Source organism: Shewanella sp. 6_MG-2023 (assembly GCF_030547195.1).
Taxonomy (GTDB): Bacteria; Pseudomonadota; Gammaproteobacteria; order Enterobacterales; family Shewanellaceae; genus Shewanella.
Genome location: NZ_JAUOQU010000017.1, coordinates 1 through 57,671, shown reverse-complemented (window position 1 = coordinate 57,671; position 57,671 = coordinate 1). Strand labels below are relative to the sequence as shown.

The window sequence follows — 57,671 nt, the reverse complement described above, 5'->3', positions numbered from 1 at the left end:
TTACATTTATGGTTTGTTGTGGCACATTTTTGAAAATGGTTGGGAAGACCAAACATTCATCGACCAACGTGTATACGGTATGGAACGTATCCGTGAGGAAGTGAAAAAGTGGACCCCTGCCGAAGTTGAACATGTTGCTGGCGTGCCTGAAGCGCAGATGCATCGTGTCGCCAAGTTACTGGCTGAAACTAAGCCTGGTACTGTGGTTTGGTGTATGGGTGGGACTCAGCATCACATAGGTAATGCTAACACTCGTGCATACTGTATCCTCCAATTAGCCCTTGGTAATATGGGTGTTTCTGGTGGTGGAACTAACATCTTCCGTGGCCATGATAACGTTCAAGGTGCAACTGACTTTGGCTTATTGTTTGATACATTGCCAGGTTACTATGGCCTTAAAACAGGTTCATGGAAACATTGGTGTAATGTATGGGACTTGGATTACGAGTGGGTTAAAGCCCGTTTCGATCAAGAGCAACGTCTAGGTCAAGATCCAATGACTTCAACGGGTATTCCATGTTCTCGCTGGCATGATGGTGTCCTTGAAGACAAATCTAAGATTGCGCAGAAAGATAATATTCGTATGTCATTCTTCTGGGGGCAATCAGTCAATACTGAAACCCGTGGTCGTGAAGTGCGTGAAGCATTGAACAAAATGGATACAGTTGTTGTTGTGGACCCATTCCCAACGATGGCAGGTGTCATGCACGAACGAACTGACGGTGTGTATTTATTACCTGCTGCAACTCAGTTTGAAACATACGGTTCAGTCTCTGCTTCAAACCGTTCACTGCAGTGGCGCTCACAAGTTATCGAACCATTATTTGAGTCAAAAGCTGACCACATTATCATGTACAAGCTGGCGAAAAAATGGGGTATCGATGCTGAGTTCTGTAAGCATATTAAAGTTAATGGCGATGAGCCGTTGATTGAAGATATGACCCGTGAGTTCAACAAAGGTATGTGGACCATTGGTTACACTGGCCAGAGCCCTGAGCGTTTGAAAATGCACCAAGAAAACTGGGGCACATTCGATATGGAAAGCTTAGAAGCGCCAGGTGGTCCAGCTAAAGGTGAAACCTACGGTTTACCTTGGCCTTGTTGGGGTACGCCAGAAAACAAACATCCAGGTACGCAAATTCTTTACCGCACTGGACGTGAAGTTAAGTATGGTGGTGGTAACTTCCGTGCACGTTACGGTGTTGAGCATAACGGTAATAATATTCTTGCTGAAGGTTCTTATTCAAAAGGATCTGAAATCAAAGACGGTTTCCCAGAGTTCACCGCTGACATGCTGAAACAGCTTGGCTGGTGGGATGACTTAACTGCTGAAGAGAAAGTTCACGCTGAAGGTAAAAACTGGAAAACAGATATTTCTGGTGGTATTCAACGTGTTGCTATCAATCACGGTTGTATCCCATACGGTAATGCCAAAGCACGTTGTATTGTGTGGAACTTCCCAGATGATATCCCGATTCATCGCGAGCCGTTATATACCCCTCGTCGCGACTTAGTGGCTAAGTACCCAACTTACGAAGATCGTATGGTTGCACGTCTTCCAACTCTGTATAAGTCTATTCAAGAAAAAGACTTTGCTAAAGACTTCCCATTAGCGGTAACTACGGGTCGCTTAGTTGAGTATGAAGGTGGTGGTGAAGAAACACGCTCAAATCCATGGCTTGCAGAATTGCAGCAAGAAATGTTTATTGAGATTAACCCTGCTGATGCAGCCGACCGCGGCTTACGTGATGGTGATGATGTATTCGTTCACAGTCCAGAAGGCGCTAAAATCACAGTTAAAGCAATGGTGACTCCACGAGTCATTGCTGGTGAATGTTTCATGCCATACCATTTCGCGGGTGTATTCGAAGGCAAGAGCCTAGAGAAAAATTACCCTGAAGGAACCGTACCTTACATTATTGGTGAAGCTGCCAATACCGTAATGACCTATGGTTATGATGTTGTGACTCAGATGCAAGAGACTAAGTCTAGCTTGTGTCAGATCAGCAAAGCCTAATTAACTTGATGAGGAGATAAGCCATTATGGCAGTCATGAAATTTTTGTGTGACACAAAACGCTGCATCGAGTGTAACGGTTGCGTCACAGCTTGTAAGAACGAAAACGATTCCGCTTTAGAGTGGGGTATTCAGCGTCGCCGCGTGGTTACTATCAATGATGGTGAACCCGGTGAAGCGTCAATTTCTGTTGCATGTATGCATTGTACCGATGCTCCTTGTATGGCCGTTTGTCCGGCGGATTGTTTCTATCAAACCGACGATGGCATTGTGCTACACGATAAAGATACTTGTATCGGTTGTGGTTACTGTTTTTATGCATGTCCTTTTGGAGCGCCACAGTTCCCGAAAAAGACCGCATTTGGTAGCCGCGGTAAAATGGATAAATGTACTTTCTGTGCCGGTGGCCCAGAAGAAAACCATTCCGATGCCGAGCGTCAGAAGTACGGTGCAAACCGTATTGCTGAAGGTAAGTTACCTATGTGTGCTGAGCTTTGTTCAACTAAAGCCCTGCTTGCTGGTGATGCCGAAATCGTATCGAGTATCTATCGCGAACGTATGTCTAAGCGCGGTAATCCGAATACCATTTGGGGCTATGATCCTAAAACGGGTGATATGGTTTAGACAGTGCAAAGGTTACGGGCTTTGTCCGTAACCAAGCAAGGAGTGACAATGTTAAACAAACAGTTAAACAAATCACTGCGTAGCTTGTTTGCTCTGTTGGTTCTGGTGATGGGGTTAGGTTTTGCAACCACAACCTTAGCGGCAGATGAACAATCAAGTAAGCAGCAGGCAGGGAAGGAAAACCCGGCTGAATTATGGCGAGCAGTTAAAGCCGGCGATTCTGGTTTTACAACAGCTCAAGGTATTGAACCCGGCGTACTGATTAATGTTGCGGGCAATCAAGGTCGAATAATCAGAGATGACTATATTACTCCCGGAGTGGCGTTAGCTCTCGTAGGTGTATTTGCTGCATTTTTACTATTCTACTTTGTTAATGGCCCAGCAAAATTGGCGAAGGGGTATTCAGGCAAGATGGTTGAGCGATGGTCTAAAGCAGATATTTGGCTGCATTGGATTATGGCCGTTGCCTGTTTAACGTTAATGCTAACTGGTCTGGTGATCATACTAGGTAAAATTGTTATTCAGCCCTATGTCGGTGCGAGTATTTGGGCTGGAATTATAGCCTTTTGCAAGCTAGTGCATGATTGGGTTGGTCCAGTCTTTATCGTATCTTGGTTACTGAGTATCGTTAAGTGGATGCCACTGCAAACCTTTAAGATGTATGATTTAAAATGGTTTTTAGTGGTTGGTGGTTACATCAATTTCGGTCCATTTAAAGGTAAGCATCCAGATAGTGGTTTTGCCAACGCCGGTGAAAAAATGTGGTTTTGGACATTAGTGTTCTTTGGCCTCTTTATCAGCGTATCAGGCATCATGCTAGTGTTACCGGGATTAGATTTACCCCGTGAAGCTTCAATGGCCGCGCTACTTATTCACGGCATTAGTGCTGCGATTCTCATTGCATTTACCATTGTGCATATTTGGATGGCAACAGCATTGAGTGAAGGTGGTATGGAATCCATGGTTTCAGGCTATTGTGATGAAAATTGGGCAGTGCAGCATCACAATGTTTGGTTCGATGAAATCAAAGCTAACGGTTCGATAAAATATCAGAAGTGATAGTGAGTTAGCCTTTTGCTGATTTAGTCACTTAATTACTTTCAAAACACCTCAACTGAGTCTATCTTGTTGAGGTGTTTTTATATCTGCCTGTTGGCGGAACGGGTAGTTTTGTCAGTACCTATTTTATTGCTCGCAGCAGGCGAATAAATCGCTTAATTTAGGCCGCTATTCCAACAGCTATTCCAAGAGCTACTTGGACCAATTTTAGTGGCTTATTGATTGCAGTTATTACTGAATTTTCTTGGACGCTTTCTGCGTGCTACTCATGCTACAAAGTAACTTGCTTGTTAATATTTACTGAGTGATTTGTGGGCAGCTAACTATTGGTTATTTTAATAACCAAAAGCACTATAGGTACAGGTTGTAAGTCCTAAAAGTTATATGGTTGCTGTGGTGTTTATTTAGACAAAAACTGTATAAAAATCCTTTTAACTCAATCGCTTTGTTAAATTATTTAACATTGTAAATGCAGCTAAAATCCCACCCCAAAGTCTTGTTCTCACACGGCATGATTTGAAAACATGACCCAGTTAACGCTTTCTTTATTTATTGGTTATTTTAGGCCAATGAACAGGTGTTAGATCATATTATTTCAGCCTCTCTCTCTATATATTAGCGGCGTAAATTTGTGGACTAGATTCATTTATATGTGTTTTTACCTTTTTAGCTCATCCACTTAACTATTGATTAACAATGGTGTTTGGTAACTAAAAAGGCCTAAGAGGGCATCTGCATGATAAGCAGATGTGTATTAAACCCAGGAGTAAAGATGAAGAAGCAACAGCCTGATCTGAACCGCAGATCTTTGCTGAAAGCCATCACCGTAGGTAGCGCTGCTACTGCAGCAATTGCTGTTTCAGGTGTGAGTGTGGCAAAAGCAACCGAGAGTAACATTAGTATCAAAGGTTCTAATGGTTACAAAGAAACTGCGCATATTCGTAGCTACTACGATAGCTTACGCGGATAATTCAGGAGAAATAAGCGATGAAGTTAACTCGCAAGTCTACAGCAGCACCTAAAGCTGCTAGCAAGTCGCTCGGTATCAACCGTCGTCAATTTATGAAGAATGCAGGTATTGCTACTGGTGGTATCGCCGCTGCTTCATTAATGGGCACTGGCATGATGCGTCGAGCTGAAGCAAAAGAAATTGCTCATGATGCACCAACTGAAATCAAACGTACTGTATGTTCTGCATGTGCAGTTGGTTGTGGTTTATACGCTGAAGTACAAAATGGCGTTTGGACAGGTCAAGAACCTGCATTCGATCACCCATTTAACGCTGGTGGACATTGTGCTAAAGGTGCTGCATTACGTGAACATGGTCACGGTGAGAAGCGTCTTAAATACCCAATGAAATTGGTTGATGGCAAGTGGAAGAAACTATCTTGGGAGCAAGCTTACAACGAAGTTGGCGACAAGATGCAAGATATCCGTGAAGAGTCAGGTCCTGATTCAGTTTACTTCATGGGTAGTGCTAAGTTCTCGAACGAAGGTTGTTACATGTACCGTAAATTTGCGGCTATGTGGGGCACAAACAACATCGATCACTCTGCACGTATTTGTCACTCTACCACTGTAGCTGGTGTTGCAAACACTTGGGGCTATGGTGCGCAAACTAACTCTTTCAATGATATCCAGAATGCAAATGCAATCTTCTTCATCGGTGCAAACCCGGCTGAAGCGCATCCAGTTGCAATGCAGCATATCTTATTAGCGAAAGAGAAAAACAACGCGAAAATCATCGTTGTTGATCCTCGTTTCTCACGTACTGCCGCGCACGCTGACCTACATTGTGGTCTTCGTCCTGGTACTGATATTCCATTCATCTACGGTATGCTTTGGCACATCTTTGAAAATGGTTGGGAAGACAAGACGTTCATCAAAGAACGTGTTTTCGAAATGGAATCAATTCGCGAAGAAGTGAAAAAATTCCCGCCTAAAGAAGTTGCTGATGTAACTGGCTGTAGCGAAGAAGAAGTTTACCAAGCTGCGAAAATGATGGCAGATAACCGTCCAGGTACTGTTGTTTGGTGTATGGGTGGTACTCAGCATCACGTAGGTAATGCTAACACTCGTGCTTACTGTATCCTTCAATTAGCCCTTGGTAACATGGGTGTTAAAGGCGGCGGAACAAACATTTTCCGTGGTCACGATAACGTACAGGGTGCGACTGACTTAGGTTTGTTATTTGATAACTTACCAGGTTACTACGGTCTGACTTCTGGCGCTTGGGATCACTGGACGAACGTTTGGGATCTTGAAAAATCTTGGGTTAGTAATCGTTTCGACCAAGGTACTTACTTAGGTCGCGACCCAATGACCACTCCTGGTATTCCTTGTTCTCGCTGGCACGATGGTGTGTTAGAAGAGAAGGGTAAACTAGCGCAGAATGACAACATCCGTATGGCATTCTTCTGGGGTCAATCTGTTAACACTGAAACTCGTCAAAGCGAAGTGCGTGATGCATTAGATAAGATGGACACAGTTGTTGTTGTGGATCCATTCCCAACTATGGCGGGTGTTATGCATCGTCGTCAGAACGGTGTTTACTTGCTTCCAGCTGCGACTCAGTTCGAAACTGAAGGTTCAGTATCTAACTCTGGCCGTAGTCAGCAGTGGCGTGAAAAGGTTATCGAGCCTTTATTCGAATCAAAAACTGACCTTGAGATCATGTACCGTCTATCTCAAAAGCTTGGTTTTGCAGAGCAATACACTAAACGTATCGCTAAAGATGCCAATGACATCCTAGTTATTGAAGACATCACTCGCGAAATCAACCGCGGTATGTGGACTATTGGTATGACAGGTCAAAGCCCTGAGCGTATCAAAGAGCACACTCAAAACTGGGGCACGTTCAGCAACAAGACTCTTGAAGCTGCTGGCGGACCTGCTAAAGGCGAAACTTATGGTTTACCTTGGCCTTGTTGGGGTACGCCAGAGCAGAAGCATCCTGGTACTCAAATCCTGTATAACACAAGCAAACACGTTAAAGACGGTGGTGGTAACTTCCGTGCACGTTACGGTGTTGAATACAAAGGTGAGAACATTCTTGCTAATGGCAGCTTCTCTAAAGGCGCTGAAATCACTGATGGTTACCCAGAGTTCTCTGCACAAATGCTTAAGCAATTAGGTTGGTGGGACGAACTAACAGCTGAAGAAAAAGCATCAGCTGAAGGTAAAAACTGGAAAACTGATTTGCTAGGCGGCATCGTACGTGTTGCTATTAATCACGGTTGTATTCCATTCGGTAACGCTAAAGCGCGTTGTATCGTTTGGACTTTCCCAGATATCGTACCTATTCACCGTGAGCCGTTATACACATCTCGTCGTGATCTTGTGTCTAAGTACCCAACTTACGATGATATGCAAGTACATCGCTTACCAACTCTTTACAAGTCAATCCAAGAGAAAGACACGTCAGCTAAGTACCCATTAGTACTGACTTCTGGTCGTTTGGTTGAGTATGAAGGTGGTGGTGAAGAGTCTCGTTCTAACCCTTGGCTTGCAGAGCTTCAACAAGAAATGTTTGTTGAAATGAACCCTGCTGATGCCGCAGATCGTAGTCTACGTGACGGTGATACTGTGTGGTTAGAAGGTGCTGAAGGTGGCCGTATTAAGATTAAAGTTATGGTTACTCCACGCGTTAAACCAGGTGTTACTTGGATGCCTTACCACTTCGCGGGTGTTATGCATGGCGAAAGCTTAGCGCCTAACTATCCAGAAGGTACTGTTCCTTACGTAATAGGTGAGTCTTGTAACACTGCAATGACTTACGGTTATGACCCTGTGACACAAATGCAGGAAACTAAGGCATCGCTTTGTCAGGTAGAGAAAGCGTAACAGCAGTTTAAGCTAGGAGAATTGCCGAATGGCTACAATGAAATTTTTATGTGATACCAAGCGCTGCATCGAATGTAATGGTTGTGTCACAGCTTGTAAAAACGAAAACGACTCTGCTTTAGAGTGGGGAATTCAACGTCGTCGCGTAGTGACGATTAATGACGGTGAGCCAGGTGAAGCATCTATCTCAGTGGCATGTATGCACTGTAGTGATGCACCTTGTATGGCAGTATGTCCTGCAAACTGTTTCTACAAAACTGATGATGGTATCGTACTGCACGACAAAGATACTTGTATCGGTTGTGGTTACTGTTTATATGCATGTCCATTCGGAGCGCCTCAGTTCCCTCAAGGCGGCGCTTTTGGTGCTCGCGGTAAGATGGACAAGTGTACTTTCTGTGCTGGTGGCCCAGAAGCTGATCACTCTAATGAAGAGCGTCAGAAATATGGTGCTAACCGTGTCGCTGAAGGTAAACTTCCAATGTGTGCTGAGCTTTGTTCAACCAAAGCACTGCTTGCAGGTGATGCAGAAATCGTTTCTGCTATCTTCCGCGAGCGTGTTGCATACCGCGGAGCTAACAAAGGTGTTTGGGGTTAATCTCCAAGCGTGTTAGTCAGCTTAGCTATGATGCCTAGGGCAACCTAGGCATCGAATAGCATAGAGGATGTAATATGAACAAGTGGTTCAAACAAATTGGCGTTGTTATCGCACTGATGTTCAGTGTCATGACCTTCGCCCACGCAAGTGGAAATGTTGAAGAGTCTCTAACCGTTCAAGATGGCAATGCGCAATTATGGGCACAGCTTAAAGACGGTGTAGAAGGTCGCACTACTTCAACCAGTGAGTTCCATGCACAGCCAATCAATACTTATGATTTGCGTGTATTTCAACTTCGTAGTGACTTGCTAGCGCCTGCTTTACTAGCGTCATTATTTGGTATGATTATCATCTTTGTACTATTTATGAAAATAAACGGTATTTCAAAACTGCACGGTGGTTTCACCGGAAAGATGGTATATCGTTGGTCTAAATTTGATGTATCAATTCATTGGCTTGGTGCGATTCCATGTATGTTATTGATATTGACAGGTTTAGTACTATTGGCTGGCCGTTATTTCTTCCAACCGTATATTAGTGAAGGAATGTGGTCTAGCTTAGTCTACATTGCTAAAGAAGTTCACGATTATATGGCTATCCCATTCATGTTGGGTTGGGCGTTAATGGTTGGGCTTTGGGCTAAAAACCAAATGCCAAAAATGTACGATATTAAATGGATGATGGTTGTTGGTGGTTACATCAATTTCGGTCCATTTAAAGGCAAGCATCCAGATGCGGGCTTTGCTAATGCTGGTGAAAAACTGTGGTTTTGGGCATTCGCATTATTTGGTTTAATCATCTCAGTATCAGGAATGTTATTACTATTCCCGAACTTATTTGAACCAAGCCGTACCTTAAGTTTGATTGCACTAGTTACTCACTCAGTGAGCGCTATCGTAATCTGTGCTTTTTCTATCGTGCATATCTTCATGGCAACCGCTATGTCAGAAGGTGGTATGGATTGTATGGTTTCAGGCTACTGTGATGAGCAGTGGGCGAAACAACATCACAACCTTTGGTATGATGAAATTAAAGCTAATGGCGAACTAAAATATAAAGACTAATTAGTCTTATAGATTACTCTCCATAGTGAAAAACACCTCCAACAACTTCGGTTTTGGGGGTGTTTTTGTACCTGAGCCGTAAAGTACATGTCCGCAACAATAGTTTTCCTTAGTGTTAACAAAGTGATATTTTACATTAGAAGTTGATTGTTTAATGAATGCTAATTTGTGATCTCGATGGTAAAAATCAACTCATATGGTTGTTATTAATCGACAACTTCTAGATAGTTAACATTCTAGCTGCATGAATCAGAGTATCCTGCTTGACTTGCAGCTTGTAAGTGTTGCTTGCGTGACCCTTTTTTAAATAGGAATTGTTATGTCATCCATTATCCGCCCATCAGATAAAATTATTCAATCACCTTATCAGGCCAATATCACCACGCCAGATTGGATGATCAGTGCTATGGAAAAAGTGATGCAATTTTACGTCGATCGTAATTTGCGTTTAGACACGGTTTCAGCGGAAATGATGCCAGCACCAGTAGAAGGTAAAAAATACATGCTGTATGCGCATGTGCCTTTTTGTCATACCTTGTGTTCATACTGTACTTTCCATCGTTTCTTATTTAATGAAGATAAAGCTCGTCGCTATTTCGTTTCTTTACGAAAAGAAATGGATATGGTTAAAAACCTCGGCTATGACTTTGAATCTATGTATATCGGTGGTGGCACCACCACGGTATTAGAAGATGAATTGGCTCGTACCATCGAGCATGCTAAAACCCTATTCCCGAATATTAAAGAGGTATCGTGTGAATCCGATCCTCAGCACTTAGACAGCCCTGGCTTTAAGCAGTTAGAAGGCTTAGTCGATCGTATGTCTATTGGTGTGCAAAGCTTTAATGATGACATTTTAGCGATGACAGACCGCATTGAGAAATTCGGTACCGGTCAGCAAACATTTGATAAAATTATGGCGGCAAAAGAGCTGTTCCCGATTATCAATGTTGATTTGATTTTTGGTTTCCGCGGTCAAACAGATGAAGTTATTCAGCATGATTTAGATATGGCATCTAAGCTAGACCCTCGTCAAATCACCACTTATCCATTGATGATTACTCACCAAACACGTAAGAGTGTTAAGGGTAAATTAGCCGCTCCTCATGGTGATATGGCCCGTCAGTATCGTCAAATTCTTAATACCTTAAATGGTCAATATACTCAGCTATCAGGTTGGGCATTTGGTAAAGCGCAGAACGAAGGCTTTGATGAGTATGTTATTGATTATGATGAATACTTAGGCGTAGGTTCAGGTTCATTTAGTTTCTTAGATGACACCTTATACGTGAATACCTTCTCGCTTAAAAAATACCAAGAGCGCATTGCCAATGGCAAAATGGGTGTCGAGCAACAAAAGCAATATGGCAAGAAAGAAGTGATGCAATATCGCTTCTTACTGGGCATGTTCTCTGGTCGTTTATCACGTAAGTATTTCCGTGAAACCTTCGGCGTTAACTTAGATACCGCATTGTTTAAAGAAATGGCCTCAATGAGAGCCATAGGTGCAATTAAAAATGACCCGAACGATCCTGATAACCTCATTTGGACCGATAACGGTAAAATGATGGGCTTATTGATGATGAAAGAATTTTATTCAGGCATGGATAATGTTCGCGCTCAATTACGTAAACCCTTGCAAGCCGCTGATATGTAAGCGCCCCAAGCTTGAGAAATAAGTTAATGAAAGGCAGTGACCATGGTCACTGCCTTTTTTGTTATTTGCAGTATACTGATTTTGAATGCATCATCACTGTCCCACCATCCTCGTCATTTTTATCATGATGATTTTGGTGCATTGGACATTGGATTGTTAAAAGAGACCGCTATGGCTAATATTTTACTGCTTGCCAACATTAACTGTGACCGCTTACTGGAATTAGATAAACCGCTGCAAACCGGAGGTCGCTTTCATTATCAAGATGGCGGCTTACGGCTCGGTGGCGGTGGTGCTAATACCGGCATCGGTTTGGTATGGGCTGGGCACAATGTCTCGTTAGTGAGCCAAGTGGGCTCTGACAAGATAGGTAATTGGATTTTGGCTCAAGCCAGCACCAAGGGGCTAGATTGCCGCTTAGTGGAACGCTTTGATGGCGCAACCTGTGAAATGTTATTGGTGATGACGCCCGATGGTGAACGCACTATTATCCGCCCACAAAGACCCCTATTTGAACTAAGCACGCCGCCAAACTGGCAACAATGGGATGCGCTATACACTAACTCATCAGCTAAAGGCATTAGTCAATGGACCGCATCAGCCCTTGATCATTGCTTGGTCGTATCGCAGTTAGCTAAAGATGAGCGGGTACGACCATGCCATATTTTAATTGCTTCAATTACCGATATGCATGGCCGCTGTGATGACAATAAGTGGGATTTTGCCGCTAAAATTGCCGGTGAGTCATTGCAATACTTTGTGGTCACCGATGGCGAGAATGGGGCGATAGCCTATAGTGCCAATGAACAGTTTCATGTACCAGCAGTAACAGCGCAAGTGTTAGATACTACAGGGGCTGGAGATGCCTTTGCCGCAGGCTTAATCCATTATTTATGCCAGCAAAAAACCATTACCCAAGCCATGGAAGAAGGGGCAAGATGGGCCGCCATTGCCGTGGCTACTGCCAGCTCAGTCCCAGGAGATGCGCTGCAGCATTATCTTCAATCAAAAAAACATAGTGAGTAACTGAAATTAACTCAGTTTAAATAGTGGGCGAATATTTTTGGCTAATTGCTGTTAGTTATCATTTTACTGTCGCCTCAGGTCATATTTTTATCATAAAAGTGTCCTTGTTCTGTCATGTGAGACGATTATTATGACAAGGTAACTTATTGAACAGGATGCTTTATATGGCTTTTTGTTGAAAAAGTTTCTTCCATTTCTGGGATACGTTAATGCCCAATGTAATTTGAAAGATTTATGCCCCTGCAATCTCCCCATTTGCAGGGGCTTTTTGTTTAGCATCGCTCTTTTGTGTTAGGGCTAAAAATGCGCTTTGAAAATTCTCTATAGTAAGCACTGCTATAAGCCTGCTATATTCTTAAATAATCCAATCCCTTGTTAATTAAGAGTTACTGCTCATGGATGCTCAGTTGCTGGTTAAAAAAATTTCCGCCTTATATCAAGGAGAACAAGTTAGTGCTCTTGGTGATCAGAAGCACCTTATTGATAGTGGCATTAACAATAAACAACTCGCCCAAACCCTTATCGTCTCCAAGCTGGGCGTAACAGGCGATGGCCAAGCAGATCCACAGCATCATGGCGGCAGCGATCGGGTACTGCATCACTTTCCTCGAGAGCATTATGGCCAATATCGTCGTTGGGATTTAATGGCAGGTTTTAAAGATGCGCCTGCCATGGGCGAAAATATCAGTAGCGTTGGCTTAGATGAATCACAGGTCAATATTGGCGATATTATTCAAATTGGCACTACGCTATTGCAAGTCACCCAGCCTCGTTCGCCCTGTTTTAAGCTTAACTTACAGTTTGGTCACCCTCAATTTGCCCTTGCTATGCAACAAACTGCGATGTGTGGTTGGTTTTATAAAGTCTTGCAACAAGGTGAAATTAACGCTGGTGATAGCATTTATTTAGTCGAGCGAAAATCGAATATCTCTATTGCTGAGGCGATGAAAATTTACTTTCTAGCAGAAGTGAATATCGAACAATATTCGACTCTGTTGCACTGTGAAGGGTTAGCGCAAACTTGGGTTGCTAGCTTACAAAAACGAATTCAAACGCAAACAATAGAGAACTGGCATTACCGTTTATATGGGCCAGCGCAAAACTAGAAACAGCGACATCAAAATTAAATCAGTAATATAAATAATAGGGAAAATCATGAGTGACTCAGTGGATACAGTAGAAAAAGAAGCACGTAATATGGGCTTGTTGGTGTATGCGGCAAGTTTTGCTGGTTATATTATTCCACTGGGCAGCATTATTGGACCACTAATCGTGTGGTTGATGAAACGTGATGAATTTAAATTTGTTGATGAGTGCGGGAAAAACTGTCTCAACTTTAAATTGAGCTTACTCATTTATGCCATCGTCAGTTCTATTTTAGCCTTTATTGGTATTGGCTTTATATTGCTTATTCTTTTAGGGTTGATGGATATCATTTGTACCATTATTGCCATTATCAGGGCAGGCGAAGGTATCGCATATCGCTATCCATTAACGATTAACTTCATAAAGTAATGACGTTGAAAATCATTTAGAGCCTATATTGCTTGCAACAAAAAGCCGCATTGTTTATATGCGGCTTTTTAGTGGCTGAAACACATCTAAATAAAGATTACATGTTCGGGTAGTTTGGACCACCGCCACCTTCAGGGGTGACCCAAGTGATATTTTGACTTGGATCTTTAATGTCGCATGTTTTGCAGTGAATACAATTTTGCGCATTAATCACAAACTTGTTTTCAGCGCCGTCGGTAACCACTTCATACACGCCAGCAGGGCAGTAACGCTGGGCTGGCTCGTTGAACTTAACTAGGTTTACCGCGATAGGGATCGAAGGGTCTTTTAAATGTAAATGACACTGCTGATCTTCTTCATGGTAAGTATTAGATAGGTAAACTGACGATAATTTATCGAAACTTAATTTGCCATCAGGTTTAGGGTACTGAATTTCTTTGAAGTCTTTAGCTAAGCCCATTTCTGCATGATCTGGAGCTTCATCACGTAAGGTGATTGGAAATTTACCGCCGAACCAGTTTTGGTCGATATAGTTAAATGCACCGCCAAGGTAAGTACCAAACTTATGTAAAGCAGGGCCAAAATTGCGAGATTTAACCAGCTCTTCATGGAGCCAGCTTTTTTCTATGCGCGTTTGGAAACAATCTAAATCTTTACCTGCTTCAACCCCAGCCATTAATGCTTCCGCTAAGGTTTCTGCAGCGACAATACCGCTCTTCATTGCGGTATGGGTGCCTTTAATTTTGGCAAAGTTTAGCGTACCTGCATCACAACCAATTAATAAGCCGCCAGGAAAGCTCATTTTAGGTAATGAGTTAAGCCCACCTTTTGCAATTGCTCTTGCGCCATAAGTAATACGCTCACCACCCGATAAAGTTTGTGCGATAACCGGATGCTGTTTATAACGCTGAAATTCATCGAACGGACTGATGTGAGGGTTTTTATAGTTAAGGTCGATAATCAGTCCAACTGCCACTTGGTTATCTTCCATGTGGTATAGAAAGCCGCCGCCAGATGCACCATCATTTAAGGGCCAGCCACCTGTGTGTACCACTTTACCTTGCTGATGCTGTTCAGCAGGGATTTTCCACATTTCCTTAAAGCCTAAGCCGTAATGCTGTGGCGTTTTACCATTATCTAGATGATATTTTGCAATTAACTCTTTACCTAAATGACCACGACAACCTTCTGAAAACACCGTGTATTTAGCGTGAAGTTCCATGCCCGGCATATAGCTGTCTTTAGGCTGACCATCAATGCCAACACCCATATCGCCAATTAAAATACCTTTAACGCTATTATCGGTATTGTAAAGTACCTCACTGGCCGCAAAACCAGGGAAAATTTCTACCCCTAATGCTTCAGCGCGCTCAGCTAACCAGCGAGCGAGGTTACCGACACTGATGATGTAGTTGCCATCATTGTGCATGGTTTTTGGCACTAAGCTATTGGACATCAACTGCGATTTACTATCAGAGCTCAATAGGTAGATTTCATCGTGAGAGACTTTAGTATTAAGTGGAATGTCTGAATCGCGCCAATCAGAGAATAGCTCATCCAATACCGTTGGTTCAAATACGGCACCGGACAGAATATGAGCGCCGACTTCAGATCCTTTCTCAACCACGCAGACAGTCATTTCCTTGCCTGCATCTTGTGATATTTGCATTAATCGACAAGCAGTCGCGAGTCCGGCAGGGCCAGCACCAACGATAACTACGTCGAATTCCATTGATTCGCGTTCCATCATTTCACCTTAGTTCTTAATTTCCCGTTTTTTGGCGGGTTTGTTATTTTTTTGTTTTACTCACCTTACCTTAAAATTGCTAAAGGTCACAGTAGCAAGTGAGATTTTAAGCTCGTGAGCTGGCTCGCAAATATTTACAGATTTTTGACTAACTGGGACAAAATGTCATAAAAAGATACTGATTCGAGCGAATTTAGGCCTATAATTAAGTCTGACGGTTCTCCGAGCTTTATGTCCTACGTCCACAGATATGGATATTTAGCCGTGGTAATTATGCCACCGGGGTCAGCAAAGAAATGCGCTTACCTCCCACACTTGGAAAGGTTAACATGTCCCAATTACAAGACAGTTTCGGTCGAAGGTTTCACTATTTGCGAATGTCAGTCACTGATGTTTGTAACTTCAAATGCACCTATTGCCTCCCAGATGGTTACAGACCTGATGGCAAACCTAAGTTTCTCGCGTTAAATGAAATTGAAAATTTAGTGGCAGCTTTTGGTGAAGTAGGCACCCAAAAAATCCGCATCACCGGTGGTGAGCCAACCTTACGTAAAGATTTCACAGATATCATTCGTATCGTTGCAGACAATGACAATATCAAAACCATTGCTACCACCACTAATGGCTATCGTCTCGAGAAAAATGCCAAAGAATGGTATGACGCCGGACTTAGACGCATCAATGTGTCGGTTGATAGCTTAGATCCTAAGATGTTTTATCAAATCACTGGTGAGAACAAATTTGATGAAGTCATGCGTGGCATTGATGCTGCACTTGATGCAGGTTTTGAGCGAATCAAAATCAATGCAGTCTTACTCAAAGGGCTTAATGATAAAGATTTGCCCCGTTTTCTACAGTGGATAAAGAATACGCCGATTGATTTGCGTTTTATCGAACTGATGGAAACAGGCTTAGGCCATGATTATTTCAACGCTCATCATCTAGCTGGACTCGATATTAAGTTAAAACTTGAGTCAGAAGGTTGGTTATATGATCTTCCTGATGTAGATGATGGTCCTGCGCAAAATTTCAGTCACCCAGATTACCAAGGTCGTATAGGGCTTATCATGCCTTATGCGAAGAACTTCTGTGCCAGCTGTAACCGTTTACGAGTGTCGGCCAAAGGTAAATTGCATTTGTGTTTATTTACCGAAACCGGTCTGGACTTACGTGACTTATTGCAACACGAGTCTCAGCGCGCCGAGTTAATTGAGCGCTTACATGGCCAATTAGCCCAGAAAAAAGAAACCCATTATCTCCACCAAGGTATCACGGGTGTCACCAAGCACTTAGCCTCTATTGGCGGTTAAGCTGCTGCGGTTTACTTATATTTGAATAATTTTTTACTCTCAAGATTCTATAAGGCAAGTTAGCATGAGCAATTGTTTTACCCATATCAATGCCGATGGCAATGCCCACATGGTTGATGTCACAGAAAAAAATATCACTGAGCGTGAAGCTCGCGCCGAAGCCTTTATTGATATGGCGCCAAGTACGTTAGAGATGATCATGAGCGGTAGTCACCATAAAGGTGATGTGTTTGCTACTGCGCGTATTGCCGGTATCCAAGCCGCGAAAAAGACCTCAGATCTGATCCCATTATGTCATCCATTAATGCTGACCAAAGTGGAAGTAGACCTTGAAGCGCAGCCAGAACTTAATCGCGTCAGGATCACCAGCTTATGTAAGTTATCAGGTAAGACGGGCGTTGAAATGGAAGCATTAACAGCTGCCTCAGTCGCTGCATTAACCATTTACGATATGTGTAAAGCGGTGCAAAAAGACATGATCATTTCCCAAGTACGTTTACTTGAAAAACGTGGCGGCAAATCAGGTCATTTCCAAGCTGAAGATTAGCCGGCAGCGCTTAACTAGCACTATCACGCTAGTTATCAATGCGAGTTAGCAACATCAGCTATAAAGATAAAATATTAGCCATTTTAAAATTTTGAAAGACGAGAGATTGACATGATCCAGGTCCTTTTTTTTGCACAAGTAAGAGAGTTACTCGGCACCGCTAAAGTAGAAGTTGCTGCTGATGGCGTTAGCAATACTGAACAATTACGTGCAGCCCTAGCCGCTAAAGATGAAAAGTGGGCTAAAGTACTCACCTCAGATAAATTATTAGTTGCCGTTAATCAAACCATGAGTTCATGGGATGCAGCGGTTAAAGATGGCGATGAAGTGGCCTTTTTCCCACCTGTCACTGGAGGCTAACCATGAGCCAAGTGAATACTAAACAAGTGGTGAGAGTGCAAACCGAAGACTTTAATGTCGCCGATGAGTACGCCGCTATTGCACAAGATAACAGTGATGGCGCAGTGGTGACCTTTGCCGGTAAAGTGCGTGACTTTAATGACGGCAGCGCAGTGACTGATCTCACCCTTGAGCATTACCCTGGCATGACTGAAGCGGTATTAGTGCAACTGGCTGAGCAAGCCTATGCTCGCTGGCCGCTGAATTATGTCACAATTATTCACCGTGTTGGCCGTATGGAGCTTGGTGAGCAAATCGTGTTTATCGGTGTTACCAGTGCCCACCGTAAAGCCGCTTTTGCAGCCTGTGAGTTCTTAATCGACTTTTTAAAAACCAAAGCACCATTTTGGAAACTAGAAGCTGGTGAGCAAGGCAATAATTGGGTTGAAGCCCGTGATTCAGATGAGCAAGCAGCCACTATGTGGAATGAATCTTAATAGCATAGGATGCTGACATGATGACGTTAAGCACGATTCGCCGTTGTTTTTCATTGAGTCAAAGGCGTCGAACCGCTTTTATCAGGGCGTTATCTAGCCTAGTGTTATTGGTGTCATTTTCATCGCTGGCGGCCAAACCTCCAGCGATTGCCGCCGCTGCGAATATTAAATTTGCCCTTGATGAAATTGTTACCAACTTCACTGCCTCAACTGGATTGCCATTAAGAGTATCCTATGGATCTTCGGGTAATTTTGTCGCCCAGATCCAACATGGGGCTCCCTTTGAAATGCTGTTAAGTGCTGATGAGTTTTATGTTCAGCAGCTGCATAAAGCGGGAAAAACAGACTCTGATGGCACCATTTATGCTGTTGGTAAGTTAGCCCTAGTTGCCCCGAAAAACTCCTCCCTAGTGCTTGATGTTGAACTTAACGGCTTACAACAGCAGTTAACTGACGGCAAGATTGCCCGCTTTGTTATTGCTAACCCTGCTCACGCGCCTTATGGCGAAAGAGCCAGAAGTTTATTGCAAGCAAAAGGCTTATGGCCGCAGTTAGAGTCTAAAATCATCATGGGCGAAAATGTCTCGCAAGCGGCGCAATTTGCCTTAAGTGGTTCTGCACAAGGTGGCATAGTGGCGCTATCGTTAGCGTCATCTGAGCAGTTTCGCAAAATGGGCAATTATATCGAAATACCCCAGTCGTTATATGCGCCGATTAATCAGCGAATGGTGATGATGCCCAATGCTGGTGCTACCACTCAGCAGTTTTATCAGTATATGCAAACCCAAGCCGCAAAAGATGTACTGCTCAATTATGGTTTTGGTTTTCCTCAGCGTGCTAATTCAAGCGCTTTTATGCAAGTCGAGAATTAATCTATGGATTGGCAATCGTTATGGTTATCAGCCAAGCTGAGTAGCGTTACTGTGCTAATTTTAGTGCCATTGGCCATTGTAGTTGGTCGACTACTGGCTTACCGTCAGTTCAAAGGGAAGTCATGGGTTGAAGCGTTAATCATGGTGCCCTTAGTGCTGCCTCCCACAGTAATAGGCTATTACTTACTGGTTGGCCTTGGCAGTCAAAGCCTCATCGGCCAATGGGTTGAGTCACTCTTTGGCGCGCAATTAGTGTTTAACTTCTCCGGTTTAGTTATTGCCTCTATTTTAGTCAATATTCCCTTTGCAGTGCAGCCAATCCAGCGGGCATTTGAAACTATCCCTCACGATATTCCTGATGCCGCCGCCTGTTGTGGCATGAGTTGGTGGCGAATTTTTGTCAAAATTGAGCTACCGATGATTTGGCCTGGGGTGTTAACCGCAGTGGTGCTGTGTTTTTCCCATGTGCTGGGTGAATTTGGTGTAGTGCTAATGTTAGGCGGTAATATTGCCGGTGAAACCAAAACCATATCTATTGCCATCTACGACAGTGTGCAGGCCTTTGATTTTGAAGCGGCTGGTACCATGTCGTTAGTGTTATTGGTCTTTGCCGTTAGTGTCTTGGCAATCACCACCAGTCTTTCAAGGCGTTTAGGAGGCGAGCATGCCAATCCGCAACGTTGATTTACATTGCCATATTTCCCAACAAGGACCGATCCCGTTAGAGGCTGACTTTAGTTGTAAAGCGGGAGAAGTATTAGCCGTCGTTGGCCCTTCAGGTGGTGGTAAAACCACCTTGCTGCGAATGATTGCGGGCTTAGGTTCAGCTCAACAAGGAGCGATTCAAAGTGGAGATAAAACTTGGTTTTGTCATCAGAAACGCATCAACTTATCACCGCAGCAACGTCATATAGGCTACGTGCCACAACACTTTGGTTTATTTCCGCACTTAACTGCACTGGAAAATGTCATTTCTGGGCTCGATCATATTCCAAAGCATGAGCGTAAAGCCCGGGCGTTAGATTGGTTAGAGCGAGTGAATTTACATGGCTTACCCGCACGCTTACCGGCTCAGCTTTCAGGGGGCCAGCGCCAACGCGTCGCCTTAGCCAGAGCGCTTGCCAGAGAGCCGGCAGTATTATTGCTCGACGAACCCTTTTCGGCAGTGGATAGAGAAACCCGTGAAAGATTATATATTGAGTTAGCACGGCTAAAATCGCAGTTATCAATTCCAGTGATTATGGTCACCCATGATATGAATGAGGCTTTATTACTGGCCGATAAAATGATTTTAATCAGCCAAGGCAAAATGCTCCAGCAGGGTAAGCCCTTTGAAGTGCTCTATCATCCTCGCAATGAAATCGTGGCAAGGCAAATGGGCTTGCGGAATATTTTTACTGCTCAAGTGTCGGGCCGAGATGCAAACGCCAATATTACTTGGCTTAAAATGGGCGACCAGATTATTGCTAGCGATAGCGCCCCAGATTGCGAAGTGGGACAAACCGTACGCTGGGTTATTCCTAACCAAGGCATTCGTTTCAGTGCTATTACCAGCGGACGCCTTTGCCGCAGTATCAATAAACTCGATATCATGATTGATTCTATGCTGGTGATGGGGGAATCTGTACGTATAAAAGCGCGTATGGCAGGGAGTGATGAGGCGTTTAATATGGATGTGCCAACGCATTTAGCCAATAAACTTAACTTACAACAAGGTTTAGCCACCACAATAGCATTGAAGTCAGAACAAGTTCATATTCTAGAATCATGATCAATTATTAATCTTACAAAGCTTGGGTCTTTTAATCGGCTTAGGTAAAGTAGCACAATTATCAATGTCTTTTGAGGCTCTCATGTTCCGTATTGTTCTATCATTGCTTGTGGTATTTCCTTCAATGGTGATGGCAACGCCTAGTATGCATACTTTGTTATCTCAAGGTGAGTACGTTGAACCAATTGTGGTGATCCAGCAAGTTGAAATGGAGCACGATGGTTTGGTTTCAGCTTTTGATATGGATATTGAAAACGATCAATTAATTTATGAAATAGAACTCATCAACTTAGATACTAACGAACTCATAGCATTTGAATTTGACGCCCAAGATGGCAGTTTGAAGAGTAAAAAGTTAAGTCAATTTGCCTCAGATGATTTAGACCAGATTAAGGCCGCTAAAGTACTTATTGAACATAACATGAGCTTTTCAGATTTGGTGAAGTTAGCGACAAAAAATAAATCTGGCTATTTAATTGAAGCAGAACTCGAACACGATTTGACCATTAGTTATTTAGAGTTAAAACTACTTAATGTAAATAATAAGCATACCATTGCTTTTGATATTGAGAATTTACGTCCATTACCCCTACTGCAGTGGGACTAAGGAACAGCACTATGCGAGTATTAATCGTTGAAGATGACGCAACAACATTACAGTATGTTGCAGAGGGTTTTACGGCTCAAGAATATCAAGTAGATACGGCAACCAACGGCCATGATGGCCTGTATAAAGCCAAAAATAATGATTTCGATATTATTATTTTAGACCGAATGCTACCCCAAATTGATGGGTTAACACTGCTAACGGCATTACGTAAAAATGGTAATGAAACCCCAGTATTAATCTTGTCAGCGCTAAGCCATGTGGATGAGCGTGTAAAAGGCCTGCGTGCCGGTGGCGATGATTATATGACTAAGCCCTTTGCGTTTGCAGAGTTGCAAGTGCGAGCTGAAAAGTTAATTCAACGCAATGCGCCTGCTTCAAATAGTACCGATCTTGAAGTGGGTAATTTGAAAATGGAGCTACTCACGCGCAAAGTGACCTTAGATGATCATGAACTTATGCTGCAACCTAAAGAGTTTCAATTACTCAAATATCTGATGGAGCATCCTAATAAAGTGATTAGCCGTACGCTATTATTTGAAGCTGTTTGGGATTATCATTTTGACCCTCGTACCAATGTGATTGATGTACATATCGCTAAGCTGCGTCGTAAGTTTGAAGAGTTAGGTCACCCAGAAATTATCGAAACCGTTCGAGGGGCTGGTTATCGCCTCTGTAAAGGGAATTAAACCCTACCAAAGTAGTGCTTGGCGGATCACGCTAATATTTTCTACTTTGGTGACCTTGTTAATTGTACTGCTGGTATCGGGTTTATACCGGCAGCTAGTCATGGAACAAGAAAGCCAAGTTGAGCAGCATCTCGCGACTGAAATGCAGCGCTACAAGCAATTAGCCCTCACTGTGGACCGTCGTAGTTTTGCGGCGCAAATTCGCGCGGCTGATCCCAAAACCGCGTTAATTGCTTGGCGTAATAATGTCGACATGGTTGGTGCCTTAAGTTTTGTACCTGACAACATGCCATTATTGCCTGAAACCCGCGATTTCCCCATTCTCACTGGCGGACCAGATAAACTGCATATTTTGACCGGAGGATTGGTGTTAACCAATTACGGTCCCGTGCTTATCGCCACCCGTACTGATAACTTAGCTGCATTGATTGATAAATTTGTTAATGCGGCCTTTTGGATGGTGGCGCTGACATTAGCAATGACCTTAGCCGTTGGTTTTATTTTCTCTAAAGCCATCTTACGGCGCTTAGTTCAATACAATCTATTGAGTCAGAAAATTGAGCAAGGACAATATGATACCCGTTTTCCTGTCAGTCATAATCAAGATGAATTTGATATGCTCGCAGGACAGTTTAATCGGGTATTAGATACCTTAGAGCACAACTTAATGTCAGTACGCGGGGTGACCGATAATATCGCCCATGACTTACGTACGCCGCTTTCGCATTTGCGCATAGGTATCGAGCAGTTACCGCAAAAACCGGCCGAGCAGGTACCTGAGCTCACCGCAATGCTGCTAGAAGAGCTAGATCATTGCTTAGCAACCTTCGATGCCATGTTGTCACTAACGCGCATTGAAGAAGGCCAGCAGACCCTTGATATGCAACCCGTCAGCTTGCAGCAGCTTTGCCAAGATTTATATGAAATGGCAGAAGTGGTAGCTGAGTCTAAACAGCAAACCCTTAATTTAGTGATTGAAAATGATGTCACTATTTCAGGGGATAAATACCTGCTATTCCAAGCATTGTTTAACCTAGTGGATAATGCCATTAAGTACGCGCCTGAAGATGCCGAAATTAGTATTGTGCAACAAGGTCGGCGGATCCAAATTATTGATAATGGCCCAGGGATAAATGCGCAAGACAAAGAACGAGTGTTTGAGCGTTTAGTGCGTTTAGATCCTAGTCGTCACCATCAAGGCACAGGCTTAGGCTTGTCGATGGTAAAAGCGATTTTATCTCGCCATCGTGCCAGTATTGAATTGGTAGATAATAACCCTGGTTTGATTGCCGATATTCATTTCTAATGTTCACTTCCAGTATTCAATGTTATTTCGCATCAGTTATTCTTTAATAGAAGCCCATTTATGTATCAGCTAGTTGAGCAACATCCCGACTTTATTATCATTAATAAATCTGCAGGGGTTCATTTTCACAGTCAAGATGGTAATGCGGGCGTAGTCGCTCAAGTTGAGGCTGATTTAGGGATTAAATTATATGCGGTACACCGCTTAGATACGCCAACTTCAGGCTTATTGATTTTGGCAAAATCTTCAGCCGCGGCTGCTATATTCACCGAGATGTTTAGCGCTCATAAGATCCAAAAATATTATTTGGCCATTGCTAAAGGTAAGCCGAAAAAGAAACAAGGTTGGGTGATTGGCGATATGGCTAAGTCGCGTCGCAGTATGTATAAGTTATTACGTTCTACTGAGAACCCCGCTATCACGCAGTTTTTTTCCCATTCAATTGCCGCTGGGACTCGGTTATATTTACTAAAACCACTGAGTGGTAAAACCCATCAATTACGGGTCGCGTTAGCCAGTCTAGCGGTACCGATTTTAGGGGATAGCCTTTATGGCGGAGAGGCATCAGATAGATGCTACCTGCATGCAATGGCGCTGCAGTTTGAATATAAAGCTACGCAGTACCAATTTATTCAATGGCCCCATTTAGGTGAGCAATTCAAACTGGCAGCAGTCACTCAGCAGCTAGCAAATGAATGGCAAAGTCCCAATGATTTACCATGGCCTGCGCCAGTAAAGTAAACGTGCTCAGAGTCATCACGCTTGCAGTAAAATGGATTTGTTAGCGGTTAAATTGAATCGCTTTGTAAGCGCATTAGGTTGGCTGATTTAACACAATTGCGACCACTGTTTTTTGCTTGATACATGGCTTTGTCGGCCAGTCCTAATAACGCTTCGGCATCGACGCCTTCTTTCATGGTGACACAGCCGATACTGGCTTCAATGGATATGGTGTTACCGTGCCAGTCCAGTTGAATTTGAGCTAATTTATGCTGCAGTTTGCTTGCCACTTGTAGGACGTTATCTTCATCGGTTAAGGGTAAGATCAGCACAAACTCTTCGCCGCCAAAGCGGCATAAATAGTCTAATTTTCGGGTCGCTGAGCTCAATTGTTGCGCCACCGCTTTAAGCACTTCATCACCAGCCACATGACCATAATTATCGTTTATATCTTTAAAGCGATCTAAATCAATCACCATCACACTGAAGCTAACCTTATCCCTTAACCAGCGTTGATGTTCAGTATTGAGTTTATGTTGCAGGGCATTACGGTTAAACAACCCTGTGAGGGCATCCTTGTTGGCGAGAGTTCTAATCTTTACGACTAGGCGATTGATAGTGTTACCAATAATAAGAATATTCACGATCAAAATAAGTGCGATATAGGTCCATAAAATAGGGATAGATTCTTTGGCATTAAAGGCGGCGTAATTGGCTACTTTTTCTGGATAGAGCGTCAAAATGAACGCTCTGATAAAAAACATGAATCCAATAGCAACAATGGGGATGACTAACCAATAAGTTGCAAAAGCAGTAAAGTTAGCTTTCAACGCGACATAGTGATCTTTGGCGAGCATAAAAAATAGTGTGGCGGCACTAAAGGATAAAATAATCATCAAGTACGCAGAGCTAGAGGCTTGTGGTTTAGCCAATAGCATTAACCCGCCAGTGATAAACAGCAGCATTAAATCATTGCGATGGCTAGAGGTCAGGTGATACAGCCGTTGTGCGCCCCAGCGTAATAAACAAAAGCCAATCAGGATGAACATATCAGCGACTAGCCAATGTAAGTAGCTGGGTTCATCTGTGCGCTGAATGTAAAGCTGCATGCCGACAAGGATAGAAAAATTAGCCAATGCAAAGCGTGAGCTGGCACTGGGCGCGACCTTCATTGGTACGACCATGATGATCCAAGCGACAGTTGCTGCAATACAAAGCACGCAAATAACTTGAATTAACACTAAGCTACTACTATTTTCTATCATTAAGCCTTCAAAAATTTATAAATATTTCAATATGAAATTGTAGGTAAAATAATCATAATGATATTTAGCGACTTTCACAATTGGTTATTATTTTTACACTAGTTAGCTTTTACTGTTGATAAAAAGGACACTGAAACTTATGGACGCAAACAAAATTCTTCTGATTATACTGGCAATTTTATTACCACCGGTGGCGGTTTTCTTGAAAAAAGGGGTCGGTAAAGACTTACTGATCAACATCATTTTATGCTTATTATTCTTCCTTCCAGGTGTGCTACATGCGATTTGGGTGGTGATACAAGATTAATTAATCTTAAAATCTAAATACCAATTTTGATGATTCAAAATTGGTATTTTTAACCGTTCAATTGTAAAATCGCCCTCCATTTGAATATCTGCAGTAAAAATATTGAATTTTTTCGGCGTAACAGTAACGAGAGTATGCAATGAATCGTCGTAAAAAAATCAACTCAACCCTGAAAGCGAAAGCCAAAAAAGCCAATGCTAAAAAAGCTGGCAGTAACAAACCGGCCTACATTGCTAAAGCCGATAGAATTAAACTTGATGAAGCTGCAGTCACTGAGGTTGCAGTCACTGAAGTTGCAGCGGTGAAACCTGATAGTGCAGTTTTACAAAGTGACTTGGTAACGGCTACCACTACAAGCTAATCCGTTTTATCACGCTGATACTTATAATTTTAGGCGCTAGCCAATTCAATTGCGCTTAGCGTTCAGTGCCACTACGATTTTTGATGGTCGCGTCTAAATAATTCCCAAGACTCCACTACTTCACCGTCGGGTAAAGTGCACAGTAAGATATCGCCATTGATGTGAGCTATGGTCGCTAAACTGCCGTCTAGCTTAAGGCAGTAATCGGCAGCAGGATTAGTTTGGTGTAACGGGGTTATATCGTCACCTGAGCAGGCCGAGAGAAGGGTAACGCTACAGCCTAAGCACAGTGTTTGCATTGGCCTTAAGTGGCAGTAAAATTCTTGAGACGAGCTTGGTGTAAATCCAGTTATCTGGCGCAGTTGTTGAATGCTTAGATGCAGTTGTTGAAGAAGAGCTGACATAACAGAGTTCCTGTTTATAAAGCCGTTTTATCTCTTCTTCAACTATAGACAAGTTTGCCTTGTTAGGTGAATTACTTCTATTGCCCACAAACGGGGCAGTGAATTTGCTTCGGTAGTTTCATTTCTCGAAACTCCATCGTCATGGCATCAATCATTAGAATGCGGCCATTAAGCCCTTGGCCCATACCGCTAATGGCCTTAATGGCTTCAGTGGCTTGAATACAACCAACTAAACCCACGACAGGAGCTAATATTCCTGATTCAACACAGGTTAGCTGCTGCTCACCAAACAGACTGCTGTAGCATTGATAGCAAGGCGACTGCGACTGATAATCAAATACCGTCACCGTGCCTTCCATACGAATAGCTGCCGCTGAAATAAAGCTGACTTTATGCTTAAAGCAGCTGCGGTTAAGTTGCTCGCGAACTAATACATTATCAGTGCAATCCAGCACCAGCATATGTGTTGATACTAACTGCTCAATGGCAGCTTCATCCAGAAACTGATTAATGGTATTGATGTAAATAAGTGGATTGAGTTGCTGTAATGTTTGCTTCGCAGAATCAACTTTTGCTTGGCCGATATTTTCATCATGATGCAGTACTTGGCGCTGCAAATTTGATAACTCCACGGTATCAAAATCCACTATGGTCATTTCACCCACACCTGCCACTGCCAGATATTGGGTTACAGTGCAGCCTAAACCGCCAGCGCCTATGACTAAGACTTTGGCTTGTTTAAGTTTCTCTTGGCCTTCGATATCCATGGCTTTAATGGATATTTGGCGGCTATAACGCAGCATTTCATTATCGGTAAGAATATCGTCAGTTAACATGTCATTGCTCATTAAGCTGCTAGCCCCTTGCTGTCGGTCATTATTAATCCTTAGCAAAGTACGCTGTTAAAGGGTTCAACTTCGACTGTGCTACCCGCTGCAACATCGCCTTGAAATTGCGCTAAGTTAATAAAGCAATTCGCTAGGCTCATTGAGGTCAACATGCCAGAGCCTTGACCGCCAGTGGTGGAAACAACTAACTCGCCATTGTCATCACGGCTAAGCACCCCACGCTGGTATTCGGCGCGGCCCGGCTGTTTACGGATAGGGCTTGAAAGTGTCGCTGTTACGATGACAGGTGCTTTAGGGGTTAAGCCCTGCATTTTGTTGATAATAGGCCAAACAAGCTTGTAGAACGTCACCATTGATGACACAGGGTTACCCGGTAAACCGCAGAATACCGCTTTACCTAATTTACCAAAGGCAAACGGTTTACCCGGTTTAATGGCTAAGCGCCAAAAGGTGATTTCACCTTCTTCAGACAAAATTTGTTTGGTGTAATCCGCATCACCCACTGAAACCCCGCCAGAGGTGAGCACGATATCAGCTTGCTCTGCTGCTTCTCTGAATGCACCTCGAATAGCTTCTTTGTCATCTTCGATGACACCTAGGTCAATCCATTCCACGTTTGCTTGGGTTAATAAGCCTTTAATTGAGTAGCGATTAGAGTCATAAATTTGCCCAGGGGCGAGATCGCTACCAACAGGTCTTAATTCGTCACCCGTTGAGAAAAAGGCGACTTTAAGCTTACGTTTTACTCTGACTTGGCTAATACCGATAGTGGCCAGTACGCCCATCTCTGCGGCGCGAATTTGAATGCCACTTTTTAACACATTGGTACCAGCAAGCAACTCTTCGCCGCGGTAGCGCACGTTAGCGCCTTTCGCTTTGGGCGCTTCAATACTAATGATGTCAGCATTGGTGGTAGTTTTTTCTTGCATCTGCACTGTGTCATAACCAGCGGGTACCGGCGCGCCGGTCATTATCCTGATACAAGTATTGGCTTGAGGCGTCCCTTTAAAAGGGTGACCCGCAAATGAGGTGCCGATAAGGGTCAGTTCAGTCGATGCTGCGCTGAGGTTTAAATCTTCAAAACGAAAAGCAAAGCCATCCATTGATGAATTATCAAAGGGAGGCAAATCAATACAAGAAGCTAAATTCTCAGATAATACTCGCCCAACTGCATCATTTAAGCTGACCATTTCATTGTCTTGGGTGGCATTAACTTGCGCTAATAACGCTTCGATAGCCTCCTGTGGCGGCATTAAATCGGGTTGTGCGCAGGCATCTGGTTGCTTTGACATCGTTGCTTCCTCACATGGCTATTGCCATATACTGATTGCACTTAGCGAGTGCTAAGATGATAAGATTTATGTTTGATTCTGCATTATGCCATGCTGGCAGCAGATAACTATGATCAGACCGAAGGTTTTTTATATCGATGCCGACCCAAAACCAACAAACTGCCAGTGACTGCAATAATAGTCTAATGACCACATCGAAAAAGCCAGCAATCGTGGCATCTGCTTGGTTTTTATATATGGTCAAATGCCATAACGGTCACTTGTATACTGGGGTTACCACAGATGTTAGTCGCCGTTTTGCTGAGCATCAAGCTGGTGGCGTAAAAGCGGCTAAATTCTTAAAAGGAAAAGGGCCACTCACACTGGTATATCAAGAGTCACAGCCTGATAGAAGTCGTGCATTGAAGCGGGAAATAGCGGTAAAGAAGTTAACGCGTAGGCAAAAGTTAGCCATGATTGCGAGTTATGAAAACGCGCAAGCTAAAGCCACTTAACAGGCGCTTATGGCGTATTAAGTGGCAATGTTTGCTGCTGTAGCTGGTTATCGTTAGCTTTAGAATTTGAGTTAGTGAGATCTCAGTACTGGATACTTCAAGTATTGCTCATCGTAATAGGGGCTACGTTGATAAAACCAGCGCAGTCTGGCTTTCGGATCTGCAGCAAAGGCTTCATCCTCTAAGGCTTTTTCAAATTCTAGTTTCAAATTATCGTCTTCAGCCAGCATTTTGGCCGCTAATGGCTCGACGGCATAGTCTTCAATGTATTCAGTACGGGTAAAGATGCTATTGAAAAAACCCCATTGAAAAAACGAATCTGCAGATTGAGGTTCCAGCAGCAAAATGGCTAAATCACCCAGAGGTTGGTTAGTGGCAATTTGAATAGTACCAGCTGGTAAAGTGGTTGTTATTTTAACTTTAGTGCTGCTAGCTTTAACCCGTTGACGACCCTCATAATCTACTGCGTTAAATTCAGGCTGACTAAATTGGTATTGCGCCGCCTTGATGGTTTTAGGCTTTTCTAAGCGAGTCATTCTTACGCCATGTATGGCTAAGCGCTCAATCACTTGCTGCCACTGGGCGGGAACATAATAGAATTTAGGCCGTTGAGTGATGATATCGGCTTCAGTGTTACCCATTAGCGGTAAGTTAGGGTATAGCTTTGGCTGGCCATTCCATCTGACCACATTTGTGCCACTAATGTCACTTTGCTCAACGCTGTAGTCAATGCCTTTAAAATCCCAACCTTGGGGTTGTTTGACGCTTTGCCAAGTTAACGCAAGCTGCTGCGGGGTGCGGTACTTATCTTCATAAATTGCCGCTGTTAATTTAGTGCCATGCTCGGCAACCGTTTTAAGGGTTTGCTCAAGCATCACGTAGGTACCAAGCACCCGTTGTTTAAAGGGTTTTAAGCTGTGGTTTTCAATTAAAATGGTCGGTAAATGGCGCGCATCACCGTAACCATTTGAAAAGCGTGGGCTTGGATTCCAGTAAGACAGCCCTTTAGACATATCGGTATTATCAATGGCAAACACTAACCCGCCAGGGACATGACCTTGCTTGGTCAGCGCCGCTTCAACTTCAGGGCGATAATAGTTTTCTAGCCAATCAAAACTTGCTGGGCTATAGCCTTGTTTGACGTTATAACCAAAGGTGACATCGTATTGGTAGTCGATGCCGTCAGTCACATGGACATCAATGTACAAGTCGGGTTGCCACAAATTGATGGCACGGATCATATGCTGTAATTCAAGGGTATCTAACTTGGCGTAATCACGGTTTAAATTAAGGTTTCTGGCGTTGGTGCGCCAGCCCATATTAACTGGCCCTCGCTGATTAACCCGATTAAACTCATCACTGCGCTCATGACCATCGACACTTAAAATGGGCACAAACAACAGATTTACCTTATCCAGTAAGGCTTTTTTGTCGCCATGGCTAATGTCACGTAGCAACATCATGCCGGCATCTTTGCCATCAATCTCGCCAGAATGGATCCCCGCCTGTACCAGGACTGTGGGCTTATTATTGCCGGCAAGCTCTTTAGCCGTGGCAGCCCCTTCTTCCGATGCGACCAGCATCCAAATATCACGGCCTTGGGGGCTTTTACCGATGGAGACTTGTTGCAGTAAATCACTGCTGTCGACCAGCTTGGTGAGCCATTGCTGGGTATCATTGTAATTAGGGCTGCTAATTAAACCGTTTTGCTCAAAAGGGGTCGCCCATGGTGCATTTTTTGATTGAATTAATGCTTTACTGGCGCCTTGCCAGCTGGCAATTGGCGGTAAAAAAGGGTCGTTTACAAAGGTGTTATTAACGCTAGGGCTGGCAGTTATTATTTTTTCCGAATGCTTACTAAGGTTTTCAGTGGCGAATGCATTGCTATTGAGCAGCAAAAATGAATTAATCACTAGAGTGGCAATGATGGCGCGGCGCATAGATATCCCTATGATATATCCAAAGTTTATTGTGTCATCTTAAATTAATTCTCTATGGAGGCAATAGCAGATTGATACTGATTAAAGGAAAGTAAATTACGCCATTAAAAAAGCCGCAACTGGGGATTTGCGGCTTTTTGATTAGGCTTCAACTTGGTAGCGCCGTGATGACAAGTTAATATGTCATCGGCTCAACACTAGCTATTAGGGCCAGCATTTTTAATCTCATCAGACACGTCATACTTAGCAAAGTTTGCGGTGAACTCTTCGGCGAGTTGCTGAGCAAATTTGGCATATTCAGCTTTATCTGCCCAAGTGTTTACTGGGTTCAATAATGCAGTTTCAACCCCTGATACCGCGACAGGCACCTTAAGGTTAAGTTTATCAATATGCATGGTTTCAACGTCTTTAAGCTCGCCGATGACAATGGCATCGACAATCGCGCGGGTCGTAGGGATGTTAAAACGCTTACCAACACCGTGAGGTCCACCAGTCCAGCCAGTATTAACCAAGTAAACTTGGCTGCCAAATGATTCAATGCGCTTCATCAATAGTTCAGCATAAACCCCTGCTGGACGTGGGAAGAATGGTGCGCCAAAGCATGTTGAGAAGGTCGATTGAATGGCTGCGGTCGAGCCCATTTCAGTTGAGCCGACTTTGGCGGTATAACCTGACAAGAAGTGATAAGCCGCTTGCTCTTTGGTTAACACAGACACTGGCGGTAATACTCCAGATACGTCACAGGTTAAAAACACCACCGAGTTAGGCTCAGCGCCACGATTTTCTTCAACGCGCTGGCCAATATGCTCTAACGGATAAGCAGCACGGCTGTTTTCAGTCAAGCTAGTATCTGTGTAATCAGGAGTGCGAGAGTCATCTAACACCACGTTTTCAAGTACGGTGCCAAAGCGAATCGCATCCCAAATAACCGGCTCATTTTTTTGACTTAAGTCGATACATTTAGCGTAGCAGCCGCCTTCAATATTAAATACCCCGCCCGGTGCCCAGCCGTGCTCGTCATCACCTATTAAAAAGCGCTTAGGATCGGCTGAAAGGGTGGTTTTCCCTGTGCCTGATAAGCCAAAAAATAAAGTAGTGTCACCTTTAGCGCCCACGTTAGCGGAGCAATGCATTGGCAATACCCCTTTTGCTGGCAATAAGAAGTTTTGCACCGAGAACATCGACTTTTTCATTTCGCCGGCGTATTTAAGTCCTGCAAGCAGTACCTTTTTGGCGGCAAAGTTAATCATCACTACGGCATCGGAGTGGGTGCCGTCACGGGCAGGATCGCAAACAAAATCAGGTGCATTGATAATTTGCCATACTGCTTTATCGCCACGGTTAAAGCTTTCTGGGGTGATAAATAGATTACGGGCGAATACCTGATGCCAAGCATATTCTGTAGTAACACGAACCGGAAGGTAGTGCTCATCAGAGGCACCAACTTCAAGTTCAGAAACAAAAAGCTCTTTATCAGCAAGGTAGGCTTCAACACGGCCCCAAAGTGCATCAAAGGTATCGGCAGCGATACCTTTGTTGACTGAGCCCCAGTCGATTTCATCTTGGGTGTTGGCTTCTTGAACAATAAAGCGGTCGTTGGGAGAGCGACCTGTTCTTGCGCCGGTTTTTGCTACCAGTGCGCCATTGGCGGTTAATGTCCCTTCATTACGTTGTAAAGCAAGTTCAATTAACTCAGCGCTAGTAAGGTTAAGGTGTACGCTGTTGGTTTCATCTGTCATCGAGTGGTTCTCCGTCATAAGTAGGTCGTTTATCGGTCTATGGCGCCGATTTTTTTGTTTAGGATGACTTACGTTAGCTTGCTTAAGTTTGGCTTAGGTGCGGCTGAATTAAGGTTCGGTTGAACACTAAATTAGCGATCCCTATGCAATTTAATAATAACGCAATAACGGCACGGAGGAGTAACAGTTTGGTAACTTTTTTGTAATTAGTGGCATTTTTTAAGTTGAAAGGGGGATTTTTAGCGATAAAAAAAGCGCCTTAGGCGCTTTTTTTTGAAAGTTTACTTGAGGAGGTAACAGTTATTGCTGCTTGTCTGCACTCATGTTACCAGCAAAGATTGCCGCAATATCGATACTGTCAAAGTTGTAAACTGCAGGACAATATTCACAGTCCATTTCAATTTTACCCTCTTCAGCGAGTATGGCTTCAACTTCTGCTTGCTCTAAGGTCGCCAGCGCTTTAGCGCTACGCTCTTTAGAGCAACTGCACTTAAAGGTGACATCGATAGGATCAAATAAGCGCACTTCTTCTTGATGGTATAAACGATGTAACACTTCTTCTGCGGTTAAGCCAAATAGCTCTTCTGACTTGATAGTATGAGTCAGCGCAGATAAGTGTTCGAACTCTTCGTTTTCTTTGTTTTCAGTCGGTAATACCTGTAACAACATACCGGCAGCTTGTTTACCGTCAGCAAATAAACGGATCACTGTGGGTAGCTGCTCAGATTGATTGAAGTATTCTTCTAAACAGGCTGCTAAATCAGCATGCTCAAGAGACACAATACCTTGGTAGCGTTCACCTTCATCAGGGGTTAGGGTAATCACCATAATACCTTGGCCAAACAGCTCCGCCAGTGAAGCGTCATCTGCTAACTCACCTTTCCAGCGGGCTATGCCGCGTAAGGCCTGTAAGTTGCTGCCATTGATAACTGCTAAAGATACTGGGCCATCACCTTGCAATTGCACACTGATGTCGCCAGTAAATTTAATGGTGGCTGTCAACAATGACGTTGCCGCCATTAATTGGCCGATGATGTGCTGTAATGCAACAGGGTAATCATGGGCGGCTAAAATTTCTTGGTAGCTGTTTTCCAGTTGTACCATTTCACCACGGACTTCGGCATTATCGAATAAGTAGCGATGTAATAGATCTTTGCTCATGTGGTCTCTCAATTTGTTGTGCCGTTAAAAAGTTTATAACTCTTTAAAGCGTTTAAGTTGTCGACGTTGCTTTTTATCCGGCTTAGTTTCAGGCGCCGGATTATTTAAGATATTTAATCTTCTGGCTTCAGCATTAAACTCGCGTTTTTTGATGCTTTCAGCCGTTTCTTGATATAGCGTTTGCGCTATAGCAGCCCCTTGTCGATGTTCAGACAATTGAGCAATAATTATTTCCCTATCATCGTGCCCTTGGCGAAGTCGCACTGTTGCACCGACTTCTGCTAGTTTGCTCGATTTGGCTCTTTGGCCGTTATAGTGAACTTTGCCACCATTGATCATGTCTTTTGCTAGCGAGCGAGTTTTATAAAAACGTGCCGCCCATAACCATTTATCTAACCTTACTGACATAGTATTAACTTGAGCTATGCTCATTAAGCCCCCTCAAAAGTGGTATGAGTTCACAAGGTTGACATTTTTCACATGTAAAATGGAGGCAAGAGCCTAAATAGTGGCATTTCTCACAGCCTTTTTAAGCGCGCAAATGTAGCATAATCAGCTGTATTTCGCCAATCCAGATGCTATGGGCTTGTTGCGACAAGCCGTGTAGGTTAGCATGATGCAGTATTTCCTAAATTAACAGAATAAGAACAGCGACCTGTGCTGAGGGTCAAAGCAAATATGGATGTATTAGATAAAGTTATTACCAAGGTTGCGGCTCTTCCTCAAAAGCAGCTGAGCGCGGCCTTCTTTTGGTTAGGGTTAGTGATCGTGCTATCAATTGCTGCTCAGATCACTTGGAAGTTAATGCCTGTTAATTCTCAAGCTGTAGCATGGCAACCATCGCCAACTTCTTCTGCTAGCGCGAAACGTATTGAGCTCAGTGGTGTGCAACAGTTATCACTGTTTGGTAAAAAAGGTGCCAGTGATACCCAAGCGAAAAAGCCCGCTCCAGTGGAACAAATTACCGATGCCCCTAAAACTAACTTGTCTATTTTGCTGACAGGTGTGGTGGCATCAACTTCTGATTCACATGGCCTTGCGGTTATCGAGTCAAAAGGCAGCCAAGAAACCTACAGCCTAGGTGACAAAATCAAAGGCACTTCAGCGTCATTAAAAGAAGTTTATGCCGACCGCATTATTATTACCAATGCGGGCCGCTATGAAACCTTAATGCTTGATGGCTTAAATTACACCACTCAAAGCCAAGCCAATGAATCACTTCAAAAAGCAAAACAAAATCGCACCGTGCAAACGGTTCAGCGCAGTGTGCTCTCTCAAGAGTTAGCCGATTCACGTGATGAATTACTAGCCGATCCGGGTAAATTAACCGACTATCTGGCTATCTCACCTGTTCGCGGTGCAGATGGAATCAGTGGTTATCGATTAAATCCTGGTAAAAATAAGTCTTTATTTGCCTCAGCAGGTTTTAAAGCAAATGATTTAGCCAAATCCATCAATGGCTACGACTTAACTGATATGGGTCAGTCGTTAGAAGTGATGGGGCAGTTAGCCGAATTAACCGAAATTGGCGTCATGGTAGAACGTGATGGGCAGTTAGTTGAAATAATTTTTAGTTTGCCAGAATAGTATGGGCAGTAGAGGATTGAAAATAATGAAGAGTTACGGAATTCGACGCAAGTTATTTGCTGGAATGGTTGCCGGTATTGCCATGCTGGCTTCTCAAGCTGCTTGGTCGGAACAGTATGCTGCCAATTTCAAAGGCACAGACATTCAGGAATTCATTAATATTGTAGGTAAAAACCTCAATAAAACCATCATCGTCGATCCTACCGTTCGTGGGAAAATTAATGTTCGCAGTTATGACTTATTAGATGACGAACAGTATTACCAGTTCTTCCTCAATGTATTGCAAGTTTATGGCTATGCCGTGGTTGAAATGGAAAACCGCGTTATCAAAGTCATTAAAGATAAAGATGCCAAAACTGCAGCCATTCGTGTAGCAGATGACAATACCCCAGGTTTGGGTGATGAAATGGTCACCCGCATTGTGGCGTTATACAACACAGAAGCTAAACAACTCGCACCATTACTGCGTCAGTTAAATGATAATGCTGGTGGCGGAAACGTGGTGAACTACGACCCATCTAACGTATTGATGATTTCAGGCCGCGCAGCTGTCGTAAATAAATTAGTAGAAATTGTTCGCCGTGTCGATAAGCAAGGTGATACAGCTGTTGAAGTGGTATCCCTTGAATATGCCTCAGCCGGTGAGATTGTCCGTATTGTTGATACCCTTTATCGCGCCAGCGCTAATCAAGCACAAATGCCCGGTCAAGCGCCAAAAGTGGTGGCTGATGAGCGTATGAACGCCGTTATTGTGAGTGGTGATGAAAAGAGCCGTCAACGCGTGGTCGATCTAATTCGTCGTCTAGATGCTGAGCAAGCTAACACTGGTAACACTAAAGTACGCTACTTACGCTACGCTAAAGCAGAAGATTTAGTCGAAGTGCTAACCGGTTTTGCTGACCAACTCGTGAGCGATCAAGATGCGGGTAAAACCTCGGGTAGCAAGCGTAAAGAAATTAATATTATGGCTCACGTTGATACCAATGCTTTGGTGATCAGCGCTGAACCGGATCAAATGCGCACCATTGAAAGCGTGATTAACCAGTTAGATATTCGCCGTGCACAAGTATTGGTAGAAGCGATTATTGTTGAAGTATCAGAAGGCGATGATGTTGGCTTTGGTATTCAATGGGCATCAGCTGCTGGTGGTGGTACTCAGTTTAATAACTTAGGCCCAACCATAGGTGAGATTGGCGCAGGTGTATGGCAAGCACAAGGTGAAGAAGGCACTACAGTGTGTACCGAAAATGGTACTTGTACTGAAAACCCAGATTCACGTGGTGATATTACCTTACTGGCGCAAGCATTAGGTAAAGTGAACGGCATGGCTTGGGGCGTGGCAATGGGTGACTTCGGCGCCTTAATCCAAGCGGTTTCAAGTGATACCAAATCAAACGTACTTGCAACACCGTCGATTACCACCCTTGATAACCAAGAAGCATCATTCATCGTTGGTGACGAAGTACCTATTCTTACCGGTAGCCAAAACTCAAGTAACGGTAACAGCAACCCATTCCAAACCGTTGAACGTAAAGAAGTGGGCGTTAAATTAAAAGTGGTACCACAAGTCAATGAAGGTAATGCGGTTAAGCTGACCATTGAGCAAGAAGTGTCAGGTATTAACGGTAAAACTGGTGTCGATGTGACCTTTGCAACTCGTCGCTTAACTACCACGGTTATGGCAGATTCTGGTCAGATTGTAGTACTGGGCGGTTTGATTAATGAAGAAGTACAAGAGTCAGTACAAAAAGTGCCATTTTTAGGTGACTTACCGATTATCGGTCACTTATTTAAGTCTTCATCAAGCGGTAAGAAAAAGAAGAACTTGATGGTATTTATCAAGCCAACCATTATTCGTGACGGTATCACCATGGAAGGCATCGCTGGTCGTAAATATAACTACTTCCGCGCCCTGCAACTTGAGCAACAAGAGCGCGGCGTAAACTTAATGCCTAAGACCAATGTGCCAGTGTTAACTGAGTGGGATCAAGAAGCTTACTTACCTGATGAAGTGAACGAAGTGCTTAATCGTTACAAAGAAGGTAAAGAGTTAGAAACTAAGATGCGCGAAACAGACCCTGCGCTTAAGCATATTAGCGAAAGAAAAGATCTAGACAATGCAGTCACTGAAGCTGCAGAAACCGAACAAGAAGATGATGCCAATGAGTGAAGCAGCAATGACTGAACAATTGGCACAGGTGTCTACCGATTTAGGCTTAGAAGCCGAAGAGCTTAATGATGAGGTGTTTCACTCCAACAGTCGTGAACGCCTGCCATTTGCTTTTTCTCATCGCTTTAATTTGGCATTGGCCAAAGAAGCCGATGCCCTAAAGCTTTACTACACCAGTAATACCCCACTTGATGCCATGCTTGAAGTGCGCCGTTATGCCGGTGAAGATCTGGTGTTAGTCAAGCTGCCGGTAGAAGACTTTGAAGCGAAATTAACCCACACATTCCAGGCTAATTCATCAGAAGCCCAGCAGCTGATGGAAGACATTGGTAATGAAATGGATTTATTTACCCTCGCCGAAGAACTGCCACAAACCGAAGATTTGCTCGAAGGTGATGATGACGCGCCAATCATTAAATTGATCAACGCCTTGTTATCAGAAGCCATTAAAGAAGAAGCCTCTGATATCCATATCGAAACCTACGAAAAGCAATTAATCGTCCGTTTCCGTATTGATGGGGTTTTGAAAGAAGTTTTAAAACCTAACCGTAAACTGTCTTCATTGTTGGTTTCACGTATTAAGGTGATGGCGCGTTTAGATATCGCAGAAAAACGTGTGCCGCAAGATGGTCGTATTTCATTACGTATTGCCGGCCGCGCAGTTGATGTGCGTGTCTCTACCATGCCATCAAGCCATGGCGAGCGAGTGGTATTACGACTACTGGATAAAAATACCGGCAACCTAGATTTAAAATTATTGGGTATGACCCTGTCTATCCAAGATGAATTTGAAGCGTTAATTCGTAAACCGCACGGTATTATTTTGGTTACCGGCCCAACAGGTTCAGGTAAAAGTACCACCCTGTATGCGGGGTTAACTGAGATTAACTCCAAAGACACCAACATTTTAACCGTTGAAGATCCGATTGAATATGAACTGGAAGGCATTGGCCAAACTCAAGTGAATATGAAAGCGGATATGACCTTCGCCCGTGGTTTGCGGGCGATATTACGTCAAGATCCTGATGTGGTCATGATTGGTGAAATCCGAGATTTAGAAACCGCACAAATTGCAGTGCAAGCTTCACTAACCGGTCACATGGTTATTTCGACCTTGCATACCAACACGGCATCGGGCGCGATTACTCGTCTGCAAGATATGGGTGTTGAGCCTTTCTTGGTGTCTTCAAGCTTACTGGGTGTATTAGCCCAGCGACTTATTCGTACCTTGTGTAACGAATGTAAGGTCGAGCATGAGCCAGATGAGCGTGAGCGCGAATTATTAGGCATAACGGTCAATGATACCCGAGTGATTTATCGCGCTAAAGGCTGTAAAGCCTGTGGTCATAATGGTTATCGAGGTCGTACCGGTATCCATGAATTACTCACTGTTGATGACAACGTTCGTGAATTAATTCACGGTGGCCGCGGTGAGTTAGCCATTGAAAAGTATGTCCGTCAAACGATTCCAAGTATCCGTCATGATGGCATGAGCAAAGTACTGAAAGGGGTTACCACCCTTGAAGAAGTATTGCGCGTGACCCGCGAGGAGTAATCAATGGCAGCGTTTGAATATAAAGCCCTTGATAGCAATGGTAAACAGCAAAAAGGGGTGATAGAGGCTGATACGGCTCGTCATGCACGTAGTCAGCTACGTGAACAGCGCTTAATGCCCTTAGAGCTAGAACCGGTTGCTGAAAAAGAAGCCAAGGCCAAAAGCGGTGGGCTTAAGTTTTTCAAACGTGGTATCTCGGTTGCAGAGCTTGCTTTAATTACCCGTCAAATCGCCACTTTAGTTGCTGCAGGTTTACCCATTGAGGAATCACTCAAAGCGGTAGGCCAGCAATGTGAAAAAGATCGTCTTGCCAGTTTGGTCATGGCGGTGCGCTCGCGGGTTGTTGAAGGGTACAGCTTGGCTGATTCTTTAGCCGAATTCCCCCACGTATTTGATGATTTGTACCGCGCTATGGTGGCATCAGGTGAAAAGTCTGGTCATTTAGAAGTGGTACTAAACCGCTTAGCCGATTACACCGAACGTCGCCAGCAACTGAAATCTAAACTAACTCAGGCAATGATTTACCCTATGGTATTAACCATTGTTGCCATTGGGGTAATTGCCGTATTACTGGCAGCAGTGGTACCTAAGGTGGTTGGTCAGTTTGAACATATGGGTCAAGAGCTACCCGGTTCAACTCAGTTTTTGATCCTCGCCTCTGATTTTGTGCAAAATTATGGGGTATTTGTGCTTGTGGCACTGATTGGTTTGTTTGCACTACTAAAGCAGCTGCTAAAAAAACCAAACTTTAGAATGCAATATGACACCTGGTTACTCAAAGCACCGGTTATTGGCAAAGTCAGTAAAGGCCTGAATACCGCCCGTTTTGCGAGAACCTTAAGTATCTTGTCAGCAAGTTCTGTACCTTTGCTTGAGGGCATGCGTATTGCCAGTGAAGTGCTGCAAAACGTCAAAGTGCGCGCAGCAGTGGATGATGCTACAGCAAGAGTGCGTGAAGGTACCAGCCTGGGCGCGGCGCTAACTAATACCAAACTTTTTCCGGCTATGATGCTCTATATGATTGCATCAGGCGAAAAAAGTGGTCAGCTGGAGCAAATGCTAGAACGTGCTGCAGATAACCAAGACAGAGAATTTGAATCTAATGTGAATATTGCCTTAGGGGTATTTGAACCCATGCTCGTGGTCAGTATGGCCTCGGTGGTGTTATTTATCGTGATGGCAATTTTACAGCCTATTTTAGAATTGAATAACTTGATCAGCGCTTAAGTATCCAAGTTATTTACTATTTATTGTTAGCGCACCGAGTGTGCGCGTCGGAGGAAGTTGTTAATGCAAACTAATCGAAATCAAACCCGTGGTAAACAAGCTGGTTTTACCTTACTTGAAGTCATGGTCGTGATTGTTATTTTAGGTATTTTGGCCTCTATGGTGGTACCTAACTTAATGGGTAACAAAGATAAAGCTGATATCCAAAAAGCCGTTTCTGACATTGTAGCGTTAGAAAACACCCTCGATATGTACCGCCTAGATAACAGTGTGTATCCAACAACGGAGCAAGGCTTAGATGCGTTAGTGCAAAAGCCAACCTCGTCACCTGAGCCACGTAATTACCGACCAGACGGTTACATTAAGCGTTTACCACAGGATCCTTGGCGCAACGATTACTACCTATTAAGTCCTGGCGAAAATGGCCGTATTGATATTTTCAGTGCCGGTCCTGATGGCCAAGTGGGAACTGAAGATGATATCGGCAACTGGAATCTGCAAAACTTCCAGTAAGCACGAAGTCTAATAGCAGATGATGATATCTAAACGCCAATCGGGGTTCACCCTCTTAGAAGTATTGCTGGTTGCCTTATTGATGGGGTTAGCTGCGGCTGCCGTCACGATGACAACCAGTACTTCAGGGCCTGAGCAAGCGTTAAAAAAAACGGCCCGTCAGTTTATTGCGACCACTGAATTAGTGATTGAAGAAACCATTTTAAGCGGTCAATTCTTAGGTATCGTCGTCGAAGAAGATGAATATCAATTTGTCTATTACGATGAAAAAAAATGGCACCCTATAACCCAAGATCGTCAACTGGCCCCAAGGCAAATGGACCCGGGTGTGAGTTTGAGTCTACTGCTTGATGGCTTGCCATTAGTTCAAGAAGATGAAGATGATGAATCTTGGTTTGATGAGCCATTAATTGAAGCCTCAAAAGAAGATAAAAAGAAAAATCCCGAGCCGCAAATTTTACTGTTTCCCAGTGGTGAAATGTCGACGTTTGAGTTGAGTTTTTTGACCGATGACGACCAAGGTAAAGAGATTGAAGTGTTAGTGGTGGGTGATGCATTAGGGCGTTTAGCCATAGGAAGCTTTGATGAAATACAGTAAAGGTATGACCTTACTTGAAGTCATAGTGGCCTTGGCGGTGTTTTCTATTGCTGCGGTTGCTGTCACCAAAAGCATTGGTGATCAAATGGCCAACCTGCCGATTTTAGAAGAGCGAACCTTAGCCCAATGGGTTGCTAGCAATCAAATGGTTGAGGTTAGATTAACGCAGCCTTTTCCTGAGCTGGGCACTAAAAATGGTCAGGTAGAGTTAGCCGATAAAGATTGGTATTGGCGTCAGGAAGTGATTAAAACCACCGACGACAATTTCAGAATGATCAGAGTATTAGTCAGTGATGATGACAGATTTAATCGCACCGTCGCACAAGTGAGTAGCTATGTTCACAATGAAGGCTAAGCGCTCAAGACACAGCGACAATCATCGCCAAGCAGGCTTTACTTTGCTGGAAATGATGATTGCTATTGGTATTTTTGCCATGATCGGGCTGGCATCGAACTCGGTACTGTCAACCGTGATGAAAAACGATGAAGCCACCAAAGAATTTTCAATCCGTTTGAAAGCCTTACAGCAAGGTTTTGGCATTATCGAACGTGATTTAGGCCAGATGGTAGCCCGAACACAACGTGGCCTAGACGGCGAGCGTACCACCACTGTGTTTCAAACGGGCGATAACATGCTGGACTCAGAAACCGAAGCGCTGGTGTTTTTCCGTTTAGGTTGGCTCAACCCTGATGGCATGTTGCCAAGGGGTAGTTTGCAATCGGTGTCATATGTGGTGCAAGAAGGCCGCTTAGAGCGTTGGTACTATCCTTACCCTGAGCCAGAAATTGGTGCAGAGCCATTAAAAAGTTTGATCATTAAAGATGTTATCTCCATAGAGTATTCGTTTTTTGTCGGTGATAAATGGGAGCGTAAAGTTGATGCTTCACAACTGCCACTTGGCATCGCGATGAAATTAGAAATTGAAGGCTTAGGTATCATTGAGCGTCGTTTTCTACTGCCTAAAGGTGGCGGTGATGCCGCAGCCAGTAACGGCGACAATAACGATGATAATGGTAGTAACGATAATACTGATAACGACAATGATACTGATGGCTCTAGCACGGGTGAAGACGGATGATGAAATATCAGTCGCCGGGGTTGCGTAAACAGCGCGGAGTCGCGTTATTAGTGGTGTTACTGGTGGTCGCTTTAGTGGTGATTATTGCGACCAATATTACCAGCCGTAATCAGTTATCCATGCGCCGTACCTTGAATTTAGCCCAGTATGATCAAGCCTATTGGTATGCTATTTCGGCAGAAGAATTAGGTAAAAAGATTTTAAAGCAAGATATGGAAGATGCTGACGGCACCGTACATTTACAGCAATATTGGGCTTTAGCTGATGTGATTTTTCCGGCTGAATACGGCGAAATTGGCGGTGAGATTAAAGATATGCGTTCTTGTTTTAATCTTAACGCTTTATCAGTTAAGTCAACAGAAGTTGAAAATGGCCAACCTAAATTATCATTAGCCGCGACTCAGTATATGTCACTGTTGGTTGCCCTAGGTATGGATGAATTTGGCGCCGAGCGGCTGACCCATACTTTGATTGATTATATTGACGAAGATACGGTAGCAATGCCCTATGGCGCTGAAGATGCCGATTATGAGTCTCGTAATACGCCGTATCGAGCAGCGAATACCTTGATGAATCATCGCAGTGAGCTGCGGGCGGTATTAGGATATAACCAGCAAGTGTATTTAACCTTGTTGCCTTATATTTGCGCGATACCAGGTAATAACCAACAATTGCTTAATGTGAATACCCTAGAGGTTGAACAAGCAGCATTGTTAGTGGGTATGCTAGAAAACAAGATTAGCCAAAGCGATGCGGAAAGTTTAATTAACCAACGACCTGCAGATGGCTTCGAAACCACAGCAGAGTTTTGGGAAAATAATTCCTTAGCGAGTTTAGCCACTGAAAGTAATATGAAATCGAGCATAGTGGTCGATAGTAATTACTTCTTATTAAAAGCGGGCGCTAAAGTGGATAATGCGATGTTTAGAATGGATAGCGTTTTGCGTCGCAGTAATAACAAGTTTGATGTGATCAGTCGTCAATACGGTGATCAGCAATAATGAATATGGGTAACAATCCGCTTCAATTAACCTTGGCTAGTTTGGCCTGTGGCAGTTTGAAGCTTGTGGAGAATGACAGTGTCTGAACGGCTTTTTATCCGATTAGGGAAAACATCAACAAGTCCTTGTTCGTGGCTGGTATGGTCAGAACAAGAGCAAGAAATTATTGCTTCAGGTGAGTTAAGTGATGCAGCGAGCTTAACCAGTTTGACTGAGCGCGCGGGCAATCGTCCGGTGGATGTGTTGGTGCCAGCGGCCAGTATGACATTGACTCAAATTGCATTGCCTGAAAAAAATCAGCGCCAAGCGTTAAAGGCACTCCCTTTCATGCTAGAAGAAACCATCGCCTCTGATGTTGAAACCATGCACTTTGTGGTTGGCCCCCGTGATGGTGAGCAGCTAAATGTCGCCGCAGTGGCCCATGAGCAAATGCAAAACTGGTTATCTTGGCTGCTTGATGCTGGCATTAAAGTAAAGAGTATTGTCCCTGATTGTTTAGCCTTACCGTTGGATCAATGTAGCTGGGCTGCGCTGGATATGGGTGATGAATTGTTACTGCGTACCGGTGAAGGTAGTGGTGTGAGCTTGCCAAAAACATGGTTAGATTTCGCCTTACCTGAGCTGCTATCGCGTCGAAGTGATGCCGATTCTGCGCTAAAAATTGCCGCCTATAGCGAAGACTTAGTGTTTACCAATGCTGAGGTGGAAGCGAAACCATTAGATATTCCGATGATGGTATTGGCAAAGGGTATTTTACAGGCACCGATTAATTTATTAAGCGGTGTGTATCAGCCAAAGCGTGAATACAGCAAGCATCTGATGCTATGGAAAAATGCGGCTATTGTAGCGGTTATTGCTATCGTACTTGGGCTAGTGAATAAAGGCTTAACCATTCATCAGTTGAATCAACAAACCGCTGAAATAAAACAGCAAAGTGAAGCGATATTTAAGCGTGTTAGTCCAGGGGTAAACCGGATTGTTAATATTCGCTCGCAGCTGGACTCACAATTGCGCAGTCTTAAAGGTCAAGGTGGCGGTGCTGCTTTCTTTGACATGCTTGATGGCCTGAAAGAGTCATTTCAAAAAGTGCCCGATTTAAAACCGAACTCAATTCGTTTTGATGCAAGTCGTAATGAACTGCGCATGCAAGTGACGGCAAAAAGTTATGATCACGTGGATAAATTCAAGCAACTGGTTGAAGCGCGTTATGAGTTTGATATGGGTGCCATCAATAGCGGTGACAATGAAGTGAATACCACAATTACCTTGAAGGGCAAATAAGATGGAAAATTTGCAAATTTGGTGGCGTGGACTCGCGCAACGTGAACAGCAATTAGTCGGCAGTTGCGCAGTGTTTGTGGTTATTGGAATTTTGTATTGGGGCATTTGGAGCCCGATTGCAACTGCGGCAGACAATGCTGAAAAAGATCATCAAGCAGCCAAGCAAACCTTAAATTATGTTAAACAATCGGCGAATAAAATTGCCGGTTTAAAACAACAAGGTTCTGGGCCAAGAGCATCAGGCAGCTTAAGTTCGATTGTGAACCAATTAGCTGGCCAATATGATTTAGACATTACCCGTATGCAGCCACAGGGCAATAAAATCCAATTATGGATGGACGATGTGCCATTTGACAGCTTACTTGATTACTTGCATGAACTGGTTGAAGAAAAAGGCTTAACCCTAGAAAGTGTTGATGTATCAGAGTCTGACTTGGCAGGTTATGTCAAAGTGCGCCGTATTCAGTTATCTAAGTAAGTAGGTATAGTAGTGAGTTTGATTAAGAAAATTATTTTAGGTGTTTTTGTTTACCTGATCTTTTTGGTGGTATTTATCCCAGCAAATTGGCTAGTGGGGATTGCGCCATTACCCAATAATATCAAGGTAAGCGGTGTTAGTGGTACATTGTGGCAAGGCTCTGCTGATTTGGTGTCGATTGATCGCCGTTTGATTGAACAGGTGTCATGGGATTTAAATCCTTGGACATTATTTATTGGTCAGCTCAATGTCGATCTGCAGATTGGTAGCCGGGCAACGCCAGTTAGTGGGCAGGGTGATATTAGTTGGTCTTTCTCAGGTGTCTCAGCTGAAAACTTGCGCTTTGAAGCGCCGAATAAATTTTTATTAGGCAACGCAAAATTACCCTTTAGAACCATGGTAGATGGTGATGTCAGTTTAATTGTTGAAAGCCTTAAGCAAGGTACGCCTTGGTGTGAGCAGTTAACCGGTAAGCTATTTTTGAATGCTATTGATGTTAAAAATCAGTTTGGTGAATATCCTTTAGGGGATATCGCCCTAGGGTTGAGTTGTATTGATGGCCAAGTGCAATTGATGACTGATGACTCAATGAACAAAATGGGGATTCAAGGTAGCGCCACTTTAGGTGAAAATAATCGTATTGTGGTTAGTGCTAAGATCAAACCGACCCATGAGCAGCCACAAGATTTAACCCAAGCTTTAAGCTTTTTGGGTAAACAAGATAGCCAAGGCTATTACCCTGTTAATTATCAGGGCACGATTCCAGGGTTGTAGTAACGACTGCTTCATCAGAAATTTGAAAGGCAGCTGAATCACATCAGCTGCCTTTTTTATTGGCTATAAATTATTAGCTACCATAGGCACTTAGCCTTTAACTGCAGCTAATAAGTCTTGATGTAAGAGTTGGTAATCATCAATGGCAGGAAAATCGATAAAATCCTTATTGGGCTTTTGACTGTCAGGATTGCTAATACCTAATTGAAAGCCAACACGCGCCAAACGTGATGCTTCAAGAATATTTTCATTGTCATCAACAAACAAACAGCGGCTTGGATCTAAATCATACTTCGCGAATGCTTGCTTCCAAAATTCAGGGTGCTCTTTAGGATAACCCGTTTCATGGCTCGACATCATTCCATCTAGGCCTCTTGCCAGTTCAGTATGTTCTAATTTAAGTTCTAGGCTTTTAGGATGGGCATTGGTTAACAGGATTCTTTGTTTACCTGCCGTAGCGAGCGCCTCTAAAAAGGGCATGCTGTCTTGGCGCATTTGAATTCGCTCAACCAGTGAATAATGCAGGGTGAGAATATCTATGTCTAATTGTTGCTGCCAAAAATCAATGCAATACCAGTCTAGGGTGCCAACAACCTTATGGTAAGACTGCTCGACTAGCACCTGCGCTTGGGCTAAGGAAATTTGCTTTTGTGTACTAAGCTGTTGAGGTACCAAAGTTAACCAAAAATGGTTATCAAAATGCAAATCCAGCAAGGTGCCGTCCATATCGAGCAAAACTGTGTCTATCTTATGCCAAGGAAACATGTAAATTCCGGTTGTAGAATATAGCTAGGGTAGTAAGATTGTAACTGGTCTTACTAAATTCGTCATATACGAGGTTTTAATGACATCACGGCATAAAAAGCCCGAAATTCTTCATCGCGAAATTGTCGCCAAAAGTCGACTGTTTCAGATAGAACAGCTGCACCTAAAATTTTCTAATGGCATTGAGCGTCAATATGAACGAATGAGTGGTGGCAGCCGCGGTGCGGTCATGATTGTGCCTGTGCATCAAGGTCAATTTTTGTTGGCTAAAGAATATGCCGCAGGCACTGATAATTATGAGTTGGGTTTTCCTAAAGGCTTGATTGATCCCGGCGAAGAGGCTGTTGAAGCCGCGAATCGTGAGTTACAAGAAGAAATCGGTTTTGCCAGTCGTAAGCTGACCTTATTGAAAGAATTAAGCTTAGCGCCAGGTTATTTTGCCAGTAAGATGCAAATTTTCATTGCTGAAGATTTATATGAAAGCAGTCTAGAAGGTGATGAGCCTGAACCTATTGAAGTTATCCCGTGGGCGCTTGGTGAATGGCAAGCGTTACTGGATAACACTGATTTTTCAGAATCGAGAAGTGTGAGTGCATTATTTTTAGCCCAACAACATTTACAAGGTTAATCTTGCTACTGTGTTAGCGGCTAAATTTAGCCAATTGAGATGTTGTAAGCGTTATTACTGACTGATGATTAAAATATTTCAGCTTACTCATCTAATTTAACTACAAATAAATCGTAAATTAGTCTAACTTGACACTATTCAGAGTATTATTTGGCGATTGGAGTCGTTATGAAGCCAGAAGAAGTAATTGAACAAGTCATCAGTATTGCCACCGAGGCGGGTCAAAAAATCCGCGATATTTATTTGAAAGGTGATTTTGATCGCGAAATAAAATCTGATAATACTCCTGTCACCTCAGCGGATCTGGCTGCAAATGAAATTATTTGTACTGAACTTGCTAAATTAACGCCTGATATTCCAATCTTAAGTGAAGAAGCTGCCGATATACCTTTTAATGAGCGTAGCGAGTGGCCACGTTATTGGTTAGTGGATCCATTAGATGGCACTGGTGAATTTATTGCTGGTAGTGGTGACTTTTCAGTGATTATTGCACTCGTTGAGCATAATCGCCCTGTGATGGGGATAGTGTATGTGCCGATGACAAACGTGTGTTACTACGCGATTGCAGGTTTAGGAGCCTACAAACGTGATGCTAACAATGAAGTGCGTATTAGCAGTAAACCACTTACTGATATTAATGAATCAGGTTTACGTCTTGCGGTAAGTCGTCGTCAAGACCCACAATCAGTATTAAAGTTACTCAGTCATCCTAGCAGTTGCGAATTAGTGGTGTTAGGCGGCGCAGCATTAAAGAGTTGTTTAGTGGCCGAAGGCCGAGCTGACTGTTACGTGCGTTTAGGGCCAACCGGTGAGTGGGATACAGGCGCTGCGCAAATTATTCTAGAAGAAGCAGGCGGCGCGTTAATGGATATTAACCTGCAACCGTTAACTTATAATGAACGTGAAACCCTTGAAAATCCAAACTTTATTGTTGTAGGTAGCCCGAATTTACCTTGGGACGATATCCTCACTAATTAGTCAGCTCGACATGACTTATTTAAGCCCTCTAGTAGAGGGCTTTTTTGTGGCCGCCATTTATAAAATACTCATGCTGTCTATAAATTAATGGGTTATGAGCATTGTTTTAATTTTGTTTGCTGTTAGTTTGTTGTTCAAAGCATTATTGATAATAGCGGCTTAAGGGCAAATGCAATGCGTGAAGGAGAGGGGGTGTTCACTCAGAGCTTCATTCATGGCTTAAATTACTTACCAAAATTGTTATCTATTTATATTCAAGGCTATACCTCAGGAATGGCAAAATAAGGATGTTTCATGGTATTAACCAAACGTTTTCTCCCTTACTTCATCACTCAGTGCCTTGGGGCATTAAACGATAATATCTATAAAAATGTGCTGCTATTACTGGTGACTTACAGCCAGGTAGATGCACTACCGATTAGCGTCAATATGTTTGTTAATTTAGCTGCCGGAGTGTTTATTTTACCGTTTTTCTTATTTTCAGCCCATGCAGGTGTCGTGGCTGACAATATGGACAAAGCGCGACTGATAAGACGACTTAAATTACTGGAGCTTATCATCATGTCTTGCGCGGCTTTTGCCATATTGTCGCAAAGCTATTTGCTGATGTTGGTGCTGCTATTTCTTACTGGCAGTCAATCGGCTTACTTTGGCCCAGTTAAGTATTCCTTATTGCCACAAACGCTTAAAGAAGATGAGTTAGTTACTGGTAATGCTTGGGTTGAAATGGGCACCTTTATCTCGATCCTTGCTGGCACCTTGTCTGCAGGTTTGTTAGTGGCAAGTGAGCATAGTTTACTTGGCGCCGCGGTGACTGTGGTGACGTTATCTATTGCTGGTTACTTATCAAGCCGGGCTATTCCTGCATTACCGCCACAAGGCACAATCAGTAAAATTCGTTTTACCCCTTTTACGGGAACATGGCGCAATATTGCCAAAGTAAGGCAAACCCCAAGTATCTGGATGGCTATTCTCGCCATTAGCTGGTTTTGGTTTTTGGGCGCCACTTATTTAACCCAGTTTCCTAACTTTGCCAAATTACACCTGTATGCCGATGCCACCGTGGTGTCGTTATTGTTGGCATTATTTTCCATTGGTATCGGCATTGGCTCGTGGGTATGTGAGCGGATTTCCTATGGTCATGTGGAGTTAGGCGTGCTGCCGTTTGGGGTTTTAGGTTTAACGGTATTTGGGGGTGATTTAATTTTTGCTATTCCGCCAGCGCCATTAGATAGCAGTTTTGTTTACAGCTTTAGTAGCTTTATCGCAGATCCGCAGCATTATCGGCTGATGGTTGATTTGCTGTTTATTGGCTTAAGTGGTGGATTATTCATTGTGCCCTTGTATGCCTTTATTCAATCTAGGGCTGCACCAGGGGAGTGTGCCCAAGCTATTGCGGCAAACAATATTATTAATGCCTTATTCATGGTGATGGCGGCAATACTATCTATGTTGTTACTTGGCGTTTTAGAGTGGAGTATTCCGCAATTATTTTTACTCCTTGCTGGGTTGAACACTGCGGTGGCGTTATATGTGTATGCTCAGGTACCTGAGTTTGCTCAGCGCTTTATCAGTTACTTGTTGAGCCACTTGATGTACCGCGTCAGTGTTAATGGGCGTCTCAATATTCCGGCGCAGGGAGCTGGGGTGATTGTCTGTAATCATGTTAGCTATGTTGATGCCTTAATTATTATGGGCGCATCCACCCGTCCTATTCGTTTTGTGATGGATAAATCCATCAGTGAAATTCCGCTATTAAAATATCTCTTTCGCCATGCTGGAGTTATTCCTATTTGCTCACCTAAAAAGTGTGAAACCACCTACAAGCAAGCATTTGAGCTAATCCATGAAGCCCTTGGTAATGAGGAGCTAGTGTGTATTTTCCCTGAAGGACGTTTATCTGTTGATGGTGAAATTGCTGAGTTTAGACCCGGTATCGAAGCGATTTTAGCGAGAGATCCCGTCACAGTAATCCCGATGTCATTACAAGGCTTATGGGGCTCATACTTTAGCCATAAAGGCGGCCATGCACTGACAACACCACCGAAGCGTTTTTGGTCTAGGGTGACTGTGAATATTGATGCAGCGGTCGATGGGGTCTCACTGGGTCGCCATGGGCTACAAGCTAAGGTCACTGAGTTATTTGATAGCGCAACTGTTCGTTAAATGAGAGCGCTAATGGTCGTTAAATGAGAGCGCTAATGGTCGTTAAATGATAGCGCTAATGGTCGTTAAATGATGGGGCTAAAGCACGAGTATAAGTGGTTGCTCTATCTTTGCTATGTGACACTCATAACAGCAACCGTTCGTTGTTATGAGTGCAGAGTGTGTGAATTATCCTGCTAGCTGATCTAAATATTGCTGGATCGCAATTTTATCACCACTAAATATTACCCTTTGCTGACGTTTGCTCATTTGGTATTGATACATAGGGTCGTAATAGCGCTCTAATAGTATTGAAATCCAATCAAAATGTTCATTAGCATCGTTTATTGAAAACTGTCGATTTATGGCGCTTTCAATAATGGCACTGAGCTGTTGGTGTTGCTTGCCACCTAAGCGTTTTTTGATGCTATTAATGCTGCTAAGCAGGTATTGGCTAAACTGTTCTTTTCCATGTTCTGCGCCATATTTATTGATAAAGGCGGCTGACTTATCAATAACATAGTCTTTATGTATTCTGTTTATACGATTCGCTAAGCTTTCTTCTAATACAATCATCTCACTGGCTTGCATCGCTTGGTAAAAAGCTTTGGGTATGGCTGAGCGCCCGATTAAGAAGCTTTCGTCTTCTAACAAGATTTTATGTTGTGGCAATTGCTGATGTTGTAGTAGCTGTGTCGCCAGCTGATTTTCGAAATTAATTTGAGTTGGTTGGGGCTCAAGGTTCTTACCAAAGCTTGAGCCGCGATGATTGGCAATGGCTTCTAAGTCAATGGACTCTGGTCGCAGTTGTAAGAGCTCGGTCTTGCCGCTGCCGGTGCTGCCGCTTAAAATGACTAAGGGCTGCAAAGTCGCCGCGGTATCAATGATATCAATTAAATATTGGCGCATGGCTTTATAGCCACCTTCAATATAAGGGATATCGATGCCGGCCTCTTTCAGCCATTGCTGTGACAACTTTGAACGTAAGCCACCACGAAAACAATATAGGTAGCTGTTGGGGTGCTTAGCGATAAACTGCTGCCAGCTTTCAATGCGCTGCTGTTTGGTTTTGCCATTAACCAATTGATGACCTAATTCGATAGCCGCCTGTTGTCCTTGCTCTTTATAGCAAGTACCAACCTTGGTACGTTCACTGTCATTCATCAGCGGGAAATTGGCCGAATGCTCGAAGGCGCCTTTACTAAATTCGATGGGGGCGCGCACATCAATGAGCGCACGCTGCTGAAGGAAAAGACGTTGATACTCGGTTTTAGCAATGATGTTAGCAAGCATTTGTTACTCTCTATGTCAGTGTAATTAATGCGCTATTGGTATTTGAAGCGCTCAATTCACCAATGCAAATAGGGGCAATATTTTGCGCCTCAAGTAAAGCAACCAGTTGTTGTTCTGCGTCAGCGCTTACCGCAATCAACAAGCCGCCACTGGTTTGCGGATCGCACAGAATCGCTTTTTGTTGCTCGCTCATTTTAGGTAAGTATTGCTGATAACTGTCGAAGTTGCGTTGGGTTCCGCCTGGGGTGCAACCTAAGTTTAAGTAGTGCAGCGCTCGGTCTAATAATGGGATGTTATTAAATACTAAATTCGCAGTGACATCGCCGCCTTGGCAAACTTCAATCAAATGACCTGCCAAGCCAAAACCCGTGACGTCTGTCAGTGCATTTACTCCAGCGATTGCCGCAATATCTTGGCCGGCCTTGTTTAGCTGACACATGGCATCAATGGCAATCATACTGTCTTGCTCTGTGAGCTTTTTTTGTTTTTGCGCGGTAGTGAGGATACCGATCCCTATCGGTTTAGTGAGATACAGTTTATCGCCAGCTTTTGCCGTATTATTGCGCTTTAATTGCTCAAGAGGGATTTGTCCGGTTACCGCCAATCCAAAAATCGGTTCAGGTGCATCAATGCTGTGACCGCCAGCTAACATTATTCCCGCATCTGCGCAGGCTTGGCGCCCGCCTTCAATAACCTTTTGAGCCACTTCTGCAGCTAAGATATTCACTGGCCAGCCAAGTATGGCAATAGCCATGATAGGCGTGCCGCCCATGGCATAAATATCGCTGATGGCATTAGTGGCCGCGATACGCCCAAAGGTGAAGGGGTCATCCACAATCGGCATGAAAAAGTCAGTAGTACTGATAATGCCTGTTTCATCATTGAGTTGGTAAACTGCTGCATCGTCACGGGTTTGATTGCCGACTAATAATTTAGGATCGGTAAAAGAGGGTAAAGATGAGGCAAGTATGGTGCTAAGTACCTGCGGGGAAATTTTACAGCCACAGCCGGCGCCGTGGCTATATTCAGTAAGTTTAACTGACGATTCAGACATTAATGGGTAACCCTTAAAAAGGAAGATTATCCATCATAAACACATACGGCTACCTTGCAAGGTAGCCGTTTACTTTTAATGGGTTAAAACAGACTTTAATAAGCAGCAGTGAGGCTATTCCAGTTTTTCTTTTGGGCTAACAAACGTGCTTTTAATTCTTCGACCTGCAATTTTAATTGCTGGTTGCTCAGTTGTTTACGTTTGGCATCTAGCAGTACCTTTTTCGCTTGATAATAATCCACTAGATGTTGCTTCATAAGATCATATTCGGCTTGGAAATTAGCGATTATTTCATCACAATTTGGTAAATGTGCGACCTTATTTTGCGCTCTTAATAATTGCATTTGAAGTTTGGCACTTTCGATTCGCTCTTGCGGTACTACTCGTAAATCAGTGGCTAAACCACACCATTGCATTGACTTAATTAGCCATTTTGTTGGGTCGTAATGCCACCACTTAATACCATTACGGTAGTCATTTTCAAAAATGTGATGAAAGTTATGATAACCCTCACCATAGGTCAGTAAGGCAATCATGCCATTATCTTTAGCCGTATTTTTATTGGTATAGGGCTGACTGCCCCAGACATGGGCTAATGAATTAATAAAGAAAGTACAGTGATGTACGACCACTAAACGTAATAGTCCTGCCATCAGCACCATTGAAATAATATCGCCATTGAGCCAGCCTAAAAATGCCGGTAGTGCGATATTCATCAATACCACTAGGGTAAGATAATGTTTATGCTGCCACATAACGATGGCATCTTTTTGTAAATCGCGGACGTTATTATAATCATGATAACGACTGGCTTGGTATTCACGTAGCATCCAACCAATATGACTATACCAAAAGCCCATTTTGGCTGAATAAGGATCTTTGTCGTTATTATCAACGTGCTTATGATGGATGCGATGATCTGATGACCAATGCAGTGCACTATTTTGTAATGCTAATGCACCGCCAAGGGCAAATAAGAATCGCATTGCAGGATGCGCTTTATAAGCTTTGTGAGACCATAATCTATGGTAACCGGCGGTAATTGAAAGGCCGCTAGCAAAGGCAAGTACCACAAAAGCAATCCACTCAATAGCTTCAAAGCCATGTGTAAAACCACGCCACGGCACTAAAGTCAGCGCGCCAAGTAGTGTTAGCGCAAATAAAGCAGTATTTAACCAAATAATCGGTGGTTTTTTCATTAAGATAATCCATGATTCTTATTGAGCGTACAATTGTAAGCTAATTTAGCTCACCAACTTTATTCGGTCAAGTATCTCGGGGCTGTGTTTTTAGCTTAAAAGCGGTATTATCTGTGCAATAACATTTACTAAATGGATCTTTACATGGGTGTAAGAGCATTACAGAAAGAAAAAACCCGTCGTGCATTGGTAGATGCCGCTTTTAATCAATTAAGCGCTGAACGTAGTTTCTCCAGTTTAAGCTTGCGAGAAGTGGCAAGGGAAGCGGGCATAGCACCAACCTCTTTTTATCGTCATTTCAAAGACATGAATGAACTTGGTTTAACCATGGTTGATGAAGGTGGACTCACACTTCGACAAATGATGCGTAAAGGTCGCCAGCGCGCAGAAGCGGGTGGCAGTGTCATTCGCATCTCGGTTGACACGTTTGTGGAAGTATTAGAATCAAATCCCAATGTTTTTCGAATTCTATTACATGAGCGCTCAGGAACGTCAGCGGCTTTTCGTGCCGCTGTAGCAAGAGAAATAGAACACTTTATTTCAGAGTTGTCTCATTACACAGAGGCGACTGCTGGAAGAACGCCGATGCTAGCCAGAGTACAAGCAGAAGCTTTAGTTACCCTAGTGTTTAACGCTGGGGCATCAGCTTTAGATATGAAACGAGCTGACAGAAAAGTATTAGCCGATCACTTAGTGCTGCAATTGCGCATGGTGGCAAAAGGCGCAGAAGCGCTGCAACATAAAGTTGATACTAAATAGCATCAGTGAATTAATAGTAAAACTTGCGCAATAAAAAAGCCGTTATGGATAATTCATCCTATAACGGCTTTTTAATATGTGTTGAACCTACTTACGTTCTAGTAGTACACCTGATTCCATATGGTGGGTATATGGGAATTGATCAAATAAAGCGAAACGGGTGATCTTATGGGTGCTTCCCAGTACCTCAAGGTTTGCTTTTAGGGTTTCTGGGTTACATGAAATATATAAAATGCGGTCGTAGTTTTGCATTAATGCCAAGGTGTCATCGTCAATACCCGCTCGTGGTGGGTCAACGAAAATGGTATTGCAATCGTAGCTATCTAAGTCAATACCTTCTAAACGTCTAAAGGTGCGTTTTTTCGCCATCGCATCACTAAAGTCTTCAGCAGACATACGAATGATTTGCACATTATCGACTTTGTTGATGGCAATATTATACTGCGCAGCATCAACAGATGGCTTAGCTAATTCTGTTGCTAGTACGCGGTCAAAGTTTTGCGCTAAAGCGATAGTGAAATTGCCATTACCGCAATAAAGCTCTAATAAATCGCCAGTGCTGTCTTTGGTTGCTGAAATAGCCCATTCGAGCATTTTGACTGACACTTTCGCATTTGGCTGGGTAAAGCTATTTTCAATTTGTTTATAATGTAATTCTTGACCGGCTACATTAAGGGTCTCAACCACAAAGTCTTTATCTAAATCGATTTTAAGTTTACGTGCTCGGCCAATGATATTGACGTTAAACTTTTCAGCTAAACGCGCCTTCATTTGGGTCGCTTGCTCTATCCAAGTGTCACCTAATTGGCGGTGATAAAGTAACGACACTAAGATCTCACCGCTAAGCGTGGTTAAAAAGTCCACCTGAAATAACTTAAAGCGTAAATCATGATTAGGACGTAGCTCTTCCATTAATGCAGTCATCATTTCATTGATTAAAGTCCCTGCTGGCAAATATTGCTCACAGCGCACTTTCTCATCTAAGACTTTATCAAACATGTAATAGAATAAGTCATCGCCATCGTGCCATACTCGAAACTCGGCGCGCATACGGTAATGGGCTGGTTCTGAGGCAAAAACTTCTAAACTAGGCGGCGTAAAATCGGCAAAGTCCTGTTCAAGCTTGATACGCTTCTCTGCTAGTTGCGCATCATAGTTTTTAGGATCCATTGCAGCTAAATTCATTTTGTTCCACCATAGGCTGTAAATTAAGGGCGCAAATATTATACTACACAACGCTGATGTCCAGCGGATTGACTTAATCTTAATGGATTAAGTGGTTAATTTTATCTATACAGCTTTTATCACCCGCATTATGGAGAAGAGATTGTCAGGTCCAATACTTATTTTTGATTCTGGTATCGGCGGTTTATCCGTTTTAGAACACATTCAAACAAAAATGCCTGCTAAAGATATCTTCTATTTATTTGATAATGCCCGGCTACCTTATGGGGATCTAGCAGAACAAGCATTAATTGAAGGTTGTGTGGCACTGATTATCAAGCAAGTGGCATGCATTAATGCTTCCATTGTGGTCGTTGCCTGCAATACTGCCAGCACCTTAGTGTTACCGCATTTACGAAGACGACTAACCATACCCGTGGTGGGCGTAGTGCCAGCAATTAAACCTGCAGCGCAATTGACTCAATCCAAACACATAGCATTACTTGCCACGCCAGGGACAGTTGAAAGAGCTTATACTAAAGAGTTGATCCGTGAGTTTGCTGGTTGCTGTGAAGTGACTTTGATTGGTTCATCTGAATTAGTGCTTATTGCCGAAGAGAAAGCTAAAAGAAACCCAATAAACTTAAATGCGATAAAACCAATCTTGGCTTCGATAAATGGCACTGATATAGATACCTTGGTTTTAGGCTGCACTCACTTTCCGTTATTACGCCAAGAAATAGCTGAGTGCATTAGCCATCCAGTAACGCTATTAGATTCCGGCGAAGCCATTGCAATAAGAGTGGCGTCATTATTAGAAACAATAAACAGGTCAGCTAAAGGTAAAACGAACAAAGTAGGCAGGTTAACAGCGGGATTTACAAAGAAGATAGATAAAGGCTTAGCATTAACATTAGCTGACTACGGTTTTAAGCAACTAGAGTGCATTTCCGTAGGCAGCTAATAGAAGGGGTTTAGTCTTCTTTATTTGACTCAGATGGATCTGACTCTTGTGATTTAGCTTCACGCACCTTTAGTGTGCGTTCTTGGAAACTGTAATCGTTTAACTTGTTCATTGCTTTCTTGGCGCCAGTTTCAGACATTTCAACAAAACCAAATCCCTTACGGCGACCTGTTTTTCTATCTCTAACTAAACGTACTGAATTAACTGGTCCATATTCGCCGAATAAAGCTTTCACTTCACCTTCATGAACACGGTAAGGCAAGTTACCAACATAAAGTGTCATTGTTGGGCCAACATAAGGCTTATTTGAATCAGTTGCAGTTGAAGACGGAACAAAAGTGAATATAAGACTCGCTAACATAACACCAGCGATGAAAGACACGACTAATTGAACATTGGTAGAAAGAGCATAAATAACGATTGCACCTATAAGGGCAATAATTAGGGTAATAACAAATGACTTTTGCATATGATTGTCTCTAATAAAAATGAAAAATGATAAATAACTGTTAAAAACATTGCTATGGTAATGAATTATTGAAGCTTTCACCATACTCTGATGAAAATATGACCTCAAAACACGATAAAAACCATATTACTGATAGTTACTGTAGGACAAAAGTGTTCTTTAAATACCCATAATAGTTAAAAATAAAACGATCTGTTCAAAAGCTATTCGCTTAAACGGTTTTTATATAAAAAGCCCTTGCACCAATTCAGAATCTGCCTATAATGCGCATCCACTGACACGGCAAACCACGCACTAGCATGGGTTACACGCCAAATCAGTTCACTGTAAAGTGACGCTGAAAATTGTTTTTAAATAAGTTTAAAAATGACT

General features: G+C 43.2%; 57 protein-coding genes and 1 riboswitch (1 of these 58 running past the window's edge). Of the genes, 42 read left to right on the top strand and 15 right to left on the bottom strand.

Annotated elements, in window-relative coordinates; translation table 11 throughout:
- From Q4533_RS11500 to Q4533_RS11450, 11 genes are all read left to right on the top strand, one after another.
- On the top strand, positions 1 to 2,017 hold the 3' portion of the coding sequence (locus tag Q4533_RS11500; RefSeq protein WP_303502769.1) for a formate dehydrogenase subunit alpha. Its footprint begins 833 nt before the window's first position; the window shows 2,017 of its 2,850 coding nt (coding positions 834-2,850); its start codon lies off the left edge, out of view; its stop codon occupies positions 2,015 to 2,017.
- Positions 2,018 to 2,043: 26 nt separating this feature from the next.
- Positions 2,044 to 2,640, top strand: coding sequence for a formate dehydrogenase FDH3 subunit beta (gene fdh3B / locus Q4533_RS11495; RefSeq protein WP_102435967.1), 597 nt, complete (start codon positions 2,044 to 2,046; stop codon positions 2,638 to 2,640).
- A gap of 48 nt (positions 2,641 to 2,688) precedes the next feature.
- The gene (locus tag Q4533_RS11490; RefSeq protein WP_303502768.1) at positions 2,689 to 3,699 is read left to right on the top strand and encodes a formate dehydrogenase subunit gamma; all 1,011 of its coding nucleotides are present in this window, start codon (positions 2,689 to 2,691) and stop codon (positions 3,697 to 3,699) included.
- Between the two features lie 772 nt (positions 3,700 to 4,471).
- Positions 4,472 to 4,669, top strand: a complete 198-nt coding sequence (locus Q4533_RS11485) for a twin-arginine translocation signal domain-containing protein (protein ID WP_102435971.1) — start codon at positions 4,472 to 4,474, stop codon at positions 4,667 to 4,669.
- Between the two features lie 17 nt (positions 4,670 to 4,686).
- Positions 4,687 to 7,542: a formate dehydrogenase subunit alpha gene (locus tag Q4533_RS11480; RefSeq protein WP_303502767.1), complete on the top strand. Its 2,856-nt coding sequence runs from the start codon at positions 4,687 to 4,689 to the stop codon at positions 7,540 to 7,542.
- Positions 7,543 to 7,570: 28 nt separating this feature from the next.
- Positions 7,571 to 8,140: a formate dehydrogenase FDH3 subunit beta gene (gene fdh3B / locus Q4533_RS11475; RefSeq protein ID WP_303502766.1), complete on the top strand. Its 570-nt coding sequence runs from the start codon at positions 7,571 to 7,573 to the stop codon at positions 8,138 to 8,140.
- Positions 8,141 to 8,214: 74 nt separating this feature from the next.
- Positions 8,215 to 9,204 carry a formate dehydrogenase subunit gamma gene (locus tag Q4533_RS11470; RefSeq protein ID WP_303502765.1) on the top strand — a complete coding sequence of 330 codons (990 nt, stop codon included), beginning with the start codon at positions 8,215 to 8,217 and terminating at the stop codon, positions 9,202 to 9,204.
- Between the two features lie 319 nt (positions 9,205 to 9,523).
- Complete coding sequence (locus tag Q4533_RS11465; protein ID WP_303502764.1) at positions 9,524 to 10,861, top strand: coproporphyrinogen III oxidase family protein; 1,338 nt, start codon at positions 9,524 to 9,526, stop codon at positions 10,859 to 10,861.
- 171 nt (positions 10,862 to 11,032) lie between these two features.
- Positions 11,033 to 11,887 (top strand): PfkB family carbohydrate kinase, encoded by an 855-nt coding sequence (locus Q4533_RS11460; protein ID WP_303502791.1) that lies wholly within the window; start codon positions 11,033 to 11,035, stop codon positions 11,885 to 11,887.
- 395 nt (positions 11,888 to 12,282) lie between these two features.
- Entirely contained in the window at positions 12,283 to 12,993 is a 711-nt protein-coding gene (locus Q4533_RS11455) for an MOSC domain-containing protein (RefSeq protein WP_303502763.1), read from the top strand.
- Positions 12,994 to 13,042: 49 nt separating this feature from the next.
- Positions 13,043 to 13,402, top strand: a complete 360-nt coding sequence (locus Q4533_RS11450) for a DUF4870 domain-containing protein (protein ID WP_102435982.1) — start codon at positions 13,043 to 13,045, stop codon at positions 13,400 to 13,402.
- 97 nt (positions 13,403 to 13,499) lie between these two features.
- Here Q4533_RS11450 and Q4533_RS11445 read toward each other — a convergent pair whose 3' ends face one another.
- On the bottom strand, positions 13,500 to 15,149 hold the full coding sequence (locus Q4533_RS11445) for an electron transfer flavoprotein-ubiquinone oxidoreductase (protein WP_102435984.1): 1,650 nt from the start codon (positions 15,147 to 15,149) through the stop codon (positions 13,500 to 13,502).
- Positions 15,150 to 15,357: 208 nt separating this feature from the next.
- A riboswitch (molybdenum cofactor riboswitch) is annotated at positions 15,358 to 15,491 on the top strand.
- Between Q4533_RS11445 and moaA the strand changes: the two genes are divergently transcribed.
- The 11 genes from moaA (at position 15,479) to Q4533_RS11390 (ending at position 23,828) form a co-directional block, all read left to right on the top strand.
- Positions 15,479 to 16,459, top strand: coding sequence for a GTP 3',8-cyclase MoaA (gene moaA, locus Q4533_RS11440; RefSeq protein ID WP_102476472.1), 981 nt, complete (start codon positions 15,479 to 15,481; stop codon positions 16,457 to 16,459). Its footprint overlaps the riboswitch before it by 13 nt.
- Positions 16,460 to 16,523: 64 nt before the next feature.
- Positions 16,524 to 17,006 (top strand): cyclic pyranopterin monophosphate synthase MoaC, encoded by a 483-nt coding sequence (gene moaC, locus Q4533_RS11435; protein ID WP_102476471.1) that lies wholly within the window; start codon positions 16,524 to 16,526, stop codon positions 17,004 to 17,006.
- 111 nt (positions 17,007 to 17,117) lie between these two features.
- Positions 17,118 to 17,366: a molybdopterin synthase sulfur carrier subunit gene (moaD, locus tag Q4533_RS11430; RefSeq protein WP_076541374.1), complete on the top strand. Its 249-nt coding sequence runs from the start codon at positions 17,118 to 17,120 to the stop codon at positions 17,364 to 17,366.
- Between the two features lie 2 nt (positions 17,367 to 17,368).
- Positions 17,369 to 17,842: a molybdopterin synthase catalytic subunit MoaE gene (moaE, locus tag Q4533_RS11425; RefSeq protein ID WP_303502762.1), complete on the top strand. Its 474-nt coding sequence runs from the start codon at positions 17,369 to 17,371 to the stop codon at positions 17,840 to 17,842.
- Between the two features lie 17 nt (positions 17,843 to 17,859).
- A complete protein-coding gene (modA, locus tag Q4533_RS11420) occupies positions 17,860 to 18,714 on the top strand; it encodes a molybdate ABC transporter substrate-binding protein (protein WP_303502761.1) in 855 nt (284 codons plus the stop codon).
- 3 nt (positions 18,715 to 18,717) lie between these two features.
- Positions 18,718 to 19,398, top strand: coding sequence for a molybdate ABC transporter permease subunit (gene modB / locus Q4533_RS11415; protein ID WP_102435991.1), 681 nt, complete (start codon positions 18,718 to 18,720; stop codon positions 19,396 to 19,398).
- Positions 19,379 to 20,485, top strand: a complete 1,107-nt coding sequence (locus Q4533_RS11410; protein WP_303502760.1) for an ABC transporter ATP-binding protein — start codon at positions 19,379 to 19,381, stop codon at positions 20,483 to 20,485. The genes modB and Q4533_RS11410 overlap by 20 nt, the downstream gene beginning before the upstream one ends.
- Positions 20,486 to 20,567: 82 nt before the next feature.
- Entirely contained in the window at positions 20,568 to 21,092 is a 525-nt protein-coding gene (locus tag Q4533_RS11405) for a hypothetical protein (RefSeq protein WP_102435995.1), read from the top strand.
- Positions 21,093 to 21,103: 11 nt separating this feature from the next.
- Positions 21,104 to 21,781 (top strand): response regulator transcription factor, encoded by a 678-nt coding sequence (locus Q4533_RS11400; protein WP_102476468.1) that lies wholly within the window; start codon positions 21,104 to 21,106, stop codon positions 21,779 to 21,781.
- A gap of 49 nt (positions 21,782 to 21,830) precedes the next feature.
- Positions 21,831 to 23,087 (top strand): HAMP domain-containing sensor histidine kinase, encoded by a 1,257-nt coding sequence (locus tag Q4533_RS11395; protein WP_102435999.1) that lies wholly within the window; start codon positions 21,831 to 21,833, stop codon positions 23,085 to 23,087.
- A gap of 60 nt (positions 23,088 to 23,147) precedes the next feature.
- Positions 23,148 to 23,828 carry a TIGR01621 family pseudouridine synthase gene (locus Q4533_RS11390; RefSeq protein ID WP_102531521.1) on the top strand — a complete coding sequence of 227 codons (681 nt, stop codon included), beginning with the start codon at positions 23,148 to 23,150 and terminating at the stop codon, positions 23,826 to 23,828.
- A 47-nt stretch (positions 23,829 to 23,875) separates the two neighbouring features.
- Here the strand turns inward: Q4533_RS11390 and Q4533_RS11385 are convergent, their stop codons facing one another.
- Entirely contained in the window at positions 23,876 to 25,072 is a 1,197-nt protein-coding gene (locus tag Q4533_RS11385) for a GGDEF domain-containing protein (RefSeq protein ID WP_303502759.1), read from the bottom strand.
- A gap of 139 nt (positions 25,073 to 25,211) precedes the next feature.
- Between Q4533_RS11385 and Q4533_RS11380 the strand changes: the two genes are divergently transcribed.
- Positions 25,212 to 25,379 (top strand): YqaE/Pmp3 family membrane protein, encoded by a 168-nt coding sequence (locus Q4533_RS11380; RefSeq protein WP_076541354.1) that lies wholly within the window; start codon positions 25,212 to 25,214, stop codon positions 25,377 to 25,379.
- Positions 25,380 to 25,518: 139 nt separating this feature from the next.
- Positions 25,519 to 25,740: a DUF2986 domain-containing protein gene (locus Q4533_RS11375; RefSeq protein WP_102436005.1), complete on the top strand. Its 222-nt coding sequence runs from the start codon at positions 25,519 to 25,521 to the stop codon at positions 25,738 to 25,740.
- Positions 25,741 to 25,811: 71 nt separating this feature from the next.
- On the opposite strand, the gene Q4533_RS11370 is transcribed toward Q4533_RS11375, so the two are convergent.
- From Q4533_RS11370 to moeA, 3 genes are all read right to left on the bottom strand, one after another.
- Positions 25,812 to 26,144 (bottom strand): DUF333 domain-containing protein, encoded by a 333-nt coding sequence (locus Q4533_RS11370; RefSeq protein WP_102436007.1) that lies wholly within the window; start codon positions 26,142 to 26,144, stop codon positions 25,812 to 25,814.
- 77 nt (positions 26,145 to 26,221) lie between these two features.
- Positions 26,222 to 26,992: a molybdopterin-synthase adenylyltransferase MoeB gene (moeB, locus tag Q4533_RS11365; RefSeq protein WP_102476464.1), complete on the bottom strand. Its 771-nt coding sequence runs from the start codon at positions 26,990 to 26,992 to the stop codon at positions 26,222 to 26,224.
- A gap of 38 nt (positions 26,993 to 27,030) precedes the next feature.
- Positions 27,031 to 28,284, bottom strand: a complete 1,254-nt coding sequence (gene moeA, locus Q4533_RS11360) for a molybdopterin molybdotransferase MoeA (protein WP_102476463.1) — start codon at positions 28,282 to 28,284, stop codon at positions 27,031 to 27,033.
- Between the two features lie 137 nt (positions 28,285 to 28,421).
- Between moeA and Q4533_RS11355 the strand changes: the two genes are divergently transcribed.
- Entirely contained in the window at positions 28,422 to 28,778 is a 357-nt protein-coding gene (locus Q4533_RS11355) for a GIY-YIG nuclease family protein (RefSeq protein WP_102476462.1), read from the top strand.
- A 71-nt stretch (positions 28,779 to 28,849) separates the two neighbouring features.
- Here Q4533_RS11355 and Q4533_RS11350 read toward each other — a convergent pair whose 3' ends face one another.
- From Q4533_RS11350 to hslR, 4 genes are all read right to left on the bottom strand, one after another.
- Positions 28,850 to 30,718, bottom strand: coding sequence for a M14 family metallopeptidase (locus Q4533_RS11350; protein WP_303502758.1), 1,869 nt, complete (start codon positions 30,716 to 30,718; stop codon positions 28,850 to 28,852).
- Between the two features lie 197 nt (positions 30,719 to 30,915).
- Positions 30,916 to 32,457 carry a phosphoenolpyruvate carboxykinase gene (locus Q4533_RS11345; RefSeq protein WP_303502757.1) on the bottom strand — a complete coding sequence of 514 codons (1,542 nt, stop codon included), beginning with the start codon at positions 32,455 to 32,457 and terminating at the stop codon, positions 30,916 to 30,918.
- Between the two features lie 300 nt (positions 32,458 to 32,757).
- Positions 32,758 to 33,618, bottom strand: a complete 861-nt coding sequence (hslO, locus tag Q4533_RS11340) for an Hsp33 family molecular chaperone HslO (protein WP_076541343.1) — start codon at positions 33,616 to 33,618, stop codon at positions 32,758 to 32,760.
- A gap of 33 nt (positions 33,619 to 33,651) precedes the next feature.
- The gene (gene hslR / locus Q4533_RS11335; protein WP_102436019.1) at positions 33,652 to 34,050 is read right to left on the bottom strand and encodes a ribosome-associated heat shock protein Hsp15; all 399 of its coding nucleotides are present in this window, start codon (positions 34,048 to 34,050) and stop codon (positions 33,652 to 33,654) included.
- A 246-nt stretch (positions 34,051 to 34,296) separates the two neighbouring features.
- On the opposite strand from hslR, the gene gspC reads away from it, so the two are divergent.
- The 12 genes from gspC to gspN all read left to right on the top strand — a co-directional run bounded on the left by gspC (position 34,297) and on the right by gspN (position 45,881).
- The gene (gene gspC, locus Q4533_RS11330; protein WP_303502756.1) at positions 34,297 to 35,205 is read left to right on the top strand and encodes a type II secretion system protein GspC; all 909 of its coding nucleotides are present in this window, start codon (positions 34,297 to 34,299) and stop codon (positions 35,203 to 35,205) included.
- Positions 35,206 to 35,230: 25 nt separating this feature from the next.
- Positions 35,231 to 37,375, top strand: a complete 2,145-nt coding sequence (gene gspD, locus Q4533_RS11325) for a type II secretion system secretin GspD (RefSeq protein ID WP_102436023.1) — start codon at positions 35,231 to 35,233, stop codon at positions 37,373 to 37,375.
- Entirely contained in the window at positions 37,368 to 38,930 is a 1,563-nt protein-coding gene (gene gspE / locus Q4533_RS11320; RefSeq protein WP_102436025.1) for a type II secretion system ATPase GspE, read from the top strand. Before gspD ends, gspE begins: the two co-directional genes overlap by 8 nt.
- 3 nt (positions 38,931 to 38,933) lie before the next feature.
- A complete protein-coding gene (gene gspF, locus Q4533_RS11315; protein WP_102436027.1) occupies positions 38,934 to 40,157 on the top strand; it encodes a type II secretion system inner membrane protein GspF in 1,224 nt (407 codons plus the stop codon).
- Between the two features lie 63 nt (positions 40,158 to 40,220).
- Positions 40,221 to 40,670 (top strand): type II secretion system major pseudopilin GspG, encoded by a 450-nt coding sequence (gene gspG, locus Q4533_RS11310; protein WP_102436029.1) that lies wholly within the window; start codon positions 40,221 to 40,223, stop codon positions 40,668 to 40,670.
- Between the two features lie 22 nt (positions 40,671 to 40,692).
- Positions 40,693 to 41,268, top strand: coding sequence for a type II secretion system minor pseudopilin GspH (gene gspH, locus Q4533_RS11305; RefSeq protein WP_102476459.1), 576 nt, complete (start codon positions 40,693 to 40,695; stop codon positions 41,266 to 41,268).
- Positions 41,255 to 41,623 carry a type II secretion system minor pseudopilin GspI gene (gene gspI / locus Q4533_RS11300; protein ID WP_076541330.1) on the top strand — a complete coding sequence of 123 codons (369 nt, stop codon included), beginning with the start codon at positions 41,255 to 41,257 and terminating at the stop codon, positions 41,621 to 41,623. The genes gspH and gspI overlap by 14 nt, the downstream gene beginning before the upstream one ends.
- On the top strand, positions 41,613 to 42,347 hold the full coding sequence (gene gspJ / locus Q4533_RS11295; protein WP_102436033.1) for a type II secretion system minor pseudopilin GspJ: 735 nt from the start codon (positions 41,613 to 41,615) through the stop codon (positions 42,345 to 42,347). Before gspI ends, gspJ begins: the two co-directional genes overlap by 11 nt.
- The gene (gspK, locus tag Q4533_RS11290) at positions 42,347 to 43,348 is read left to right on the top strand and encodes a type II secretion system minor pseudopilin GspK (protein WP_303502790.1); all 1,002 of its coding nucleotides are present in this window, start codon (positions 42,347 to 42,349) and stop codon (positions 43,346 to 43,348) included. Before gspJ ends, gspK begins: the two co-directional genes overlap by 1 nt.
- Positions 43,349 to 43,426: 78 nt before the next feature.
- Positions 43,427 to 44,629, top strand: coding sequence for a type II secretion system protein GspL (gspL, locus tag Q4533_RS11285; protein WP_102436067.1), 1,203 nt, complete (start codon positions 43,427 to 43,429; stop codon positions 44,627 to 44,629).
- A 1-nt stretch (position 44,630) separates the two neighbouring features.
- A complete protein-coding gene (locus Q4533_RS11280; RefSeq protein ID WP_102436035.1) occupies positions 44,631 to 45,107 on the top strand; it encodes a type II secretion system protein M in 477 nt (158 codons plus the stop codon).
- Positions 45,108 to 45,119: 12 nt separating this feature from the next.
- Positions 45,120 to 45,881, top strand: coding sequence for a type II secretion system protein N (gspN, locus tag Q4533_RS11275; protein ID WP_102476458.1), 762 nt, complete (start codon positions 45,120 to 45,122; stop codon positions 45,879 to 45,881).
- Between the two features lie 90 nt (positions 45,882 to 45,971).
- On the opposite strand, the gene yrfG is transcribed toward gspN, so the two are convergent.
- On the bottom strand, positions 45,972 to 46,646 hold the full coding sequence (yrfG, locus tag Q4533_RS11270; protein WP_303502755.1) for a GMP/IMP nucleotidase: 675 nt from the start codon (positions 46,644 to 46,646) through the stop codon (positions 45,972 to 45,974).
- A gap of 79 nt (positions 46,647 to 46,725) precedes the next feature.
- Between yrfG and nudE the strand changes: the two genes are divergently transcribed.
- The 3 genes from nudE (at position 46,726) to Q4533_RS11255 (ending at position 50,418) form a co-directional block, all read left to right on the top strand.
- A complete protein-coding gene (gene nudE, locus Q4533_RS11265; RefSeq protein ID WP_102436041.1) occupies positions 46,726 to 47,274 on the top strand; it encodes an ADP compounds hydrolase NudE in 549 nt (182 codons plus the stop codon).
- Positions 47,275 to 47,442: 168 nt separating this feature from the next.
- Positions 47,443 to 48,252, top strand: a complete 810-nt coding sequence (gene cysQ / locus Q4533_RS11260) for a 3'(2'),5'-bisphosphate nucleotidase CysQ (RefSeq protein WP_102436043.1) — start codon at positions 47,443 to 47,445, stop codon at positions 48,250 to 48,252.
- A gap of 294 nt (positions 48,253 to 48,546) precedes the next feature.
- Positions 48,547 to 50,418, top strand: a complete 1,872-nt coding sequence (locus Q4533_RS11255) for an MFS transporter (RefSeq protein WP_303502754.1) — start codon at positions 48,547 to 48,549, stop codon at positions 50,416 to 50,418.
- A gap of 168 nt (positions 50,419 to 50,586) precedes the next feature.
- Here Q4533_RS11255 and mnmH read toward each other — a convergent pair whose 3' ends face one another.
- The 3 genes from mnmH to Q4533_RS11240 form a co-directional block, all read right to left on the bottom strand.
- Positions 50,587 to 51,690, bottom strand: a complete 1,104-nt coding sequence (mnmH, locus tag Q4533_RS11250) for a tRNA 2-selenouridine(34) synthase MnmH (protein ID WP_102476455.1) — start codon at positions 51,688 to 51,690, stop codon at positions 50,587 to 50,589.
- A 10-nt stretch (positions 51,691 to 51,700) separates the two neighbouring features.
- The gene (gene selD / locus Q4533_RS11245) at positions 51,701 to 52,744 is read right to left on the bottom strand and encodes a selenide, water dikinase SelD (protein WP_303412815.1); all 1,044 of its coding nucleotides are present in this window, start codon (positions 52,742 to 52,744) and stop codon (positions 51,701 to 51,703) included.
- 95 nt (positions 52,745 to 52,839) lie between these two features.
- On the bottom strand, positions 52,840 to 53,943 hold the full coding sequence (locus Q4533_RS11240; protein ID WP_102476453.1) for a fatty acid desaturase: 1,104 nt from the start codon (positions 53,941 to 53,943) through the stop codon (positions 52,840 to 52,842).
- A gap of 144 nt (positions 53,944 to 54,087) precedes the next feature.
- On the opposite strand from Q4533_RS11240, the gene fabR reads away from it, so the two are divergent.
- Positions 54,088 to 54,702 carry an HTH-type transcriptional repressor FabR gene (gene fabR, locus Q4533_RS11235; protein ID WP_076541308.1) on the top strand — a complete coding sequence of 205 codons (615 nt, stop codon included), beginning with the start codon at positions 54,088 to 54,090 and terminating at the stop codon, positions 54,700 to 54,702.
- Between the two features lie 87 nt (positions 54,703 to 54,789).
- Here the strand turns inward: fabR and trmA are convergent, their stop codons facing one another.
- Positions 54,790 to 55,887, bottom strand: coding sequence for a tRNA (uridine(54)-C5)-methyltransferase TrmA (gene trmA, locus Q4533_RS11230; RefSeq protein WP_102436053.1), 1,098 nt, complete (start codon positions 55,885 to 55,887; stop codon positions 54,790 to 54,792).
- 142 nt (positions 55,888 to 56,029) lie between these two features.
- Here trmA and murI point away from each other — a divergent pair, with 142 nt between their 5' ends.
- Complete coding sequence (gene murI, locus Q4533_RS11225; protein WP_102436055.1) at positions 56,030 to 56,830, top strand: glutamate racemase; 801 nt, start codon at positions 56,030 to 56,032, stop codon at positions 56,828 to 56,830.
- A gap of 10 nt (positions 56,831 to 56,840) precedes the next feature.
- On the opposite strand, the gene Q4533_RS11220 is transcribed toward murI, so the two are convergent.
- Positions 56,841 to 57,299, bottom strand: coding sequence for an RNA-binding protein (locus Q4533_RS11220; RefSeq protein ID WP_102436057.1), 459 nt, complete (start codon positions 57,297 to 57,299; stop codon positions 56,841 to 56,843).
- Positions 57,300 to 57,671 lie beyond the last annotated feature (372 nt).

Excerpts from the sequence above, each read along its gene's own strand:
- Q4533_RS11255 (WP_303502754.1), top strand. The coding sequence starts at position 48,547 with ATGGTATTAACCAAACGTTTTCTCCCTTACTTCATCACTCAGTGCCTT.
- Q4533_RS11375 (WP_102436005.1), top strand. The coding sequence starts at position 25,519 with ATGAATCGTCGTAAAAAAATCAACTCAACCCTGAAAGCGAAAGCCAAA.
- Q4533_RS11400 (WP_102476468.1), top strand. The coding sequence starts at position 21,104 with ATGCGAGTATTAATCGTTGAAGATGACGCAACAACATTACAGTATGTT.
- Q4533_RS11220 (WP_102436057.1), bottom strand. The coding sequence starts at position 57,299 with ATGCAAAAGTCATTTGTTATTACCCTAATTATTGCCCTTATAGGTGCA.
- Q4533_RS11470 (WP_303502765.1), top strand. The coding sequence starts at position 8,215 with ATGAACAAGTGGTTCAAACAAATTGGCGTTGTTATCGCACTGATGTTC.
- Q4533_RS11380 (WP_076541354.1), top strand. The coding sequence starts at position 25,212 with ATGGACGCAAACAAAATTCTTCTGATTATACTGGCAATTTTATTACCA.
- Q4533_RS11490 (WP_303502768.1), top strand. The coding sequence starts at position 2,689 with ATGTTAAACAAACAGTTAAACAAATCACTGCGTAGCTTGTTTGCTCTG.
- moaD (WP_076541374.1), top strand. The coding sequence starts at position 17,118 with ATGATCCAGGTCCTTTTTTTTGCACAAGTAAGAGAGTTACTCGGCACC.
- modB (WP_102435991.1), top strand. The coding sequence starts at position 18,718 with ATGGATTGGCAATCGTTATGGTTATCAGCCAAGCTGAGTAGCGTTACT.
- Q4533_RS11350 (WP_303502758.1), bottom strand. The coding sequence starts at position 30,718 with ATGCGCCGCGCCATCATTGCCACTCTAGTGATTAATTCATTTTTGCTG.
- hslR (WP_102436019.1), bottom strand. The coding sequence starts at position 34,050 with ATGAGCATAGCTCAAGTTAATACTATGTCAGTAAGGTTAGATAAATGG.
- gspF (WP_102436027.1), top strand. The coding sequence starts at position 38,934 with ATGGCAGCGTTTGAATATAAAGCCCTTGATAGCAATGGTAAACAGCAA.
- fdh3B (WP_102435967.1), top strand. The coding sequence starts at position 2,044 with ATGGCAGTCATGAAATTTTTGTGTGACACAAAACGCTGCATCGAGTGT.
- Q4533_RS11455 (WP_303502763.1), top strand. The coding sequence starts at position 12,283 with ATGGATGCTCAGTTGCTGGTTAAAAAAATTTCCGCCTTATATCAAGGA.
- Q4533_RS11405 (WP_102435995.1), top strand. The coding sequence starts at position 20,568 with ATGTTCCGTATTGTTCTATCATTGCTTGTGGTATTTCCTTCAATGGTG.
- Q4533_RS11280 (WP_102436035.1), top strand. The coding sequence starts at position 44,631 with ATGGAAAATTTGCAAATTTGGTGGCGTGGACTCGCGCAACGTGAACAG.
- Q4533_RS11390 (WP_102531521.1), top strand. The coding sequence starts at position 23,148 with ATGTATCAGCTAGTTGAGCAACATCCCGACTTTATTATCATTAATAAA.
- fdh3B (WP_303502766.1), top strand. The coding sequence starts at position 7,571 with ATGGCTACAATGAAATTTTTATGTGATACCAAGCGCTGCATCGAATGT.
- gspE (WP_102436025.1), top strand. The coding sequence starts at position 37,368 with ATGAGTGAAGCAGCAATGACTGAACAATTGGCACAGGTGTCTACCGAT.
- modA (WP_303502761.1), top strand. The coding sequence starts at position 17,860 with ATGATGACGTTAAGCACGATTCGCCGTTGTTTTTCATTGAGTCAAAGG.
- mnmH (WP_102476455.1), bottom strand. The coding sequence starts at position 51,690 with ATGCTTGCTAACATCATTGCTAAAACCGAGTATCAACGTCTTTTCCTT.
- moaA (WP_102476472.1), top strand. The coding sequence starts at position 15,479 with ATGTCCCAATTACAAGACAGTTTCGGTCGAAGGTTTCACTATTTGCGA.
- moaE (WP_303502762.1), top strand. The coding sequence starts at position 17,369 with ATGAGCCAAGTGAATACTAAACAAGTGGTGAGAGTGCAAACCGAAGAC.
- cysQ (WP_102436043.1), top strand. The coding sequence starts at position 47,443 with ATGAAGCCAGAAGAAGTAATTGAACAAGTCATCAGTATTGCCACCGAG.
- fabR (WP_076541308.1), top strand. The coding sequence starts at position 54,088 with ATGGGTGTAAGAGCATTACAGAAAGAAAAAACCCGTCGTGCATTGGTA.
- gspC (WP_303502756.1), top strand. The coding sequence starts at position 34,297 with ATGGATGTATTAGATAAAGTTATTACCAAGGTTGCGGCTCTTCCTCAA.
- yrfG (WP_303502755.1), bottom strand. The coding sequence starts at position 46,646 with ATGTTTCCTTGGCATAAGATAGACACAGTTTTGCTCGATATGGACGGC.
- hslO (WP_076541343.1), bottom strand. The coding sequence starts at position 33,618 with ATGAGCAAAGATCTATTACATCGCTACTTATTCGATAATGCCGAAGTC.
- moeB (WP_102476464.1), bottom strand. The coding sequence starts at position 26,992 with ATGAGCAATGACATGTTAACTGACGATATTCTTACCGATAATGAAATG.
- nudE (WP_102436041.1), top strand. The coding sequence starts at position 46,726 with ATGACATCACGGCATAAAAAGCCCGAAATTCTTCATCGCGAAATTGTC.
- trmA (WP_102436053.1), bottom strand. The coding sequence starts at position 55,887 with ATGAATTTAGCTGCAATGGATCCTAAAAACTATGATGCGCAACTAGCA.
- Q4533_RS11240 (WP_102476453.1), bottom strand. The coding sequence starts at position 53,943 with ATGAAAAAACCACCGATTATTTGGTTAAATACTGCTTTATTTGCGCTA.
- Q4533_RS11385 (WP_303502759.1), bottom strand. The coding sequence starts at position 25,072 with ATGATAGAAAATAGTAGTAGCTTAGTGTTAATTCAAGTTATTTGCGTG.
- gspK (WP_303502790.1), top strand. The coding sequence starts at position 42,347 with ATGAAATATCAGTCGCCGGGGTTGCGTAAACAGCGCGGAGTCGCGTTA.
- Q4533_RS11355 (WP_102476462.1), top strand. The coding sequence starts at position 28,422 with ATGCCGACCCAAAACCAACAAACTGCCAGTGACTGCAATAATAGTCTA.
- Q4533_RS11370 (WP_102436007.1), bottom strand. The coding sequence starts at position 26,144 with ATGTCAGCTCTTCTTCAACAACTGCATCTAAGCATTCAACAACTGCGC.
- Q4533_RS11345 (WP_303502757.1), bottom strand. The coding sequence starts at position 32,457 with ATGACAGATGAAACCAACAGCGTACACCTTAACCTTACTAGCGCTGAG.
- Q4533_RS11445 (WP_102435984.1), bottom strand. The coding sequence starts at position 15,149 with ATGGAACGCGAATCAATGGAATTCGACGTAGTTATCGTTGGTGCTGGC.
- Q4533_RS11485 (WP_102435971.1), top strand. The coding sequence starts at position 4,472 with ATGAAGAAGCAACAGCCTGATCTGAACCGCAGATCTTTGCTGAAAGCC.
- moeA (WP_102476463.1), bottom strand. The coding sequence starts at position 28,284 with ATGTCAAAGCAACCAGATGCCTGCGCACAACCCGATTTAATGCCGCCA.
- selD (WP_303412815.1), bottom strand. The coding sequence starts at position 52,744 with ATGTCTGAATCGTCAGTTAAACTTACTGAATATAGCCACGGCGCCGGC.
- gspI (WP_076541330.1), top strand. The coding sequence starts at position 41,255 with ATGAAATACAGTAAAGGTATGACCTTACTTGAAGTCATAGTGGCCTTG.
- gspJ (WP_102436033.1), top strand. The coding sequence starts at position 41,613 with ATGAAGGCTAAGCGCTCAAGACACAGCGACAATCATCGCCAAGCAGGC.
- gspG (WP_102436029.1), top strand. The coding sequence starts at position 40,221 with ATGCAAACTAATCGAAATCAAACCCGTGGTAAACAAGCTGGTTTTACC.
- gspH (WP_102476459.1), top strand. The coding sequence starts at position 40,693 with ATGATATCTAAACGCCAATCGGGGTTCACCCTCTTAGAAGTATTGCTG.
- Q4533_RS11410 (WP_303502760.1), top strand. The coding sequence starts at position 19,379 with ATGCCAATCCGCAACGTTGATTTACATTGCCATATTTCCCAACAAGGA.
- Q4533_RS11465 (WP_303502764.1), top strand. The coding sequence starts at position 9,524 with ATGTCATCCATTATCCGCCCATCAGATAAAATTATTCAATCACCTTAT.
- Q4533_RS11460 (WP_303502791.1), top strand. The coding sequence starts at position 11,033 with ATGGCTAATATTTTACTGCTTGCCAACATTAACTGTGACCGCTTACTG.
- Q4533_RS11480 (WP_303502767.1), top strand. The coding sequence starts at position 4,687 with ATGAAGTTAACTCGCAAGTCTACAGCAGCACCTAAAGCTGCTAGCAAG.
- moaC (WP_102476471.1), top strand. The coding sequence starts at position 16,524 with ATGAGCAATTGTTTTACCCATATCAATGCCGATGGCAATGCCCACATG.
- gspD (WP_102436023.1), top strand. The coding sequence starts at position 35,231 with ATGAAGAGTTACGGAATTCGACGCAAGTTATTTGCTGGAATGGTTGCC.
- Q4533_RS11450 (WP_102435982.1), top strand. The coding sequence starts at position 13,043 with ATGAGTGACTCAGTGGATACAGTAGAAAAAGAAGCACGTAATATGGGC.